This is a genomic window from Streptomyces sp. NPDC006134, assembly GCF_040628835.1.
In the GTDB taxonomy this organism is placed as follows: Bacteria; Actinomycetota; Actinomycetes; order Streptomycetales; family Streptomycetaceae; genus Streptomyces.
Genome location: NZ_JBEXTV010000049.1, coordinates 1 through 55,815, shown reverse-complemented (window position 1 = coordinate 55,815; position 55,815 = coordinate 1). Strand labels below are relative to the sequence as shown.

The window sequence follows — 55,815 nt, the reverse complement described above, 5'->3', positions numbered from 1 at the left end:
CTGGCGCTGACCCTCGCCGCCTCGGTCGCCGTCAGCGACGCCGGCCCGCGGGCGACCTGGGAGCCGACCCCCGATGTCATCGCGGCCCTGCTCGCCGCCCTGGTGGGCGACCTGCCCTCCCCCACGCACCGCATGGCGCTGGAGACGGCCGCCCACACCATGACGACGACCGAGGGGCTGCTGAAGGCGGTGATCGGCGAGGCGGACGCCGGTCCGATGTTCACCTGGCTGCGCGGTCTGCCGTTCGCCCAGTACGGCCGCCACGGGCTCTTCCTCCACGACCTCGTGCGCGAGGTGCTCGACCGCGACCTGCGCTGGCGCGACCCGCAGGGTTACGAGCGGATGCACCGCCGGGCCGGGCACCACCTGCTGGCCCGGGTCCGCACGTCGGCCGGCTCCGAGGTGATGAGCGCGGTGCGGGCGCTCACCTACCTCAAGCGGTACGGCCCGATGGCGCCCTACTTCCAGGACCTGGACCAGGAAGGGGACGTCTACGAGGACACCCTGCGCCCCGAGGACCACGACACCCTGGCCGAGATGGCCGAGAAGGCCGAGGGCGAGCGCTCCGCCCGGATCGTGCGCCACTGGCTGGCGCACCAGCCCTCGGCGTTCCTGGTGTACCGGCGGACCGACACCGGCGAGACCGTCGCCTTCATGACCTGGCTGCGGCTGACCGGGCGGGGCGAGGAGGCCGGTGCCGACCCGGTGGTGTCGGCGGCCTGGGACCACGTCGAGCGCGACGCCCCGCTGCGCCCGGGCGAGCACCTCCTGCTCTGCCGCTTCATGGTGGACCCGGAGACGTACGGCGGGATCTCCCACGTCGGCCACCTCATGCAGCTGCGCATCTGCGTCGACTGGATCAGGTCCCAGGGGCTGGGCTGGTCCTTCATCCTCAGCCCCGACGCCACGCTGTGGTCTCCTCTGATGTCCCACCTGGGGCACCATCCGGTCTTCGACACACCGTGGGACCGCGGACGCCTCTTCACGATGTTCGCCTGCGACTGGCGGGTCACCCCGCTGGAGATCTGGTTCGACCGCACCCAGCCGGGGGCCCTCTCCGACACGCCCGTGCCCCCGGCCGCCGACCGGCCGGCCTCGGAGACCCTCACCCGGGCCGACTTCGACCGGGCGGTCCGGGACACCCTGCGCGCCCTGCACCACCCCGACGACCTGCGCGCCAGCCCGCTGCTCTCCTGCCGCACGGTCGCCGTCGAGGCCGAGTACGGAAACACCGACCCGGTGGACTCGCTCAAGCGCCTGCTCACCGAGACGATCGCCGCGCTCCTCGACGAACCCCGTGGCGCCAAAGCGCACCGGGCGATGGTGACGACCTTCCTGGAACGGCCCCGCACCCAGGAGGCGTCCGCGCAGCGGCTCGGCCTCCCCTACAGCACCTACCGGCGGCACCTGGCGCACGGTGTGGAGCGCGTGTGCGAGCTGCTGTGGCGCAGGGAGAGGAGCGAGGCGTCATCCGGGTGACCGTGCGGCCGGGCCGGCGAACAGCCGGGCACCGGTGGCTCCCTGGCGTGCGCGGGCCGGTGCGGACCCGGCCGGAGGACGTGCGCGGCGCCGCGTACCGCGCTGCTCCACGCCCTCCGGCTCGCCGCGTTCTGGCCGGTCGGTGTCTTGTCCTCGCCGGGTGCCTCGACGAAGCATAGGCGCTGTCCCTGCGTCTTCCGTACGACTGCCGGGTCAGCGGAGCGACCTTGGACTGCTCGCCGGGAAGCACGATCGCGCGGCCGGCCCGCCGGCCGTCCTCGCCGGCGGCACGGTCCGCTCCCGACGGCCCCGGCCTCTCGCATCACGCCCTGAAAGCCCTTCTGGTCCTCACCCCCGCCGCACACGAAGCCCTTCCGGTCCTCACCCCCGCCGCACACCGAGGAGTCCTCCACTCATGTCCGAGCAGCCGGTACTCGTCCTGGACCCCACCGGATCCGCTCACCACGCCGAACACCGTGCCCTGCGCGCCCAGGGCCCGGCGGCCCGGGTCGACATCCTCGGCGTCCGGGCCTGGGCCGTCACCGACCCCGTCCTCCTCAAGCACCTGCTGACCAGCCCCGACGTGTCCAAGGACGGCCGTGCCCACTGGCCCGCCTTCGCCGAGACGGTCACCCGCTGGCCGCTCGCCCTGTGGATCGCGGTGGAGAACATGTTCACCGCCTACGGTGCCGACCACCGCCGCCTGCGCCGCATGATCGCTCCCGCCTTCGGCGCCCGGCGCGTCGCCGCCATGAAGGACGTCGTCGGCCGCATGGTGACCGACCTCCTCGACCGGCTGGCCGCGCTGCCCGCCGAGGAACCGGTGGACCTGCGCGAGCACCTGGCCTATCCGCTGCCCATCGCGGTGATCGGCCATCTGATGGGCGTGCCCGAGAGCCGGCGCGGCGCCTTCCGGAAAGTCGTCGACGGCGTCTTCGACACCACCCTCTCCCCCGCCGAGGCCCAGGCCAACACCGCCACCCTGTACGAGCAGCTGGACCAGCTCATCGCCGGCAAACGCCGCACGCCCGGCGACGACATGACCTCGCTCCTGATCGCCGCGCGGGACGACGAGACCGACGGCACCGGCCTGACCGGCCCGGAGCTGCGCGACACGCTGCTGCTCATGATCAGCGCCGGGTACGAGACCACCGTCAACGTCATCGACCAGAGCATCCACACCCTGCTCACCCGCCCCGACCAGCTCCACCTGGTCCGCACCGGGGCCGTCGGCTGGGCGGACGTCGTCGAGGAGACCCTGCGCCACGAACCGGCCGTCAAGCACCTCCCCCTGCGCTTCGCCGTCAAGGACATCCCCCTGCCCGACGGGCGGACCATCGCCCGCGGCGACGCCATCCTCGCCTCCTACGCCGCCGCCAACCGCCACCCCGACTGGCACGACGACGCCGACACCTTCGACGCCACCCGCTCCCTCAAGGACCACCTCGCTTTCGGCCACGGCGTCCACTACTGCGTCGGCGCGCCCCTGGCCCGCCTCGAAGTGGCCACCGTCCTGGAGCACCTCTTCGACCGCTTCCCCGGCATCCGGCTCGCCGTCCCCGCCACGGAACTGCGGCCGGTTCCCTCCCTCATCAGCAACGGCCACCGGTCCCTCCCCGTCCTTCTCCACGCCCGTTAGGCGTATCGCCCGGTGCGGCCGGCCGGGGAACCACCGCCCACGCCGGATCGTCTTTCCCTACGAGACAGGCCGTGCGTCGCGTGACCGGAAGGTGGGCTGCCATGCAGGCGAACGAATCGCCCGAGCTCGAGTCGGCCGAGCTCGAGTCGGCCAAGCTCGGCGTCCCCCTCCCGGACGGGCGGCGCATGACGCTGTCGCTGCCTCCGACGGACGCGCGGTGGGCCGCCGACGGCATCCGGGCCCTGCGCGTCGTGCCTCCGACCCACACCGGGCGGGGCCAGGAGCCCCCCGCGCTGCCGGAACGGCCCCCGCTCCCCCTGGAGGTGGCTCTTCTCGGCCTGGGGGCGTAGACGTCCCCGGCCCCGACGAGCCACCGCCGCCGACGACGGCGACCGCGTGAAGGGTGAAGTGTGAAGGCTGACGGCACCCGCCCACCGGACTGATCACCGGCTTCCGCCCACCGGGGGCGACGCGGGGCATATCCTGCCCCGGTCGTCTCTCCTCCACTCGACCGCCTGAGAGGTCCCGGTGACGGAACGCGCCGACTCGATCGAATCGATGCAGCAGCTCGCCGCGGTCTGGCGTGTCATGGTGCTCGACCGGGCCCCGGACGCGGACGTGCGCGACCTTCCGGGCATCGCCGTCCGCTGGGCCGACTGCAGGTTCGCCTTCTGGAACTGCGTCACGTTGACGGATACCGGCGCGGACGCGCGGGTGGTCGGGCGACGCCTGCGTCAGGCGGCGGACATCATGCGCGCGAAGACGCACCCGGGCTTCCTGTGGGTCTTCGAGGACCTCCTCGAAGACGGCGCACGCGCAACGCTCGACTCGGCGGCCGAAGAGGCGGGGCTCGCGTACGTCTTTCCCGGGACCGGCATGGCCGGGAACCTGCTCCCCCTCCCCGAGCCGGCCCATCCCGACCTGACGTTCGTGCGCGTGACCACCGACGAACACCTGCGCGCCTACGCCGACATCAACGCACGCGCCTACGGATTCCCCCTGGAGCACGGACGGGACGGACTCGTCGGTTCCGCTCTGTGGAAGGACCAGGTGTACGCCTATCTGGGCGTGCGGGACGGTACGCCGGTGACCTGCGCTGCGACGGTCGAGACGGAGGGCTGTCTCTTCGTCGTGCTCGTCGCCACGGACCCCGCGCACGAACGCAGGGGTTACGGCGAGGCGGTGACGCGGAAGGCGCTGTACGAGGGCGGCCGGGCCACCGGGCTGACCCGCGCCGCTTTGCACGCGACCGCCGCCGGGGCACCGGTGTACCCGCGCATCGGCTTCGAGCCGAACTCACCGATGCGCTTCTACAGCCTGAAGGCCTGATTCCACCGCCGGCCGCCGCTGCGTCCCGCACCACGTCACGGCGACCCGCTCCGCGTCACGGCGACCCGCACCACGTCACGGCGACCCGCGAGCCGCTTCGGTCCGGTGTGCCGCCGGCGAAGTAACGCTCGGCGAGCGGGTGCGGATTCCGTGCGGGGATCGCCAGGCGGACCGGGACGCGCGGGGCGTTCTTGAGCCGGAGGCGGCGCAGGCCGGGGTGGTGGTGGCGGCACATGACGGGTTCCGGGGCGACGCCCACGCCGTGGCCCGCGGCCACGGCTTCCAGCCACTCGTCGAAGTTGTCGGCGGTGCAGGCGAGCCGGGGGCGCCGGCCGGCGGGCCACAGGCCGGTGCGGGTGGTCCCGGTGATCGTGTTGACGACCAGGGGCAGGTCGGCGAGTTCGGCCCAGTCCACGACCCGGCGGCCGGCGAGGAACCCGCTGTCGCGCGCGACGACGGCCACGCGCGGCTCGTGCAGGAGGATCCGGCTGCGTACGGACGCACCGGGGGGTATCTCGCCGCGCACCACCGCGACGTCGCAGGCCCCGGTGGTGAGGCCGGCCAGCGCGGCGTCCTTGCGCACCAGGCGTACGCCCGCACCGGTGGACTGCTCGAAGGCCGTGTTCAGGGTCGCGCAGACGGCCGGGAGCTGAGAGGTGAATCCGAGCCGCAGCAGAGCGTCCTGCGCCGTGCCGCGCAGGGTGGCCTCCAGGCGGGTCAGGAGCGGGCCGAGCTCGTCGCGCAGGCGGCGTCCGGCCGCGGTGAGTTCGACGGTGCGCGTGGTACGGGCGAGCAGCCGGGTGCCGAGGGCCTCCTCCAGAGCGCGCACGGTCCGCGTGAGGGCGGGCTGGCCGGTGCCCAGGCGGGCCGCGGCGTGCGTGAAGTTCAGCTCGTCGGCGACGGCGAGAAAGCCTCGCAGGTGCCGGAGCTCGACGCTGCACAGATCCATGTCTCCCGAGCATAAATGGGCCGCTCGTGGCATTTCCCCGCAGGAGCGGACCCTGCCTACGTTCCCTCCCGGCGGCCGCGAGGGCGGCTGCCGGTGATCCTTACGGAACAAGGGAGTCGGCGGGCCGTGCGCAGAATCCGGTTGCTGATGCTGGGAGCGTTCACCTTGGGGCTGGACGCCTATGTGATGGCCGGCCTGCTGCCGGTGGTGGCCGGTGACCTCGGCACGACGGTGTCCGTGGCCGGCCAGATGGTCACCGTCTTCACGCTCGCGTACGCGGTGAGCGCGCCGCTCGTCGCGGGTCTGATGTCCGGCCTGCGTCCCCGCGTCCTGCTCCTCGCCTCGCTCGGCGTGTTCACCCTCGGCAACGCGCTCACCGCCGTCAGCCCCACGGTCACCGTGCTGCTCGCCTCCCGGGCCGTGGCCGGGGCCGGGGCCGGGGTCTATTCGGCGCTCGCCACCGCTGCCGCGTCCGCGCTCGCCGCCGAGAAGCGGCAGGGCCGGGCGCTCGCCCTGGTCATGGGCGGCATGAGCGCCGGCACGGTCCTCGGAGTCCCCCTCGGTGTGCTGATCGCCGAGCGGACGGGGTGGCGGGCCACCCTGTGGCTGGTGACCGGGCTCGGCGTGATCGCGCTGGCCGGACTCGCCGTGCGGCTGCCGCAGATCCCGGCGGAGCCGCAGGTGCCCCTGCGGGCCAGGTTCGGCGCGCTGACCGACCGTCGTGTCGCGTCGGTCGTCGGCGTCTCCTTCCTGGCGGCCGTGGCCAGCCTCGGCCTCTACACCTATCTCGCCCCCGTCCTCGCCGCGACGGGCGGCGTGCGCGCCGACGCCACCGCTCCCCACCTGTGGGCCTGGGGCATCGGCGGCGTCCTGGGCAGCGCCGTGGCCGGGCCGCTGCTGGACCGCACGGGCAAGGCCACGGCGCTCGTGACGGCCGTCATGGCGGGCCTGGTGCTCGCCGAGGGGGCGCTGCCGCCGCTCGGTGCCGTGGCCTTCCCCGCCCTCGTCCTGTGGGGTGCCGCCGGATGGGCCCTGCAGGTACCGCAGCAGCAGCGCCTCCTGGCGCTGCGCGACGGGAACGGCACGGTGGCGCTCGCCCTCAACAACTCCGCGCTCTACCTGGGCAGCGCGGCCGGCTCGGCGCTCGGCGGACTCGCCCTGGCCGGCGGGCTCCCGGCGCGGACGCTGCCGTGGGTGGCGGCGGGTGTCGCCGCGCTCGGGCTCGTCCTGCACCTGCTCACCGGTGCCCGCCGGCGGCGGGCGGACGTCCCGGCCGGAGATCCGGCCCGCTCCTGTACGTGGTGAGGGCCCGCGAGCCGGTCTCAGGGAGCCGTCCCCACGGGTGTGCGGCGTCCCCGTTGCTCAGTCGGCGCTGGTCCGGAAGCGGCGCCGGTACTCGGTCGGTGTCGTGTCGAGCCTGCGGCGGAAGGCTCTGACGAGGGTGTCGACGGTGCCGAACCCGCTGGTGCTCGCGATGCGTTCGAGGGTGGCGTCGGTGGATTCCAGCTGGTTGCGCGCCCTCTCGACGCGGACCGATTCGATGTAGGCGTGCGGTGTCATGCCCAGCTCGTTCTTGAAGATCCGGGTGAGCTGCCGGTCGCTGACGTGGGCGTGTTCGGCGAGGTGCGCGACGGTGAGCGGTTCGGCGATGTTACGCAGGATGTAGTGGCGGAGATCCTCGATGCGCCGTGTCGCGGCGACCTGTTCCAGCGGGACGCTGAACTGGCTCTGCCCGCTCGGCCGCTTCAGGTACATCACCAGTTGCCGGGCGACCCGCAGCGCGACGGCTTCGCCGAGGTCGTCGGCGATGAGCGCGAGGGACAGGTCGAGGCAGGCGCTGATCCCCGCGCCGGTCCACACGTTCCCCTCGCGGATGAAGATCGGGTCGGCGTCGACCTCGACCGCCGGGTGGTCGGTGGCGAGCTGCTGGGCGGTCGACCAGTGCGTGGTGGCCCGCTTGCCGTCGAGGAGTCCGCAGGCGGCGAGGATGTGTGCGCCGACGCAGACGGAGGTGACCCTCCGCGTGCGGGGGGCGAGCCGCTTGACCCGCTCCACCACGACCGGATCGACGAGCGCGTGCACGCGGCGGTGGCCGTCGACCTCGACCGAACCCGGCACGACGAGCGTGTCGATGCTCCTCGTCATCAGCTCACCGAAGGTGACGTCGGGCAGGACACGGACCCCGGCGGCGGTGGTGACGGGGTCCATCGTCTCGGCGGCGAGAACCACGTCGTAACCCGCCGCTTCCTCCGTCTCGCGCCGCGCCAGGGAGAACACCTCCGGCGGCCCCGTGACGTCGAGCAGGTCGACGCCCTCGAAGAGGACGATGACGATCAGTCGTTCGACGGTGTTCACAAGACCCCCCCTGGCCTCCGGCCCCTGGCCGGCGACGGCTACGCCGATGTCGGTTTCTGCATGTTAGATGACATTGCCGACGCACTGGGCCGGGCCATAGCGTCATAGGCGCAGGCAGCCGCACCGACGGGCTGCTTTCCCCGACGTCCGAATCCCAGGTGGTAATCCATGCCCAGAACGACACTGCGTCAGCTCAGCGGCCTCGACGACGCGCCCGCGAAGCTCGCCGACTCGACCCTGCTCCTGATCGACTACCAGAACACCTACACGACCGGCGTGATGGAGCTGGACGGCTGGCAGGACGCCCTCGACGCCGGCGCCCGGCTCCTGGAGCGCGCCCGCCGGGAGGGCGCCAAGGTCATCCACGTCGTCAACGACGGCGGCGAGGGCACGCCGTACGACGTCCGGGCCGAGATCGGCCAGATCCATCCGAGCGTCGCGCCCGCCGACGGCGAGCCCGTCGTCGTCAAGCAGGTCCCCAACGCCTTCCACGGCACCGACCTGGGCCGGCTCGTCGACGAGGCGGGCCGCAGCGATCTCGTCATCGCCGGGTTCATGACCCACATGTGCGTGGCGTTCACCGCTCAGGGCGCCTTCCTGCGCGGCAACCGGCCCACCGTCGTGGCCGACGCCAGCGCCACCCGTGCGCTGCCGGTCGCGGGGACGGAGGTGGACGCCCGCCAGGTGCACCTCTCCGCCCTCGCCACCATCGCCGACCTGTACGGGGTCGTCGTACCGACCCAGGAGGACCTCGCCTGATGAAGCCACTGCGTTCGGCCGTCGCGCTGTGCACCGCCGCCCTCCTGGCGGCCACCGTCGCCGCGTGCGGCGGGGATTCCGAGGCCGCCTCCTCCAAGGAGGAGCCGTCGGCCCCCGCCGCCCGGGCCAACGTCGCCAAGGACACGACGACGCTGCGGCAGCTCAACAAACTCGACGAGACTCCGGCCTCACTGTCCGACGCGACGCTCATCCTCGTCGACTACCAGAACACCTACACCGACGGCGTGATGGAACTCGACGGGTGGAAGCCCGCGGTGGACAACGCGCAGGCGCTGCTGAAGCGGGCCCGCGAGGCGGGCACCCCGGTCATCCACATCGTCGAGAAGGGCTACGACCTGAAGTCGAAGGCGGGCCAGATCATCCCGGCGCTCAAGCCCGCCAAGGGCGAACCGGTCGTCGCGAAGAGCGTCCCGAACGGCTTCCACGGCACCGATCTCGCCGAGCAGGTCGAGAAGGCCGGCCGGAAGAAGGTGATCGTCGCCGGGTTCATGACCAACATGTGTGTCCTGTTCACCACGGAGGGCGCCTTCCTCAACGGTTACCAGCCGACCGTGGTCGCCGACGCCTCGGCCACCCGGCCGCTGCCGCTGAAGGGCAACCCGAACGGCATTCCCGCCCGGCAGGTCCACGAATCCGCTCTCGCCACGGTCCAGGACCTCTACGGAGTCGTGGTGCCGTCGCAGAAGTCCCTGACCTGAGGGCCGGCGCCCTGGACAGGGCGTCGCCGGGCGCGGACGGGACGTGGTTCACAGGTACGGGCGGGTGATCAGCTCGATGGCGTGGCCCGCGGGGTCCTTGAAGTAGACACCGCGGCCGCCGTGTCCGGTGTTGGTCTCGCCCGGACGTGTCATCTGCGGGACGGCCCCGTGCTCGATACCGCGTTCCCGCAGGCGGGCGTAGGCGCGGTCGAACAGGTCGTCGTCGAGCTGGATGTTGACGAACGGTCCCCAGGACGGTGCTGCGGGACGTTCGAGGAGGTCGCGGAAGAAGCGGGCCGACCGGTGGCGGTCCTCGGCGGCGATGATCGTGTGGTTGAAGGTCACTGTCATACGGGGTCTCCGTTCGGGGCGGGCCGGACGTCGGGGGCGGGGGCCGGGGAGGTCAGGACTCCGGGGTGTCCGTGCGCAGGAAGGCCGGCCGGTCGTCACGCCAGGCCGGCACGTCCAGCGCGTTCAGCGCCGAAACGGTGCGCTTCTCCTCGTACACGAAGTGTGTCTCCATGAGGGCCGCGGTGCTGTCCACCTCGCGCCGGACCGCGTCGGGGCCGCCGGCCTCGCCGGTGCCGCGGCACCGGTCCGGTGCGGCGACGAGCGTCTCGAGCCGTCGAAGGGAGTCCTCCACCAGGCGGTGGTCGCCGCGCAGCTCCTCGGTCCCCGGGGCCGGTTCGGGGAGCTGTGCGGCGATGACGCCGAACGCGGTGCCGTTCTCACCTCGGTGCTGCCGGTTCAGGGCCGAGCAGAAGGTGAGGCAATGGGGCCGCAGCTCACGCGGTGAGGCGCCGTCGGAGAGATACGCGTCGACGTCGGCGCGCAGAGCGGCCGGCTCCTCACGGAGCCGGAGGTGGACGTCGATCAGTTGATTGCCGAACGCTTCCAGGCGCTCGTGGGATGCCACCAAGGTCGATCCCTTGGTCCCGCGCCTCCATGCCCACGACGGTCTCCTTGCCGGGTGCACTGCGACGCTGGCAGCGATTTCTACCGGCGAACGGGACACCCGTCCATCCCTCGTTCCTCGCGCGGAAGCGGCGCCCCCGTCCCGGTCGCGGACCGCCCGGCTCCGGGTGATGCGCCCGTCGGAGACGCCGAACGAGGCCACGGTCATGACGACGCCGGCCCGGCGCTGAGGTTCGGCGGTCACCGGTGTCCGGGCGCGGGAGCGGTGGGCGAGGGTGCCTGGCCGTCGTACGGCACGCCTCCGCTTGACCTTGTCACGGTGGCAAGGTCTTCACTGCGGTCGAGGAGGTGGTCCCGATGACCATGCCGGAACAGGACACGGACACGGACACGACGCGAGCGCTCCGGGGGCTGGCGAACGGCAGCTCGTCGGTGCGGCTGCGGACGGCGCTGGCGGTCGGCACGGCCCCGGACCCCCGGCTCGTCGGCGCACTCGTCGAGCGATGCGCGATCGAGCCCGAGTTTCATGTGCGCGAGATGCTCACGTGGGCGCTCACCCGCCACTCCTCGTCCCTGACGGTCGCCCGGCTCGTCGACGAGCTCCGCTCGGAGCGCGCGCAGGCACGAAGCCAGGCCCTGCACACGTTGTCCAAGATCGGGGATCGGCGGGCGTGGCCGGCGATCACACGGGCGCTTCTGACCGACGCCGACGACGAGGTGGCGCGGAGCGCCTGGCGGGCGGCGGTCGTCCTCGTGCCCGCAGGCGAGGAGCCCGAGCTGGCCGGAGTGCTGGCGACACAGCTCGGGCGCGGCGAGCGCGGGACGCAACTGAGCCTCAGCCGGGCGCTGACCGCGCTCGGTGAGATGATCCTTCCGGTCCTGCGCACCGCGATGACGGATCCCCGCCCTCACGTGCGCCGGCACGCGATCGCCACGGAACGGCTGCTGCGCGACCCGGATGCCGGATTCGAGTTCGCGATCGAGGAGGCGAAGCGCATCGTGGCCCTCGGTACGACCGGCCAGGAGGGGTGAGAGGCAGTGCTGATCGGTGATGTGGCACGGCGGTCCGGGGTCAGCGCCCGCATGCTCAGGCACTACGAGTCGCTCGGTCTGGTGCGGCCGACGGGCCGTACCGGGGCCGGTTATCGGGAGTACTCCGGCGAGGACATCCGGCGGATCTTCCACATCGAGAGCCTGCGGTCGTTGGGGCTGTCGCTGCGTGAGGTCGGGCGCGCGCTGGACGATCCCGGCTTCACGCCCTCGGAACTCGTCGACAGCCTCGTCCGCCGGACGCGAGAGCGCATCGCGGAGGAGACGGCGCTGCTCGCGCGGCTCCGCCGGATCGGTGCCGCGGAACCCGCCGGCTGGGAGGACGTTCTCCAGACCGTCGCGCTCCTGCAGGCCCTGGGGTCGGAGAACGCCGGGAGGCGCCAGCGCGCGGCCCTGTCCTCGGCCGAAGAGATCCCGGTGCCGGTGGAAGCCCTGGTCGAGGCGGTGCTGAGCGAGACGGACCCGAACGTCGCCGGAGCCCTGCGATGGGCTCTGGCCCGTTCGGGCGGCGACGGACCGGAGCTGCTGGCGGGGGGCCTCGGCTCACCGGCGGCCGAGGTGCGCGCCCGTGCCGTCCGGTCCCTCGCCGAGATGCCGGGCGGGGAGGCGACCGCGCTGCTGCGGGAGGCCCTCGCCGACTCCGACGTCATGGTGCGCAGGTGTGCGGCGCCGGCGCTCGGGGCGCGAGGAGTGGCCGACGCGGTCCCGACGCTCATCGACATGATCGTCGAGGGGGAGAACGACGTCGACGCGGCCGACGCGCTGAGCGCGCTGGCGCGCGATCCCGCGTCGGCGGACCGGATCGCCGCCGGGCTCGCCGACCGCCTCACCGGCTGCCTCGCCCAGGGCACCTTCGCGTCGTCCGCACGCCGGCGGCTGGCACAGGCGCTCGCCGGTGTCCCGGGGAGCACGGCGGCACGTGTCCTCGCGGATCTGTCCCGGGACGAGGACCGTGCCGTCGCGCTCACCGCGGCCTACGTCCTCGAGTCGCGCAAGGCACGCTGACGGTTCTTCCCCGGGTGCCCGGCACGCGCGGGCCGGCCGTCGCCGGTCACCGCCGGCGGTGCCACGGCGTCGCCGAGGACTCCGCTGCACACCGCCTTGCCGCGCCTCACCGCCGCGCGGGGCGCGTGGACGGGCCGGACGGTGCGGGGGTCCGTCGGAGCGTGGTGGGCGTCAGCGCGGACGTGTGACGAAGACCTGCCGGTCACCGGCGGTGGACGACTCCCCCAGCAGGTCCCGCGGCACCGCGTCGTACGCCACCGCGCGGCCGTGCGCGTCGAGGGTCGGATCGGACGCCGGCCGCTGGTTGACGGTGCCGTCGGGCCGGGCGGTGACCAGGTCCGTGCGGCCGGTGCGCAGATCCCGCAGGTAGATCACCTGGAGCGGGCCGCGGGGTTCCCTCTCCTCGGCCGCCACGAAGACGATGTGGCGGCCGTCCGCGCTCAGGCGGCCGGTGTGGGTGGCGAACTGCGGCTTCGGACCCAGGATGTGGCGCAGCGTCCCGCTCCTCAGGTCCTTGAGGAAGACGTCGCCGGTGTCGTTGGTGCCCCGGGGCTGCAGGGTGCGGCACTTGAAGCGGAACACGACGTGGCGGCCGCCCGGGCTCATCACGGGGTCGCTGACCCCGTACTGGGCCGGATCGTCCACGCACTCGGGATCGACTCGCACCCGTTCGCCCGTGCGGCGGTCGAACGCGTAGACGTGCGTCTCGCCGTCCTCGGGGTCGTCCGCCCCGGGGTCCGACGCCAGGTAGGCGAGGTGCCGGCCGTCATGGCTCAGGGTCGGCGACGCGATCCACTGCTCATCGCCGGCCGCGGGATCGTCGAACCACTCGCCGGTGCCCCGCCCGAGGTCGCGCAGGCGGATGAGAGAGCGTCCACCCGGGTCCTGCGCCGGCCGGGCCGTGAAGGTCACGTACCGTCCGTTTCCGCTGATGGCCGGCGCGTTCGCGCTGTTGAACCGGGCGTGGACGCCGTCACTGACCAGTTCGGTGCGGTCCGTGCGCACGTCGTACACATAGGCCCGGGTCCCGTCCAGCGTCGGGAAGGCCACCCGCATGCCGTCGGCGCTGATGGAGGGGGCGATGTACGGCCCTCCCCTGTCCATCCCCTCGGTCAGGTCGCTGGCCCAGTGCACCCGCCCGGTCCGCAGGTCCTTCACGTAGACGTCGTAGGCGTCGTCGGTGTCGCCGGGCGCCAGATTCGAGGCGCCTGACCAGAAGGTCACATAGCGGCCGTTGGCACTGATCGCGGCGTACTGGCTCTGTTCGTTGCCCAGCACGTCATCGGACGTGACGTTCACGTATTCCGTACCCGGCTTCAGCTCCAACGCCCCTGCGGGCGCCGTCTGCGCGGCCGCGCACACCACCGCCACGGCGCCCACGGCAGCCGCTCTCCACCCAAGACGCATTCTTCCCCCGGTCGACACGTCTCCCCCGGCCCTGCGGTCAGGGCTCGCCCTCATGCAACCGGTTCACAGACGCGCCGTCAATGCGCTCGTCGCCGTACGACGCGGAGGTCCGGCCGAGCGAGGTGAGGGCGCGATCACCGGCGAGGTGGTGCCGCCGGTGCCGCGACGGGCGGCGCGCCGGCCGCGCGCCGCCACACCCCGGACCGCCACGCTCCGAACCACCACAGCCCGGGTCACCGGCCGGTGTTCCCGGCTCGGAACGCTAGGCGAGCACCTCGTCCATGGACTCCTCCCGCCAGCGGCGCAGGAGTTCGTGGAAGGCGACAGCGCCGTGCGGGTAGGCGATCGGGCCGTTGGGGCGGCCACGGCCTTCCCTGTTGTAGTAGCCGGGGGTGCACTCGGCGTGGAACCACTCGTGGTCGGGGGCGTCCTGCGCCAGGGCGGCGATCCAGGCGTCCTCGGCCTCGCGGGACGGTTCGATGAGGGCGCCCTTGGCCTCGGCGGCCGCGACGAGGGCGGCGGCGTGCACGGCTTGCTCGTCCAGGATGTGCGTGTAGTTGACGCTGCTGGCGTTCTGCAGCGAGCCCATCTGGATCAGGTTCGGGAAGCCGTTGCTGGTGAAGCCGTGGAGGGTGCGCACGCCGTGCCGTGCCCACACGTCGAGCAACTGCTCTCCTCCCCTGCCGTGGACGGGCAGCCTGCCGGAGTGGACGCCGGAGACACCGACGGAGAATCCGGTGGCGAAGATCAGGCAGTCGAGTTCGTACACCGTGCCGCCCACCACGACGCCGTCCTCGGTGACGCGTTCGATGCCGTGGGTGTCCGCGGTGTCGACCAGGGTGACGTTGCTCCGGTTGAACGCCGGGTAGTACGTGTCGGAGAAGGTGGGTCGCTTGCAGGCGTACCGGTACCAGGGCTTGAGCTTGTCCGCCGTCGCCGGGTCCGTGACCGTCCGCTCGACGCGGGCTCGCACCTCGTTCATCTTGGCGGCGTCGGCGGCCTCGTAGGCGGCTTCGAACTCCTTCCGGTCGCCGGGCGGACGGCGGAAGCTCGGCAGCAGCTTCTCCAGGAGGGCCGCGGACGACGTCCACCCGTCCGCCACGAGATCCTCGTCGAACGCCTCGCCCGAGACGATGCGCAGGAAGTTCTCGCGGCGTTCGCGGGCCCAGCCCTCGCGGTCCGCGCCGACGTCCCCGGCCGTGGTGCGGCGGTTGGCGCGCACGTCCACCGTGGAGGGGGTGCGCTGGAAGACGTAGACGTGCTTGGCGTCCTCGGCCAGCACCGGGATGACCTGCACGCCGGTGGCGCCGGTGCCGACGACGCCGACGCGCTTGTCCGCGAGCCCGGTCAGGCCGCCTTCCGGGGTGCCGCCGGTGTAGGCGTAGTCCCACCGGGACGTGTGGAAGGTGTGCCCCTTGAAGTCCTCGATGCCGGGTATTCCCGGCAGTTTCGGCTCGGTCAGGGTGCCGGTGGCGGTGATGACGTACGTCGCCCGGAACTCGTCGCCGCGGTCGGTGGCCACGATCCACGTGCGGGAGGCCTCCTCCCAGGTCAGCGCGGTGACGGTGGTGGAGAACAGGGCGTCCGCGTAGAGGCCGGACTTCCGCGCGATCCGTACCGCGTGGCTCCGGATCTCCTCGCCCGGGGAGTACTTCCACTCCGGTACGTATCCGGTCTCGTCGAGCATCGGCAGGTAGACGTGGGACTCGATGTCGCAGTGGACGCCCGGGTACCGGTTCCAGTACCAGGTGCCGCCGAAGTCACCGCCCTTGTCGATGACGCGGACGCGCCGCACGCCCTGTTGACGCAACCGGGCCCCGGCGAGGATGCCGCCGAACCCGCCGCCGACGACGGCGACGTCGACGGTGTCGTGCAGCGGCTCGCGCTCGGCCGGCTCTCCCACGTACGGGTCGGCGGCGTAGAAGCCGAACTCGGCGTCGGTGCCGACGTACTGGCGGGGCCCGTCGGGCCGCACGCGCCGCTCACGCTCGCGGCGGTAGCGCTCCCGTAGCGCGGCGAGCTCGTCGGGGGCCGGCTTCTGAGGGGGTGCCATGTGGGGGACCTCGATTCTCTCCGTCTGCTCTGCCCGCTCCGCCCACTCCGCGGGGGCCGGTTCGTCCGTGAGCCGGCGAACTCCCTTCGCGCCGAGCGGTCTTGGCGTACCGTAGCAACAACCGGACAGCACTGTCCGGTTAGGGTGCGAGAGCACGACGCCCTCCGGACAGGAAGAGTGATCCCGCATGCGACGACTCCGGACCCGGTCCCTGGCCGTTCTCACCACGCTCGGCGCGCTGGCCCTGGCCGGATGCGGTACCGGCACGCACGCCTCCGGCGGCGAGGCGGCCCCCACCACCGCGGGCAGGACCATCACCGCCCGTGAGTTCATGCGGCTGACCACGGTGCACGAGGAGACCGGGATGACCCTGCTGGAGGGGCCGGTCTTCGGCAAGGACGGCCGGCTGGTCGTCGTCGACGTCACCGCACCCGCCTCGGAGCCGAAGGTGATCCGCGTCGACGTGCGGAGGAAGGAGGCGCGGAAGATCTTCACCGACAGCCGGGGGGCCTACACCTCGGCCCAGTTCAGCCCGTACGACGGACGGCTCTACCTGTCCGACTTCGCCCACGGCGAGATCGTCTCCCTGGCCCCCGACGGCAGCGGCCGGCGCACCTTCTTCGCCGGCGAGGTCGACGGTGCCCGGATGCGGCCCGACGACATCGCCTTCGACCAGGACGGAAACCTGTACGTCAGCGACTCCCTCGGCCTGTCCGAGGGCGAGGCGCGCGGACGTGTGGTGCGCATCGACCGCGACGGCCGGAACGCCACCGTCCTGGCCGACGGCCTCGCCGCGACGAACGGCATCTCGTTCGACGTGGACTACCGCGGGCTGTGGTTCAGCGAGCTGACGGAGAACCGGATCTCCTACCTTCCCGTCGGCGAGCGGGCCGGGACGACCGGCCGGCACACGGCCATCCGCGTCGACGGCGGCATCGCCCAGACCGACTCGATCGCCGTGGACGCGGACGGCAACCTGTACCAGGCCCTGCACGGGCGGCCCGCGATGGCCGTGTACGACCGGTACGGCGAGCGCCTCGCGACGGTGGAGGTCCCGGCCCGTACCGAAGGACTCGAGTCGGCGACCAACGTGGCGATCACGCCCGGCGGGACCAAGGCGTACATGACCGTCAGCGGACCCGCCGGCGGGTACCTGTACACCTTCGACGCGCTCGCGGAAGGCGTACGGCAGTCCAATGGCGGCTGACGCCGCCCGGCCTCATCCCTCGTAGGGCCGCACCGGTCCCACCGTGATGCCGAGCAGCCGCCAGGCCGCCAGCGCCCGGCGTTCGCGTTCCTCCTGGGTGGGGCCGGTGACGGCGCCGGAGACCATGGCGACGGCGAGCATGAGGTCGTCCGGCGTGTCCGGAGCGCCCAGGCGGTGGCCGTCCGGCAGACACCTCCGCAGGGCGCGCTCGACCCGGTCGGACAGGTCCCGGGCACACGCGTGGGCGTGGAAACGGCCGCTCGTCCCGTCGGCGTGCAGGAGGCCGATGAAAGCCGCCGACTGCGCCAGATGCCAGGTCACCACGCCCAGGACCCCGGCGAGGGTCGCCCCCTCGGCCGCGGCCGCCCGCTCGACCTGGCGCACGTTCTCCTCCAGGACCGCGGCCGCGATGGCGTCCCGGTCGGGGAAGTGCCGGTACAGCACGCCCTGCCCGACCCCGGCCCTGCGCGCGATGCCGGACAGCGGAGCGTCCAGACCGTGTTCCGCGTAGATCTCCCGGGCGGCGGCAACCAGAGCGGCCCGGTTGCCGGCGGCGGCCTTCGGCCCCCGGTTCGCGGGCCTCCGCTCGTCCGGCGTGGGGTGCTGGGTCATCCGGACAGGGTAACGGGACGACGACAGGAGCTCGGTACCCGGTACGAGTCGCCACCACCCCCCTCCGCAGCTCTGCCCGTCCCTCCCCTGCCCCACGGCCCGGCCGGCCGGCAGAGTGCGGATGTGCGTTGATCTCCCGGGCGGCGGCCCCGCGCCGCCGCGGACGGTGCAGGGCGCCTCGCGCGAAGGGTGCCGCCCCAGCAGGCATACCCGTCATCGACTCAGCGGAGATCCACACCGTGACTGCTCAGCAGCCTCTCACCTACGACGCGTTCGTCGAACTCGCCGCCGATTCAGCCGTCGTCGGCCTCGTCCTCAAAGGTTCCCGGGCCCACGACGGCATGATCACCCGGTACTCCGACCACGACCTGTACGTGGTCATCGCCGATGACGCCACGACCGGTCTCACCCGGTTCGCGGGCCACCGCACCGCCGGCCTCGACCTCGTCGTCGTCTCTCTCACCGAGTTCCGTGCGGCCGGGATGCCCGGTTTCGAGCGCTACGCCCTCGCCCGTGCCCGGATCGTGCTCGACCGGCTCGACGGAGGCATCGCCCGGATCCTCGCCGACAAGGCTCGCCTGGATGCCGACGAGGCATTCCGGGACGCCAGTGGCTGGCTCGACGCCTACGCCAACTCGCTCTACCGCTCCGTCAAGAACCACCGGGACGGCCAGGCTCTCGCCGCTCGCCTGGACGCCGCCGACAGCATGCGGTCTCTGCTCGAGCTGCTCTTCGCTCTCGACCGTCGCCCCCGCCCCTACAACAAGTACCTGGAGTGGGAGCTCGGCCGGCACCCGCTTCCGGGCTGGGACACCGGCGTGCTGCTCCGTGCCGTGGACCGCGTCTCGGCGACAGGCGACGTGTCCCTGCAGCGGCACCTGTTCGCCCTGGTCGAGGCGGCGGCCCGAGGGGCCGGGCATGGCGAGGTGCTGGATGCATGGGGCGAGGACCTGGACCTCATGCGTCCGCGGCAAGGGGACGGAGAGAACCCCCTGCGACCGTGACCCGCGTCCGCAGGCGATGCCGTGACGTGTCCTCACAGGCCCTGGGCCACCAAGGTCCATTCGTGCACCTTCAGGTGGCCACCGCCAGGGATACGCCGAGCCTCGGGAACTGCAGCAGGCGGGCGGGAAACGGCTGGGCGCCCGCCGGCACGCTGCCCCACGGATCACGCAGAAGTACTGCTCATCGCCGGAGGACGAGCCGGTGTCGGTACCCCGCGCGGCATCCCGCTCCGGCTCCGCGACCGCGTCCAGGCCGCCGTCTGCGCCCACCGCCACGGACTGGCGACATGGCGTCCGGCGCCCGGGGCCACCGCCGCAGTGTTGATCAATCGCCGGGCGCACCATAGGTTGCGGTCCATGACGACCGTACGGATCGGCGTGATGTACGACCGTGACTGGGCCCCGGAGGGGCTGCCCGGGTTCGCGCGGGAGGCCGAGGCGCTCGGGGTGGACGACCTCTGGGTGGTCGAGGACCTCGGGTGGAACGGGGGTGTGTCCGCCGCGGCCGTGGCGCTGGGGGCGACCGAGCGGATGCGGGTCGGAATCGGGATCACGCCCGCGCCGCTGCGCAGTCCGGCGCTGCTGGCGATGGAACTGGCCACGCTGGCACGGGTCTTCCCGGGCCGGCTGGTGGCCGGGATCGGGCACGGGGTGCGGGAGTGGATGGTCGCGGTCGGTGCCGCACCGCGCTCGCCGCTCGCCCTGCTGGAGGAGACCATCGGCTCGGTCCGTGCGCTGCTGCGCGGGGAGCAGGTCGAGCTGGAGGGCCGGGAAGTGCGGCTGGACGGCGTGCGGTTGGTGCACCCGCCCGTGGAGCCGCCGCCGGTGGTCGCGGGCGTGGTGCGGCCCCGTTCCCTGGAGCTGTCCGGGCGGGTCGCGGACGGCACGGTGATCGCCGAGGGGCACGGGCCACGTGAGGTGGAGGCGGCGCGGGCGCTGGCCGAGAAGGGCGGGGCCGGCCCCGGTCACACCCTGACGGTGCTCGCCTTCTGCTGCGTCGGCGACGATCCGCGGCAGGTGGCGGAGACGCTGCGGCCCCAGGTGGAGGGCCAGGGCGCCTGGCTCGGACGCCCGGCGGAGGAGATGTTCACCGTCTCCGGCCGGGCCGGGGAGGCCGCCGACCGGGTCCGGGAGCTGGCGGCGGCCGGGGCGGACACGGTCGTCCTGCGGGTGGCCGGGGCCGAGCCGGTGCGCCAGCTCGGCCGCGTGCTGGAGGCCCTCGGCCGCTGAGAAGCCGCCGAGGAGCCGTTGAGAAGCCGCCGAGGAGCCGATGAGGAGCCGATGAGGAGCCGCCAAAGAGCGGACCGTGTCGCGGGTCAGGCATGGGCGAGCAACAGGCCGGCGAGTGCCGCGGGCTCGGTGATCATCGCGTCGTGACCGGTCGGCAGTTCGTGGACGCGGGCCGGTTCGCCGCCTGGCCGGGTCTTCGGAACGGGGCGCCGGGTGATGCCGTCGGGGCCGTCGCCGACGCAGTGGATGTGGACGCGGGGTATCAACGCCTGGGCGGGGTTGTCCAGTTCGGCGGACTGCTGGAAGCAGCGGGCCGACTCGTCCACGAGCGTGGTCTTGAGCCAGGCGATGTCCTCGGGGTCGGTGACGCCGAACAGGCCGGAAGGCGGGGGGAGTACGGCCTGACCGAGCTGGGTCGCACCCTTCGGGAGGCGGCTCGGGTGAAGGGCGCCCAGGTGTGCTGTCCCGGAACGTTGGTGACACGCGTGCTGGGTGCTTGAAGAGGTGAGGGCCTTCTGGGTTCGGTGTGGATTGCGGTATCCACCGCCGGGCGGAGCCCGCACCGAGCCCGACGGCCGCGGCCTGGGCCGGTCCCGGGGAGGCTTCACCACCAGGATTCATCTGGCCTGCGAGCAAGGCCAACGGCCGCTTTCTTCGCTGGTCACCGCAGGCCGGCGCGGTGACGGTCCTCAGTTCGCCACCGTCTGGGAGGCATTCGAGTCCCCCGCACCGGACCGGGGCGGACGCCACCAGGTTCGGCGAACCCGCCGTCCGCTTCGAAGGCACCGTTCCGATCACCGCGATCGGCGCATGGTCATGACCGGTCTGAGCTGCCGGTTCCCCATGCGATGCTGTCCGCGGCCAGGGCCGGCAGGGGGGAGAGAGGCGACGACGGGGCTCAGTACCACGGTGCCGGCAGTGGGAACGGAGGCGTCCAAGACGGCTCCGGGGCCGTGATCCCGCCAGGCGCGATAAAGATCGACTGCGCCTGTGAGAGGCTCTGGAACGGTCTCGGTCTCATGGAGCGGCCTCAGTCCAGGAAATCCTTCCAGAACGGCACGGTTGCCCGTGGGGCCCAAGGCGCGTCATCGTCGGCCTCGCCGAATTCACGGTCGATGTAGTCGGCCAGATCCTGGCCGTAGCAGATGATGTCGGTTCCCCACAGCGACAGGACAGGATGTCCCCAGGTGCCGCGACCGGCGGGCAGAAAACGGTGGGCGTGGACGGGAACGAGTCGTGGCGCCCGGGCGAGCACCGCCCGGGCCACCTCCACGGCCTCCTCATCGGTTGCCGGACGAGCCCCCAGAGCCGGGTGCCAGCGGCCATGGCCGACATCACCCAGCACTTCGCGCACCGGCCACTCCAGCCGATGGCGCAGATCGTCCGGTTCGGCGTGGCGCCAGTCGGGCCAGGGCTGCTCCCATGTCGCGCCTTCCTCGGGAGGCGAGGCGACCGGCAGCCCCACGGCCAGAAAAGCGCGATGATCTGGGGAGAACTCGAACTCGTAGGTCGTCTCGATCCGGCTGAACTCCTCTTCGCCGATCCCCGGAGCCATCTCGCAGCAGCCCGCCTCCGCCGGCCGCCGCGCGGCCTCCGCGCCCAGCCGGGCACCATCGGCGTCGATCACTCCGGCACCGTACACACCATGCGCGCGCGACATCGCGCCTTTCGGTCCGCGACGCCGGCCGCCGGACGATTGCGGGACAGCCGTTGAAGAGGGTCACAGAAGGCTGTGTGCGAGGTTTTCCCCTTGTGCAGGGGGGACGGCTGCCTGAGCCGCCCTTGCCTGGCGGTTTCGTCCATGCGGTCGTTCGTGTCGGGGACACGGTGCGCCGTCCGGCCTCGGCTCGCACGAGGTTCGTGGGTGATCTGCTGAGGTTGCTCGAAGCCCGTGGCTGGAGTGGTGCTCCGCGGTATCTCCGTGTGGACGACGAGGGCCGTGAAGTCCTCGGTCACCTCGCGGGGCATGGGGCATGGGAGCCGCGACACCCTGCTGCTGTCTCATCCGACGGGAGTCTGGCAGCGGTCGCCCGGCTCGTGCGTGAGTTCCACGGCCTGGCGGTCGGCACCCCGCCGGCCGGTGGCCAAGAGGTCGCGTGTCACAACGATCTGCCGCCGAAGAACACGGTCCATCAGCTGTGCGGGGGCGAGCTCCGTCCGGCGGCGTTCATCGGCTGGGACCTCGCTGCACCGGGCGCGCGGATCCACGACATCGCTCATGTCTGCCGGCAACACCTCGATCCGGGCCCTTCGGTCACCGACGTCGCGGAGGCAGCCCGGCGCATGAGGCCGGTCGTTGACAGCTACGAGTTGTCGGGCCGGCGCTGTCTCGCGTCCACGGTCCCGTGGTGGCAGGACCGGTGCCGGCGGGGCGTCGAGTCCCAGGCGGATGCGGGTGACGCCGCTATGGCCCGGCTTCGTGGCGCTGGGGCGGTGAGGCAAGTCCGGACGGCCTGTCAGTGGATTTCCGGTCCCCGGGGTGTGCTGGAGCGCTCAGCGCGGTGAGCGCGTGAGTCCGGATCCGTCGGGTCGCTCGCCGCCCGGATCGAGGCCCGCTTCGGCCGGGCGTGCTGCCGGCTTGCCCGAACCCTTCACGCCACCGGAGTCATCGAGAGGTCCGTCGGCCGGTCCGTTCCTGTGGTCGTCCACGAGCTCGGGTACCACGAGGCGACCGCCCGGCGGGCCGAGGCCGCGAATCCGCCAGGTCTCGCCGAGGAGTTCACCGCCCGGGTCCGCAACGGCTGAGGGATTCGGACAGTTCACCTGCCCGGCTCCACCATCAGGCCGGCCGGGCGGCGGCCGGGCCGTCGTGCGTTCGCTCGCCCAGCGGGGCCGGTCCGGCCGGGCGGCGGCCGGAGAGCGCGCCTCGGTAGCGTCGCACCACGTCGGCGTAGACCTTCGCGCTCGGCTTCGGGCGGCGCTCGAACGTGGCGCGGTCGACCTCGTGGAGGCCGAGTTGAGCGCCGTACCCGAAGATCCACTCGAAGTTGTCCCTGAGCGTCCAGTGGCAGTGGCCGAGGACGGGAGTGCCCGCGCCGGCCTCGGCCACGAGTCCTTCGACGGCGGCGGGGACGAAGGCGGCGCGCTGGGTGTCGTCCGGCGTCTGGATGCCGTGCTCGGTCACGAGGACCGGCACCCCCGCCACCTCGTGGGCATACCGTACGGCGCCGGCGAGGGAGCCGGGCGCGAGGGCGGTGCCCATGCCGTTGAGCTCGCCGTCGGCCGTCACCTCGCCGTCGGGGCCGTGCACGATGCGCTCGTAGTTCTGCACGCCGACGAAGTCGTCGTGGCGTGCCTCGCGCCGCCAGTGGTCGTACACGGCGGCGCGCTTGGCGTCCAGTACCTCGGCGGTCCGGGCCGGCAGGCGCGCGGAACGGGCGAAGTACGCGGTGGCGGCCAGGCAGGAGGAGGTCATCGCCCGGCCGGGGTCGTCCGCCGGTGCGGTCGGGTCCAGCCAGGCGCCGAACTGGAAGCCCTCGCCCCAGACGCGGCCGGGCCCGGCGATGCGGTCGACGGCATCGACCCACGCCCGCATGGAGGGGTACTGGGCGCGCAGCACCCCGGTGTCGCCGTAGCGCTCGTACAGCACCCAGGGGACGATGACCGCCGCGTCGCACCAGCCGGCCATCGGCGGGTTGCCGGGCGGCAGGGGCACCGGGGTGGTCACCGGGATGTCGGGGCTGAACACCGGGGGGTGCCCCGTTCGTCGGCGGCCAGGCCGCGCAGCCAGGAGCGCAGGAAGTCGCGGACGTCGTAGAGGAAGGCCGCGGTGGGGGCGAAGACCTGGACGTCGCCGGTCCAGCCGAGACGCCCGTCGCGCTGGGGGCAGTCGGTGGGTACGTCGACGAAGTTGCCGCGCATCCCCCACACCACGTTCTCGTGCAGACGGTTCAGGGACGGGGCCGAGCAGAAGAACCAGCCGGTGCGGCGCAGGTCGCTGTGGAGGACCACGGCGGTGACGTCGGCGGGGTCCGGGGCGCCGGGCCAGCCCTCGACGTCCGCGTAGCGGAATCCGTGGAAGGTGAAGCGGGGTTCCCCTTTCCTCGCCCGCCGGGTCGCCGCGCAGGGTGTAGCGGTCGGTGGCGCCGGCGTGCCGCAGGGGACGTGTGCACAGCTCGCCGTTTTCCAGGACCTCGGCGTGGCGGAGGGTGATCGTGCGGCCGGCCTCGCCCCGGACGCGGATGCGCAGCCGTCCGACGAGGTTCTGGCCGAAGTCGAGGATCGTGCGGCCGGCCGGTGAGGTGGTGAGGGCGACCGGTGCGACGTACTCGGTGCGGCGTACCGGCGGGCTGCCGGCCGGGAAGAGCACGGACGTGTCGGACTCCACGACCTCCACCGGCTCCCACGCCGAGTCGTCGAAGCCGGGTTCGCTGAATCCCGTCCACTCGCGGCGGGCGTCGTACTCCTCGCCCTCGTACAGGCCGGCGGCGAGGACGGGACCGGGGCTCCAGCGCCAGTCGTCCCCCGGTGGCGGCGGTGTCGGCGGAGCCGTCGGCGTACTCGATGCGCAGTTCGGCGAGGAGGCCGGTGCGGTCGCCGTAGATGCCCGGGTGCCGCCGTTGAAGCCGAGCAGGCCCCGGTACCAGCCGTCGGCGAGGTGGGCGCCCCAGGCGTTGCGGCCCTCGCGGACCAGTCCGGTGACGTCGAAGGTCTGGTAGCGATGGCGGTGGCGGTAGCTCGTCCAGCCGGGGGCGAGGACGTGGTCGCCCACCACCGTGCCGTTGAGTTCCAGTTCGTACACGCCGAGGGCCGTGACCAGGAGCCGGGCCGACCGCACGGCCGGCCGTGCGGCGTCTCCAGTAGTACGTCAGCCTGATGACGAGGGACGTGGCGACGAGGTGAGCTCCGCCTGCCACGCCCTGCCCGTCCTCGGGCGTGAGTCCCTGCCGGTGGTTCGTCGCCGAGCTGATCGCCGGGCATCCGCCGGCCGCGGTGACCGGCAGCGGCCGATGGCCCATCACCGATACCGCCGGCCACGGACTCCGCGGACTCCGCGCCCTCCACCGGGACCGGCACGGCTTCCGCCGGGCGGTGCTGCCCGGTTGCACCGGCCTGGACGTGGCCGGCGAGGCCGTACGACTCACCCACGAGAGCGCCCGGTTCGCCCACGAGAGCGCCCGGTTGCCGCGGCCCTGGCGCGGACCGGCCCCGAGCACACGGCGGCCCGCGAACGCGCCCGGCGGGGCGCTGGACACCCTCGCGGCCCGGCTCGGCGCGACCGTGCCGCCCGTGGACCGAGCCGTGGACCGAACCACCGAGCCCTGGACCGAACCGGGCGAGGCGCCGGTGCCGCAGTGGCCGCAGGCCACAGGAGCGCTGGGTGTCCCGGTCATGGCTGCCTCCGGCGGCGCCGACCGGCACCGGCGCTGTCCGTTCCTGGAGCGGTACCGGATCCCCGGCCTCGCCCCGGGCGTGCTCCCCGAGGAGGGGGAACGACGGGCGCGGGCGCTGCGAAACGGGCAGCCCGCCGGGCGCCGGATACGGACGCACCTCCCGTCCCCTTCCTCCCGTATTCCGCCGGCGATCCCGGTGATTGCGTATGAATGATCCACCGAGGCAGGACGATTGGCCTCACGAAACCGGGCACCCGAGCCGTACGGAAGATCCTTCCGCGCAATTGGCCGGAAACGCGTTGCGGGCCCCCGACAGGACTCTTAAATTGTGCTGTCATCGGGCGGCCCGACCGGGGGATTTCGGATCTTGTATGGGCGCCCTCGCGATCCCTCACAGCCGCTCCGTACAGGCACGGCAAGGCTTCCACCAGTGAATACCGGAAGGAGAAAGCCATGACCAGCGAAGACTTCATCCGCTCCCGCGAAGAGGGAGAGGCCGCCACCAAGTGGTAATGGCCGGATATTGAGCAGGACGGAGCCGGGCGGCGCGGAAAATTCGGTCGCCCGGCTCTGAAATGACAGACTTTCCACCACGGCGATGCAGGAGCCCGCGTGTTCGACCATCTGGTGAGTTCCTCGGACCTCGCAGCCCTCGACGACACCGCCTACGCGGAACGGCTCCGGGAGCTGGAAGCGGCGCTGGCGGCGCACCCCGACAGCCGGGAGCTGCTGACCCTGCTGTGCGACTGGGCGACAGGGCACCGGGACTGGAACGTGCGGCGCATCGCCGTGGAGACGCTCGCCGCCCGGTTCGTCAAGGAGGCCGAGGCGCGCGAGGCCATCTGCGCCGCGACCCACGACGACGTCGACTGGGTGGCCTTCACCGCCATCAAGGCCGCGGGCGAGCACCGGCTGCCGGAAGCGGTCGAGCACATGATCAGGATCTCGGGCTGGCCGAGCAACTTCAGCCGGCCCGCCTACGCGAGGAAACCGGTCGGGTGCGGGGCCGCCTTCACCAAGAAGGCGCTCTGGGACTTCTTCGGCACCCGGGACCCGGACGCGCTGCGCGCCCTGGAGGACGAGCATTTCGCCGACAAGCACGCCGAGATAGCGGCGGCCCGGCGCGAGCCCGACCTCCGGGACGTGGTCACGGTGCCGACCGGCCCCTTCATCGCGGGCGCGAACGCCCGGGAGATCGGCCCCTTCCAGATGGACGACACCGACAACCCGCTGCGCGTCGTCGACCTTCCGGCCTTCTGCATCGACCGGACCGCGGTGACCAACGCCCGTTACGGCGAGTTCCTCCGGGAGGCCGTCCCGGGCGGTGAGTTCGCCCACCCCGACGAGCCCCTGGGCAAGGACTACACACCGGCGCACTGGCGTGACCCCCGCTTCAACGCTCCGGAACTGCCGGTGGTCGGCGTCGACTGGTACGACGCCTACGCCTTCTCGCGCTGGGCGGGTGGCCGGCTGCCGTCGGAGGACGAGTGGGAGAAGGCCGCCCGCGGGACCGACGCCCGGACCTACCCGTGGGGCAGCACCTGGGACGCCGGCAAGGCGCGGTGCGTGCTCGGCGCGTACGGGCGGGAGGAGATCCGCGACCTGGAGGAGCTGGAGGAGCTGCTCGTGCGCACCACCCGGACGTGGCCGCCCGATCCCGTCCTGCCGGCCGACGCGCTGCCCGACGGCGCCAGTCCCTACGGCGCGCTGAACATGGCGGGCAACGTCTGGGAGATCACGCGCACCAATTTCTTCACCCGTGCGGACATGGCGCCCTTCTTCAAAGGGCGGAAGGGACCGGAGTTCATGAACCGCCCGGAGGCATTCCACGTACTGCGCGGCGGCACCTGGACCTCACCACCGGTCTGCCTCACGACCTTCTACCGGGGAAAGGATCTGCTCACCGACCGGCACAACGAGGTGGGATTCCGCTGCGTATACGACGCACCCGCCTCCTGAGCGCGACGGATTCCCCGCCCCTCCCCCATACGCGATATTCGTACGTCCGCCCTTTCCGTGGCGCCCGCTGCCACGAGTCTCATCGAACGGAGCCCTTCTCCATGGTGGACCGGAGCATCACTGCCCGGCGCATTCGCTTTTCCCGCAAGAACGGCACCTTCGGGTCCTTCGACGGCGCCCAGTTCGACGTCGAGAAGTTCCTCTCGCGCGCGCTGGTCGGACGTCTGGCGATGAACGGGCCGGTCGTGCGCCCTTTCTGGTTCGTCTGGGAGGAGGAGGCGTTCTGGATGATCACCGGTGCCTGGTCCGTCCTGGACGAACGGCTGCTGGCCGATCCCTCGATCGAGCTGGTGATCGACACATGTGATCTGGAGACGGGTGAGACGCTCCAGGTCATCGGGCACGGGCGGGGATACGTGGTCGATTTCGACGTGGAGCGGGGCCGGCGCATCCTCACCAAATACGCCGGGCCGGACGAGGACCACTGGGACGCCCGGTTCCGGTTGCGGCCGGACCCCTCCGTCTACGGCACCCGGCTGGCCAAGCTGGTCCCGGACGACATCTGGACGGTCGACCTCTCCTTCGTGCCCGCCCCGGTCGCCCGGCAGCGGGACACCGGAGCGGCCGGTACGGGAAGGCGTCCGTAGGCCGCCATGCCCTCTCTCTCCACGATCCTCGTCTTCCTCGCGGCGAGCATCGGTCTGCTGCTGATCCCCGGACCCGTCGTCGTCTACCTCGTGACCAGGAGCGTCTCCCAGGGCCGCCGTGCGGGCCTGGTCTCCCTGGTCGGCGTGCACCTCGCCACGTCGGTCTACGTCCTGCTGACGGCGCTGGGGCTCTCAACCCTGCTCACCGCGTCGCCGACGGCCTTCACCGTGGTGAAGTACCTCGGTGTCGGCTATCTGGTCTGGCTGGGCGTGTGCAAGCTGTGGACCGCACGCGCGCACCGCGTCGTCGACGGTCCCGTCGCCGGGCAGACGCGGGACTCGCTTCCGCGGGTGCTCTGGGACGGCTTCGTCGTCAACATCCTCAGCCCGAAGAGTCTCATCTTCTTCACCGCGTTCCTGCCCCAGTTCGTGGACACCGACCGCGGCCCCGCCACCTTCCAGCTGCTCTTCTTCGGAATCCTGTTCACGGTCGTCGCCATCCTCAGCGACGGCGCCTACACCCTCGTGTCCAGCGCGCTCGCGGGCAGACTGCGCCGCAGCCCCGCCGTCCAGCGCCGTCTGGACCGCTCCAGTGGCGTCGTCTATCTGCTGCTCGGGGCGTTCGCCGCCCTGCTCTCGCCGTCCTGACCACAGCGGCCGGCCCGGGACCGGCGGAGACTCGGTTCTCCGGGCGGAAGACGTCCTCCCGGATCATCGCGGGGGGTGCCGGGATGCTTCGGCGGGGTGGAGTCCTCAAGGCTGCGGGGTGGAGCCCTCAAGGCTGCGGGGTGGAGTCCTCAAGGCTGACGGCGGTTGTGTGTGGGAGGGGGAGACGAACCGGGCTCGGCGCGTGAGCGGCGGTGCGCCGCCGGATCAGGAACGGCGGCGGTGCCCACGGTGGTGTGCGCTCAGCAAACCTGCGGGCCGACGAGGGTGTTGCGAAGGGGGCCGAGCCGGTCGGCCTCCACCTCGACCGTGTCGCCGGGGCCGCGTCCTGCCGGCGGGGGACGCCGCGCATCTCATGCCGCCGTTCGCCGGCCAGGGGCTCGGCGCGGGCGCCCGGGACGCGATGAACCTGGGCTGGAAACTGGACGCCGTACTGCGGGGCCCGGCCGACGACCGCCTGCTGGACACCTACGGCTCCGAACGGCTGCGGCACGCCGTCGCGTTCGTGGAGTTCTCCATGAGCCTCGGCCGGATCATCTGCCTGACCGATCCCCGCGAGGCCGCCGAGCGCGACGCCCGCATGCTCGCCGAGTGGAGCGCCGGCCGGAAGCCGCCGGCCCCACCGCGGCCCCGGCCTCCACACCGGCGCACACGGCGGAACCCTCGCCCGGCAGGGGCGGGTGCGCGCCGGGGGCGGTGAACCGCGTTTGTCCGACGACGTGTTCGGCGGGCCCGGCGTGCTTCTCTCCCGTACCGCGGACGCGCCGGCCGGAGAGGCCGGCGGCGGGGTGCACGACGTCGAGGACACCGACGGCACCTACGCGGCCTGGCTCGACGACCTGGACGCGCACGTGGTGCTGGTGCGGCCCGACTTCCACCTCTACGGCACCGGCGGCCCGGACGACGCCGCCGCGCTCGCCGCCGGCTTCCTCGCCGCGCTCGGGACCGGGCCCGCCGCCGGTACGGAGACCGTGCCGCCGGAGGCGGGTACACCGCTCACCGCACACTGAGCCGCCGCTCGCCTGCCTCGGCCTCCTGGCCCGCGCCCGCCGCCCCCGTCCCCCGGACGCCGTCCGCTCCCCTCACCCGCTCCGTCGCCCTGCGGCCGGCCCGGCGTGCCGCACCCCCGGCCCACGTCACCGCGCAGGAGACGACCGCCCGGGAGGTCCACCGCAACACCGGCAGGGCCTGCGGAGACCCCTCGGTGGACAGCCGGCCGCCCGCATCGCCGCGGACGAGAACCTCCCCATGCTGTTCTGCCGCGACCTGTGCCGGGCGGTACCGGGCCTCGATCCGGATGGCGCCGTCACCGCCCTGGCCGATGCCGTCCGCGGCTTCCGGATGCCCGGAGCCACCCTGCCCGGCTTCCGGGAACGGTCCCTGCGGATCGCCGCAGCCGGCATCTACGACCTCGGCATCCACCGCGAACACGTGCTGCTGCCGCTGCTGCGCGCCCTCGACGCGGGGGCCGCACCAGGCTGCCACCGCCCCAGCCCGGTCCGCGCGCTCCCGGGACCTGGCCGAAGCGGGCGGTGACCACGCGGAACCGGGCCTGCTCCAGCGGGCCAGGGCCTGCGGGGCCCGGGGGCGCGCCTACCGGAGGACGGTGTCGCGGCCCGGGCCGCCTTCGACGGTGTCCTTCCCGGGGCCGCCGCCGACCAGGTCGTCGCCGCCCTCGCCGTGCAGTGTGTCGTCACCGGGGCCGCCGAGGACGACGTCGCGGCCGTCCCCGCCCATGGCGTGGTCGTCACCCGGGCCGGCGTACACGAGGTCCGCACCGCCGTACGCCTCGATCATGTCGTCGCCCGGGCCACCCCGCAGCCGCTGGCCGCCGTCGTCGCCCATCAGGTGGTCCATGCCGTCGCCGCCGTCCAGGACCGCACGCCCCATGACCATGTCGTCCCCCGCGTCGCCCCGCACCGTGTGCGCGGTGTGGGCGTGCAGTTCGTCGTCGCCGGGGCCGCCGCGGACGGTGGCGACCGCGGGGTCGCTGGTGACGATCGTGTCGTCGTGGTCGCCGAGGAGGATGTCGATCCTGTCCGGCCGGGAGCCGCCGGTGGGCAGTTCGCAGACGACGAAGGTGTCGTCCCCGGGTTCGAGGTACGCGCAGTGGTCGCCGGGTTCGAGCGGGACCGCGTCGCGGAAGCCGATCCGCCGGACCCCGGCGCCGAGATCCATGGGGATCACGTGGAGATCGTTGGCCTGTCCCGCGGCGGCGGTGAAGACGATCGACCGGGTCGCCCAGTCGGCGCCGACGCGGGCCTTCGCCCCGGGGGCGACGGGGGCGGCAGCCGCCGGGGCGGCGGCGAGGCCGGTGGTGAGCAGGGTCACGGCGACCGCGCGGGCGGTGGCTCCGGGTCGGTTCATGGAACCTCGTCTCGATATGCCGACCGGTGGGTCGGCCTGCTGGTGGGATGACTGCCGGGGACCTGACGGGCGGCCGTGACGGCGGCGTTCTCGTGACCGCCCTCCCGAACAGGGGGCGGCTCGTGGGGAGTCCGGGACGAGCCACCGCGCCGCGGCCGGCACGCTCCGGCGCCCCGGACGTCCTCACGGCGGCACCGCCCGGCCCCACTCGTCGGCCGCCACCACGAGACAGGCCGCGACCAGGACGACGTTCTTGATGATGTACTGGCCCTCCAGGGTGAGGACCGGCGCGCCCCCTGCCACATCTCCTCGGGGAGCAGCAGGAGCGCGGAGAAGACGCCGCCCATGTGGGCGAAGAACCCCACCAGGGCCACGCGGAGCAGCACTCCCGTGACGAGGCCGAGGCCGAGGCCGGTGGCCGTCTCGGACGCCGCCGGCATCCGTAGGCACCACGTCCGGCGGCAGCAGGCCGAAGGTGAGCTTCGTCGCGGCCCGCACGGCGCCCCCTTCGGCGGGGCCAGCCGCGGGGAAGAACTCGGGGACGCCGAACCAGAGAAACACCGCGCCCACGCAGACCCTGAGAAGCCCCGGGCCGCGCCGCCGGACCCGGCCGGCCAGGGACCGGGCCGCCCGGGTGGCCCGCCCGCCGTCCCCGGCTCCCTTCGGGGCGAGCCCCCGAGCGGGTACAGGCTTCGCTCGCCGACTCTCTTCACCGCCGTACCCCGCCCTTTCACACGTGCTCGCACGCGGTCGTCCGAAGGCTCCCGGGCACCGGGCGGCCGGGAGAGAGGGAGGCACCCGGTGCCCGGAGCGGGTGACGCGTCACCCGCTCCGGGCACCGGGACACCGGCCGGCCCCGGCAGGGCCGGTCCGTCCCGGCCGGGGCCGGGTGGTGCGGCCCCGCGTCAGCTCACGTTCACGTCCACGCAGGCGTAGAAGGCGTTGGCGGTGTCGGCGATGTTCCACACGGCCAGCACCTTCTGCTTGCCGGTCAGGCTGCCGAAGTTCACCTGGTGGGTGACGGTCTCGCCCGGCCGGGCGCCACCGTCGTCGAACTCCGCGATCTTCCGGCCGCCCGCGTAGTACTGCCAGGTGCTGGTGGCGTGCCGTGCCGTCAGCCGCCAGTTGAAGCTGGTCGTCCGGCTGACCGAGGTGACCTTCCAGCCCTTGCTGTCGTTGTCGAGCTCGGCGAAGGCGGCGTTCCCTCCGCTGCAGCTCATCAGGCCCTTGGGACCTTCGACGCTCTGCGGCTCGTACTTGATGGAACCGCAGGAGACCAGGCCGGCGGCGCACTGGGCCTGCCGGCTGGGGGGCGAGGATATGTAGCCGTGCGCGCTCGCGGTGCCGGCCGGAAGGCTCACGGCCAGGAGCGGGGCGATCCCCGCGCCGATGGCGGCGGCCAGCATCTTCTTGCTCTTCATGACGACTCCTGTGTGGGGGTTCGTGCCCGCCCACCCGAAGGCAAGGTAGGCATGAGCATGTCAAGCAGCGACTCCACGGCCGCGAGGGCGGCCATGGGTGGCGAGGGAAGCGTACCCCTCTTGGTCTAGACCAAACCAGTACTCGGACGCGACCGCTGCGTCCGGCTGCCGGCGGGTCCGGACGTGGAGATCCTCGCCGCCGCCCATGCCCTCACGGGCGGCCCCGAGGCCACGGCTCCCCTCCTCGGCTCCGCCTCCGCCACGGGCGCCCCGCTCCCGGCCGCGGAACGCCTGGACACCGACCGGGCCCCCGCCGCGGCGACGGCTGCGCCGGGGGCGGCGGGGGCGGCGGGGTTCGCGGACACCTTCGCGCGAGGGGGCCCCTGTCCCCGGAGGCAGCACATGCGTGGACCCGGTCGCGGGCGTCGCAGTCGCCGGACCACCGGCAGCGGACCCCCCGTGGACCGGCCCCGGGGATCCCGGACCGGCCCCTGCCCTTCTTTCCTGCGGCCCCGGCCCTACCTGGTCCGGTACGCCCGAAGGAAGGTCCGCACCTCCTCGCCGAAACCGTCCGTCAGTCCCTGCCGATGACGACCACTTCGTCCTCGACCGCCCAGCGGCGCCGCTCGTCCTTGGGCGGATTGATCCGCACGCCGTAGCCGGGGCTCGTCGACGAGTCGGCGTGGCTTCGGTAGCCGATGGCGCAGTCGCCGCGATGCCGTGCCGCGGCCACCACCGTGGCGAAGGACGTCTCACGCCCGGGCAGTACGTAGTCGGTGGCCGGCCGCAGGCGGACCCCGGTGCCGTCCGCGGAGAACAGCTCCTCGAACACCCCTGCCAAGTGCCGGTTCTGGGATATCTGTGCCATGAGCAGGCCGATGAGCTTGCCACTGATGATCACGTCGGCTCCGGGGCCGATGGGGGCCAGCGCCCGGTTGCGGTCGTCGACCAGTTCGGTGACGACCGGCAGTTCGCGCCCGGTGGCTTCCTCCAGTCGGCGCAGCAGCAGGAGAGTGACGAGCGTGCGGTTGTCGGGGGCGTCCGGCGGCTGTCCGGGGCGGGGGTCCCGGCCGAGCACGATCACGCTGTCGTAGGAGTGGACGTCCAGACGCCGCAGGGTCTCGGGACGGGTGACGTCCCCGTGGTGCAGTGTCAGGCGCAGACCGGTGCCGCTGTTCGCGTCGGCCTCGTTCACCTGCCGGGCCGTCGCCTCGCCCCGCTCCGCCACCACGTCGACGGCCGATCCGGGCCGGGCGCGGCGCCGCAGCTGGTCGACTATGAGCGGTGCCCGGCGATTCCAGCCCAGCAGGAGAACCCGCTCCGCCCGCGCGGGCGTCGAAGGGCCGGACGCCATCGCCGCCTCCTCGACCAGCTCCGCGCAGTCGCCCAGCCGGGCCGTGTCGTCGTCACGGGAGATGACGACGAGCAGGTCGTCCGGAGCGATCGGCGTCCTTGGCGGCGGGTTGAGCAGGGCGGTGTCTCCTCGCACCAGCCCGACCACGCTCGACGTCGGGTAGGACAACAGCGCCTCGCCGAACGGGCGGCCGGCCAGGGCCGGCTCGGTGATCAGGTAGAACTCGTCACCGGCGAAGTCGAGGAGCTCCTGGTGGACGAGGGAGAGCCCGGGGCGGCGGGCGGCCTGGACGATCAGCCGGGCGGTGACGGTGTCACTCTCCAGGACGATGCCGCCCGGTCCGGCGGCGAGGCATGCGGCCAGGCGGTACCGGTCGTCCCGGACGGCGGCGACGACGGGCGGACGGTTCCGCTCCCCGGCCAGGGCCGCCCTGAGCGCCAGCAGTGTCTTGACCACCTCGGCATCGGCGTCGGGCTCGTCGTGCGGCAGGATCAGCACGACACCGGCCGTGGCCGGGCTCGTCAGAGCGAGCACGGCCGGGTCGGTGGTGGGGCCGCTGCGGCAGATCAGCCGCGTACGGCCGGTGGCGCCCACCTTCGTGCTCAGAGCCTCCTCCATGAGGGTCTTGTCCCGGTCGGCCAGCACCGCCACCGCGCCGCGCCGCTGGTTGGCGTTGGCGGCCACCAGCTCGCTCACCACCGTGAAGACCTGCTCCGACCACCCCAGGACCACGGCGTGTCCCTGTTCGAGCACGGTGGAACGGCCCCGCCGCAACGCGGTGAGCCGCTCCGTGAGCGCCGTCGTGATCAGGCCGACGAGCGTCGAGACGTACAGCAGAGTGACCAGTGCGAGCAGCACCGACATCGTCACCCGCAGCGGTGTACCCGTCGCACCGCCCAGCCGCAGCGTCTCCCCGGTGAGGCGCCACACCCGCGCCAGCCGGTCCGTCAGGGACGCCGGCGCGTCGGGGTCGGTCCACACCAGCACCGCACTGGCCGGGACGACGACGGCCAGGCACAGCAGCGCCATCCAGCCGACGAGGGCGGCGGCACCGCGGGCCAGCGTGCTGTCGAACCAGTAGCGGGCTCTGTCACCGAACGGAGTACGCCGCTGCGCCATCCTCCCCCTCCCTCCGTCGCCTCCCCTCCCTCACCTCGCGCTCCCGCGAGGCCCTGTCGGCGCCGCGTACGCGATGCGCCGCGCAGGCCCGCCGGAGAGCACGGATGTGGACGCGCGTGTCGTCGCAGTGTGGAGGATCGGCCGCCACGTCATACGGGTTTCGCGCCGCGTTCATCCCTTCGGGTTTTCCGATCGGTTCACGTCGGTGGATCCCCTGTGCCGTCAGGGTCCGCCCCCGCTTAGCTCCTTCGAGTCAACGCCGGAGGGAAGGGCGGACGTCCGGCCACGGCCGCCGGTACAAAGGCCGCCATGACTGAAGATCACGCGGTGGCGCGTCCAGAAGGCGGTTTCTCCCGGAGAGGCTTCGCGGCGGTGGCCGGCACGGCCACGGTGGCCACGGCCCTGACCGGCGGTGTCGCCGCGGCTCTGCCCGTACCGGCCGCCCCGAGCGACACCCGCGGTGCCGACTTCGACCGGTGCCTGGCCGTCGCCCGCGCACTGCTCGTCCTGGACTCCGACGACCGCCCCCTCGTCCCGCGTTACCAGAGCGTCCTCCAAAAGGGACTGCCGGCTCAGCGACGGACACGGCCCAAGAACGTCCTGGTCATCGGCGCCGGCCCGGCCGGCCTGGTGGCCGCCTGGCTGCTGAGGAGGGCAGGCCACCGGGTGACGGTGCTGGAGGCCAACGGCAACCGGGCGGGCGGACGCGTCAAGACCTTCCGGAGCGGTGGCCACGAGCGCGCCGAGCAGCCCTTCGCCGACCCCCGCCAGTACGCCGAAGCGGGCGCGATGCGCATCCCGGGCAGCCATCCCCTGGTGATGGAGCTGATCGACCAGTTCGGCTTGAAGAAGCGGCGTTTCCACTATGTCGACGTCGACAGCGAGGGGCGTCCCGCCCACCGCACCTGGATCCACGTCAACGGCATCCGCGTGCGGCGCGCCGACTACGCCCGCGCGCCCCGGCGCGTGAACCGGTCGTTCGGTGTCCCCCGGGCTTACTGGGACACCCCCGCCGCCACCATCCTGCGCTCCGCGCTGGACCCGGTGCGCGACGAGTTCAGTTACGTCGACCGTGACGGCAAGCGCGTCGACAAGCCGCTCCCCGAGCGGCTGCGGGGCTGGGCCCGCGTGGTGCAGCGGTTCGGTGACTGGTCGATGTTCCGCTTCCTGACCGAGCACGCCGGCCTCGACGAGCGGACCGTCGACCTGATCGGCACCCTGGAGAACCTCACCTCCCGCCTCCCCCTGTCCTTCATCCACAGCTTCATCGGCTCCTCCCTCATCAGCCCCGACACGCCCTTCTACGAGCTGGAGGGCGGCACGGCCGTACTGCCGGACGCCCTGCTGGAACGCGTACGCAAGGACGTGCGGTTCGACCGCCGTGTCACGCGCATCGAGTACCACCACCCGGACCGTCCGTCGCCGGACTCCGGGCACGTCCGGGGCAAGGGCCCGCACGTGTGGGTGGACACCGTGTCGGAGGGCCGCGGCGGTCCCGTCGTACGCGAGCAGTTCACCGCGGACGCCGCCGTGGTCACGGTGCCGTTCTCCGGACTGCGTCACGTGCAGATCGACCCGCCCCTGTCGTACGGCAAGCGCCGGGCGGTCTGCGAGCTGCACTACGACAGCGCGACCAAGGTGCTGCTGGAGTTCAGCCGCCGTTGGTGGGAGTTCGACGAGGCCGACTGGAAGCGTGAGCTGAACCGTATCGACCCGGGTCTGTACGACGCCTACCGCACCGGCCGGGCCGCCGCGGACGGCAGCCTGCTCGGCGCGCACCCCTCGGTGCCCGACGGGTACATCACGCCCGGTCAGCGCACCCACTACGCCGCCAACCGCTCGATCGCGCGCGACCAGCCGGAGGCGGTCGACGTGGTGGGCGGCGGCTCGGTGTCGGACAACGCCAACCGGTTCATGTTCCACCCGTCCCATCCGGTCGCGGGCAGCGCGGGGGGTGTGGTCCTGGCCTCCTACACCTGGGCGGACGACGCTTCGCGCTGGGACTCCCTGGACGACGACGCGCGGTACCCGCACGCCCTGTGCGGCCTCCAGCAGGTCTACGGTCAGCGCATCGAGGTCTTCTACACCGGCGCGGGCCGCACCCAGAGCTGGCTGCGCGACCCCTACGCCTACGGGGAGGCGTCCGTGCTCCTGCCCGGACAGCACACGGAGCTGCTGCCCGCCATCCCCGTGCGGGAAGGGCCGTTGCACTTCGCCGGGGACCACACGTCCGTCAAGCCGGCGTGGATCGAGGGAGCCGTGGAGTCCGCCGTGCGCACCGCCTTGGAGATCCACACCACATGAGACGCGCGGTCCGCTTGGCGACGGCCTGTGCGTGGGGCACGACGGCCGCTGCCGGAGCGGGCCGAGGGAGCGCCGGGGCAGCACGGAAGACCCTGCCCCGGCGGGCGTCGGGCCGGGGCAGGGCAGGGCAGGGTGACGGCGGAGAGCGTGCTGCCGGAGACGGTGCCCGGCGTGGCTTTCCCTGCCGGGCGGCAGAAGTGGCTCCGGCGAACCGGAGGGCTCGCCCGGCCCGCTCGAATGCGGTCGGGTCCCTACGGTCTGGCTCGCGGACCGGGGACCTCCTCCAGTGACACCCCCAGGTCCAGCTCGTCGACGAGGACGGGCTGCCCGGACAGCATCGACCGGTTCGCCGCGATACCGACGGCCACGGCACGCACACCGTCGAGGTATCCCGCCGGGCGGCCCAGGGGATCCGCCTGCAAGCGCAGGTCGCGCCGGAAGACGTCCATCAGGAGAAGGGCGTCCCCTCCCCCATGACCGCCGATCCCGTCAGGGATGATCACCTCCTCCGCGCGGCTCCAGTGCTTCTGCACGACGAGGCGCTCCTCGGCAGGACGGACCGGGTCGGCAGCAGGGGCCTCACGCGTGGCGGAGGGGTCGAGGACGACGTTGCCCTCACCGTCGAGCTGGACGTGTCCTCGCTCGACGACGGTGAGTTCGGCCCTGCCGAGCGTGCCGTTCACCGAGACCCGGTACCCCTCCCACGGGCTGTGGGCGTTGAGCGCGTACGTCAGGGTGGCCCCGCGCCGGTAGTCGACCAGGACGGACATGTTGTCCTCGATGGTGACGCCCGGGGCGAACGGGTCCTGGTCACGGCGGTATCCGTCATGCTGCTCGGCCCGCAGATAGAGGGCTTCCAGCCGGGGATCGGCACGCAGGTCGAGCGCGAAGGGGTCGGGGCCCGCGCCGGTGCCCCGCTCGGGGCGGGGCCCCATGCCGCGGGCAGCGGCGTTGGCGTCACCGTAGAAGCGCAGCGCCCCCGAGGCGTAGACGCGGACGGGCACGTCGTCGATCCACCAGTTGACGAGGTCGAAGTGGTGACTGGCCTTGTGGACGAGCAGACCGCCGGAGTCGGTCTTCTCCCGGTGCCAGCGGCGGAAGTAGTCCGCGCCGTGCATCGTGTCCAGGACCCACTCGAAGTGGACGCCGGTGACCTCGCCGATCATGCCGTCGGCGATGACCTGTCGCAGGGTCGCATTGCGGGGCGCGTAACGGTAGTTGAAGGTCATCACCAGGTCGTTGCCGGTGTCGGCGACGGCCCGGATGATGCGCCGGCAGCCGGCGGCGTCGGTGGCGAGCGGCTTCTCCACCACGACATCGGCGCCGGCCCGCAGGCTGCGGTCCACCAGGTCGGCGTGCGTACGGTCGACGCTGGTGACGACGACGGTCTCGACCCGCTGCTCGGCGACCATGCGCTCGAGCCCTTCGGGGGTGTAGCGGGGCAGCCCCGCCGCTCCACGGCCGAGGGCACGGCCAACCTGGATGTCGTAGTAGTCGATGCGGGCGAGGTTGGGGTCCAGCCATGCCACGATCTCACCGACATCGGCGTGGTCGCCGGTCAGGGCGGCGACATACATGCCGGCGCGGTGACCGGTGCCGGCGATCGCGTACCGGCGGCGAGGCCGGCCTGCGACAGGCGGTGCGAAATCACCCACCACGCCGGGGCCGGCGGCGGCACTGACACTCGACGCCGGCAAGGGCGCGGTCGGGTTCTGGTCCACGGGGCTGCGCTCGGTCACGTGTATCTCCGGCTTTCGTCGGTCGCGGATGGGGTGGGGGCGTGGGGGCAGCCGGCCTGTACGCTCGGCAGGCCGCTGCGTGTGCCCCCGTCCGGGGTTCGAGTACGGCGGACGGGCACACGGTCACGACCGGCGGTGACCGTGCGCCGGGCGGCGACCAGGTCACGCCGGTCTCCCTCCGTCGTCCCGTCGTCCCGTCGTCGGGCGCATCGGGCCCTGGGATACCAGCTTGGGGAAAACGCTTGCCATGAAGTCAATACTCCGGCAGCGGTTCATGTCCTGAGCTGCGTTTTCGGCAGGGCAGCGGCGGACGACGGCCTGGCGGCGTCTTCGCCGGGCCGACCAGTGCGGTGTGGGGGTGACGGGATCGCGGCCGGCTCGCGGGCGGGCAGGAGAGCGTCCAGGAACCGCCGGATCTCCGCCACGGTGAGCGGGACGAGGGCCGATCCGTTTCCGCAGCCCTTTCTGCAGCCCTCTTTGCGGCATCGCCGCTGCCCCGGGCCGCGCCTGGTGTGCGCCGACGCCGTGGCCCACCTGTGCGGCGCCGATCCGTGCGACCTCATCTACTCCGTCGGCTCCCTGCCGTACCGGAACCCCGACCGGCTGCTGCCCGCCCTGGCCAACGCTCTCAAGCCGGGCGGACGGCTGCTCTTCCCCGCGCTGCACACCAACTCGGACGGCAAGTCACCGGCATCCACCTCGTTCCGTAACTCCTGAAGGACGGTCTGCCAGGTGCCGTCGGCCGACCGGCGGCGGTGACGCTCGCAGACGGTCTGCCAGGGACCGTACCGTTCCGGCAGGTCGGGCCAGGGCACTTTGGTCCGGGCCCGGAACAGCACCCCGTTGATCGCCCTGCGGTGATCCGCCCACTGCCCGCCCGGCTTGCCGTTGCCGGGCAGGAGGGGGTCGGTCTTCCGCCACTGCGCGTCCGTGAGTCCGTGGCGCCGCACCATACGGGCGTCCTGCCCGGGCGACCACGAGGTCCGCCCAGCCCACCAAGAGCCGTCAGAAGCGGCCTGCAAGCCGGAGCGCGACGCGGGACGCCCGCCCTGGTGGGCAGTGGCCCGAGTCGTACATGTCCGCGAACAGCGTCACCGGGCTGTGCGCCGGCCCGGACCGCGGCGAGCTCGCGGACCGGGCCGGCATGGGCGTGGGTGTCCGAGGCCATCGGACAGAGTGGCCGGGTCAGTCCCGGCGGGGAAGGCCGGGTTGACGAGCAGCGCCCGGCGCTCGCGGCCCTGGGCGTCCTTGCCGATGGGCAGGAAGGTGGGCAGCTCCCACACCTGACCGGTCCTGGAGTGGGCCGCCACGTCACCGACCATCAGGGGGCCCGAGTAGGTCCAGTCGGTGAGGTTCTTGGAGGTGTAGAGGAGCGCGGTGCCGCCGATGACCTTGCCGTCGGTGGCCTGGACGCCGGAGCCCATCAGCTGGAAGCAGGTGTCAACCTCCTTCCAGACGAAGGGATCGCGGAAGTCACCGAAGCGGACCTTGCGTCCGGCGCCGACGTCCAGGCCGGCGGTCTGGCTGGTGACGAGGGTGGGGTGCATCTTCCACTCGGTCAGGTCGCTGTCGCCGGGGTGAGGGCGCTGTCGTGGATCTTCACCTCGTCGATGAGTCCGTTGAACATGTTGACGGCGAACGTGCCGTTGACGACGGCGGGCTGGTTGTGGCGGCCGATGATCAGGGGAACGTCGGCCTTGGCCAGCCGTGCGGTGGTCGGGACGGAGGTCTGGGCGACCTGCTCGCCGTTGAGGAAGAGCCTGATCTCTCCCTCACGCGGGGCGAAGACGGCCGACAGGTGCGCCCACTTGCCCGCGGCCAGGGCCGCCGTCTTCGGGACCGTCGTCTCGTACCACGCGTCGCCGGTTCCGATCCCGAACTGCCATCTGCCGTGCCGGCCGACACCGAGGGAGAAGCCTCGCTCGGCCGCCTTGTCCTGCTGGTTGACGACGGCGGACGGTTTGCCCTCGTCTCCCCACTCGAAGGCGCGCGGCGCGACCCACGCCTCGACGGTCAGGCCGTCCGCGGGCAGCTGCGTCTGCGCCGCGGCGCGGGTGCCCCAGGTGGAGTAGCCGTCGAACAGCAGGGCGCCGGAGAGGACGCCGTCGGCCTCGTTCCTCGGGCGCCAGAGCGGGTCGCTGTCCGGCTTGTACTGCGCGTCGTTGAAGACGTAGCTGATGGGGTCGGCGGCCTGGCTGACCTTCTCCCTGGTCGTGGGTCCCCTGGCCCTCGGTGAAGTCCCAGTGGGCGGCGAGGCCCCGCGGGGAGGGATCGGGTGCCGGGTCGGTGCCGACGCAGACGTCGTCGAGGTCGATGTGGCCCCAGCCGCCGGCGGCCTTGTCCACGACGGTGATGCGCAGCTGTTCGCCGAGGTGTCCGCGGGCGTCCCGGGTGACGCGGCGGTACGCCTCGTCGTCGGTCCCGGTGGCCTTGTGCAGGACGGTCCCGTCGAGGGTGGTCAGGGCGGCGTGGAGGTCGTTCTCGTTGCGGCCGCCGGAGACCAGTGCGCTGACCATGCCGGTACCGGTCAGGGTGAACGGCTCGGACGTCACGGTCCCGGGGGCGGCGTCGCCGCCCCCGGCGAATCCCCACAGGTGGTAGGAGCCCTGCTGGTTGAAGCAGCAGCCCCAGCCCCAGCCCGGGTCGTCGGTGACGGCCCCGTCGAAGCGGTTCCGGTGGTGGTCCAGCCGCTGAGGTCGCCGGACTCGAAGCCGGGGTTCGACAGGCTGGTTCCGGCCGCGCCGGCGGTCTGCGTCGTCAGTGGTGATGTCAGGCCCAGGCATATCGCGAGCGCGAACAGCAGCCGCATCAGACTGCTTCTGGCCGTGGAGCTCGATGGTGCACGGGTTCGCATACGAACCTCCCTCGGTGTGGGGTCGGTCTGATCGGGCGGAGCGGGACGCCGGCCCTGGGCCGACGCGTACGCGGGGCGGGGCCGGGGGTTCAGGAGCGCCGGACGGGGACGTTGACGTCGGCGACGTTGATGTGGCCCCAGCCCCCGTCGGCCCGGTCGACGACCTCGATGTGGATCCGGTCGCCGATGTGGGCGGAGAGGTCGAGGACGACGCGGCGGTACTGCTCGGTGCCGCGGCCGGTGGCCTTGGCCAGTACCTTGCCGTCGTCGGCGCGGACGACGGCCGCGTAGAGCCGGTCGGGGTCGTCGCCGGCGGACACGAGCAGGTCGATCACGCCGTCTCCGCCGAGGACCACGGGGGTGGAGCGCAGGACGGCGGTGGCGCCGTCGCCGCCTGCGGAGGGGCTGAAGCCCCACAGGTGGTGGCCGGCCGGGTCGTCCTGGGTCTCGGCCTGGTAGAAGGGGCCGCCCCAGCCCCAGTCCGTGCGGGTGGTGACGTTCGCGTCGCTGAAGGCCGTACCGGAGACGACGGTCCATCCGGTGAGGTCGCCGGTGGCGAAGTCGTGGTGGGGCAGCGCGTCGACGTCCGCCGGGCGCGGCGGGTCGTAGGTGGCGGCGACGTGGCTCCACCTGCCCTTGGCGGCCGGCCGGTCCGGGGCTCCCGTGACCTCGGCCAGGTCGGTGCCGAAGCCGAGCTGGAAGACGATCTGCCCGAAGCGGCGCAGGCCGAGCAGGAAGCCGGTCCTCGCGCCCGGGTCGTGCTGGTTGACCCGGGCCTGTGGCTTGCCGTCGATGCCGTGCTCGTAGGCGTAGGGGGCGATCCACACGTCGACGGTCATGCCGCCGGCGAGGTCGAGCCCGCCGGGCCCCTTGGCCGTGACGACGGTGGAGCAGCCGTCGAAGTACAGGTCCTGCTGCTGCGCCGCATCGACGAGGCGACGCACCCGGAGACCCCGGACGACGCGGGCCGCCCCGGCTCGGCGAGCCCGCAGGACCGCGTCGTGGCACACCGGCTCATCCTGCGTGAGAGCACCGAGGGAGCGGCGGAGCGTGACGGGGTGTGGTGAGTGCCTGGTACCTCGTGCCCCCGAACGCCTGGGGCGGCACCAGGCCACCCCGCGCCCACCGGCCTTCAAAGCGTGATGCCGTCGTGATGGTGTGGGCAGGCCGGTGCCGGTGAGGCAGCCGTCGAGGACGTCGCGTCGGCGCCGGCGCAGGCTGCGCCTGACGGCGATGACCAGGACGTCCTGGACGTCGATCAGCCCCGCCGCGTGCCCTCCCCCGAGACGGTGCCGGCCATCGGCAACGGAAGCCGGACCCGCACCTCCCCGGCGAGCGCACGGTACAGCGGCAGCCCCTGACCCGCCGCACCGGCGAGCGCGGCGGCGACGGACACCGCGAGCGCCGCGTTGACCCCGAGCCGCCCCAGACCCGCGGTGCCGTCGGCGTTCTCCAGCGCGGCGTCGACGGTGCGGATGCCGGTGGCGTCCAGTCCGCGTACGGCGTGGGCGAGCACCGTACGGACATGACCCACCGCGCGGCGCACCCCGCGGCCGGCATAACGGCCGAGGTCACCGTCCCGCAGTCCGTGAACCAGCCGCCGTGGGGCCCGCTGCCGGTGCGGCGGCGGATCGCCGAACGGGTGGTGCGGGGCGATCGCTCCTGAGGCGTGGGGGATCGACGATGCGTCGTTTCCCCCGTGCGGGACAGCGCCGGTGGGGGTTGCCCGGCAGTACTGCGGTGCCCTGGGCAAGTGGGCGAACGGCCAGGGCGCGGTCAGCGTGCATGCCGCCGCCGATACCGCGTCCTGCCCGCCGGTGGCCGACACACCGGCGGGCGCGCCGAGAAATGCTCTGCGCCGGACCGGGGGGAAGGACGAAGTAGTGCTGCGCATTCCCTGCTGCTTGGATTCGGGCTCGTCGTCGGGCCCGTGAACAGCGATGCGGTAGACGGTTCAGCGGGCGGTGAGACGGATCATGGACCAGCTCACGGGCGGGAGAACGGCCCCGGGGACACCGTCATCGATCTTGGTGCCTTCCACGTCGCGGGGCCGGTGAGCACGCGTTCGCGTTCCGCCTTCGACGCCTGGGACATGGACTGCTTCGCCTTGGCCACCCGCCGTCGTGCCCTGGAGGCAAACTGCCGGGCACCCGGCACGGGGACGTCCGGCACTTCAGCGATCCGGCCGAACTCGAGACCGAAGACATCGTGCAGGACAAAGGCCACCCGCTCCGGCGGGGACAGTTCCTCCATGATCAGGAGCATCGCCGAACCGACGGACTCATCGACGAGGACCGCCTGTGATGCGTCGGGCCCGGTCAGCAGTGGTTCCGGAAGCCATGGCCCGACATAGGTCTCCCGACGGGCCCTGGCACTCTTGAGGATGTCGTACGACCGCCGCGCGGCCACCGTCACCAGCCACGCCCGCAGATCATCGACGCGCTGCAGATCCGCTCCGGCCACCCGCAGCCACACGTCCTGGGCCACGTCCTCGGCATCGGCCACACTCCCCAGCAGCCGGCAGGCCACCCCGAGAACACCGCGGGCCGGTACCGCGCCCATCCGGCTCCGAGCGAGTCCCCTGGTCAGACCGTCCTGGTCCGCGCCCGTCACCCATACAGATCGCGGCCTCCTCCAGCTTGCGGATTCAGCGTGGCCATCCGAAATCCGGATCTTTGCCGACAGCTCCCTCAGCCCGGACGCTCGGACCAGCGACGCAGGGCGATGTTGCACAGGTGGCCGCTCATGAAACACCAGCCCGCCCGGCGAGCCACCTGTGGCGCGGGCGTCACCGACGAGTCGATGCCGTCCATGGCCCTCCACCTGCGCGACCAGGAGGTGAGCCTGCGCGGCATCGCCAAGCGACTCGCCATCACCACCGGTACGAAGAGGGGCCCGCCACCGTCATGCGGATGCTGCGCGAGCACGACGAGAAGGCCGCCACGACAGCGACCGCACGATCCCCCTCGCCCCTTGCGGCTGGTGCCTGAGCCAGGACACCAGGGCCCGTACGGGGAGAGGTGACCGTCGAGTACGCGCCTGTCGACGGCCAGTAGACTCGACCATCATGGCGGACACCCAGTACGAAGACCTGTTGCGGCTGGTATTTACCTCCGGGACGGCCAAAGCCGACCGGACGGGCACCGGCACCCGAAGTGTCTTCGGGCACCAACTACGCTACGACCTCTCGCAGGGGTTCCCGCTGATCACCACCAAAAAGGTGCATCTCAGGTCCATCGTGTACGAGCTGCTCTGGTTCCTGCGTGGCGACTCGAACGTCGGCTGGCTGCAGGAGCACGGAGTCACCATCTGGGACGAATGGGCCGACGCGAACGGCGAACTCGGTCCGGTTTACGGCGCACAGTGGCGGTCCTGGCCCGCCCCGGACGGCAGGCACATCGACCAGATCAGCGAGATTCTCGACACTCTACGCCGGGACCCGGACTCCCGCCGGATGATCGTTTCCGCCTGGAACGTCGCCGAGCTGGACAAGATGGCTCTCGCGCCCTGTCACGCCTTCTTCCAGTTCTACGTCGCCGACGGCAAGCTCTCCTGCCAGCTGTACCAGCGCAGCGCTGACCTGTTCCTCGGCGTCCCGTTCAACATCGCCAGCTATGCCCTGCTCACGCACATGCTGGCTCAGCAGACCGGCCTCAAGGCCGGCGACTTCATCTGGACCGGCGGCGACTGCCACATCTACGACAATCACGTCGAGCAGGTGACCGAGCAGCTCTCGCGCACCCCGTTCGAGTTTCCCACGTTGCGTCTGCGCCAAGCCGACTCGCTTTTCGACTATGCCTACGCCGATGTGGAGGTGCTCGACTACCAGCACCACCCGGCCATCAAAGCCCCGGTCGCGGTGTGAACGTCGGGCTGATCTGGGCGCAGACCCTCAATGGCGTGATCGGTGCGGACAATGCGATTCCGTGGCGCCTGCCTGAGGACATGGCACATTTCAAGGCAACCACCCTCGGCCATCCCGTGGTGATGGGGCGCAAGACGTGGGATTCGCTGCCCCCACGATTCCGCCCGCTGTCCGGCAGGCGCAACATCGTGGTGACTCGTGATCCGCAGTGGGTGGCCAGTGGTGCCGAACGCGCCGGGTCTGTCGCTCAGGCTCTGGAGCTCGCAGCCGAGCCGTTGGAGCGAGCTGCCCCTGCCGCAGTATGGGTGATCGGAGGCGGGGAGATTTACCGGGCCGCCCTGGGGTACGCCACCATGCTCTCGGTGACCGAGGTCGACTGGACGGTGGACGGCGACACCTATGCGCCGGCACCGGGCCCGGCGTGGAGAGTCACCGAGGACAAAGGCTGGCAGTCTTCCGTGTCCGGACTGCGCTACCGCATCCGCAGGTACACCCGGTGACGGTCGGCTCACAACCTCGGGGCGGCGGCGGTCTCCTCCCGCGCCATGCGAGGGTCGGGCACCCGTAGCCGCCCTGATACCCAGGTCCGGAACTGCTGCGTGATCGGGTGACAGTCGGGTTTACGCAGCGAGTGTTGTGTGCGGGACCATGATGGTTTCGTACTCGATGGGCGTCAATCGGCCCAGGCGGACCTGGCGCCGTCTGCGGTGGCAGGTGCGCTCGGTCCAGGTGACGATGGCGATCCGGAGTTCGTCCCGGGTCCGCCAGGGCCGGCGGTCGAGGACGTTCTTCTGCAGCAGCGCGAAGAAGCTCTCCATGGCTGCGTTGTCGCCGGCCGCACCGGCTCTTCCCATCGAGCCGATCATGCTGTGACGTGCGAGGACGGCCACGTACTTCCGTGCGCGGAATTGAGATCCGCGATCGGAGTGGACGACGCATCCGGCGACCTGGTCACGGCGGGCGACCGCGGATTCCAGGGCAAAGATCGCGAGGCGGGACTTCATCCTCGAGTCGATGGAGTAGCCCACGATGCGGCCGGAGTACACGTCTTTGACCGCGCACAGGTAGAGCTTTCCCTCGCCGGTGGCGTGCTCGGTGATGCCGGTCAGCCACAGCCTGTTCGGTGCCGCGGCTGTGAAGTCGCGCCGGACCCGGTCATCGTGCACCGGCGGACCGACCTTCGCATTCTTGCCGCGGCCCTTGCGCTTGCCGAACACGCTCCACCAGCGGTTGTCGCGGCAGATCCGCCATCCGGTCCGCTCGGCCATCACCTGGCCGGCGGCCCTTGCTTCGTCGACGAGGAAGCGGTGGCCGAACTCGGGATCGTCGCGGTGGGCGTCGAACAGGGCGTTGGCCCGGTGGGCCCCGGTCAGTTCCGCGTCGGTGACCGGACGGGCCAGCCACCGGTAGTAGGGCCGGCGGGCCAGACCCAGTACCCGGCACGTCACCGCCACCGGCACCCTTGCAGGGGCATCGGCGGCGGCCAGCTCGCGGACGAGCGGGTACATCATTTTGCCGGCAGGTTCGCCTGCGACAGATAGGCCGCGGCCTTCCGGAGCACCTCGTTCTCCTGCTCAAGCATCCGGATCCGCTTGCGGGCCTCGCGCAGCTCGGCCGACTCGACCGGCGCCGTCGCGGGCCTGGTGGCGGTGCTGTTCTCGGTCTCCGCGCGGCGCAGCCACTTCGTCAGAGAGGCCGGATGGACCCCGAAGTCAGCGGCCACCTGTTCCAGCGTCACGCCGGGCTCGCGGTCACACGCGACCCGCACGACGTCCTCGCGGAACTCCTTGGGATACGGCTTGGGCATTGCTCCATCCTTCCAGCCCGCCTCACGGCGAAGCCAGGTCAGATGTCACCCAACCCCGCAGCAGTCCCTTCCGCCCACCGTTCCAAGAAGGTCCGCGACTGGCTCGCCGCCCACCCCGATGATGTCGAACTGCACTTCCTCCCCCCGTACTCGCCCGAGCTGAACCCCGACGAGCTGGTCAACGCGGATCTCAAGCACAGCCTGCCCAAGCAGCACCGGGCCCGCGATCAGGCCGAACTCGCCGCCGAGACCCGCCGCTTCTTCCGCAGGCGCCAGCCTCAGCCGCACATCGTCCGCGGCTACTTCGGCGGCCCACACGTCTGCTACGTCATGGACGAGAACCCCATGAGTTTCTGATCAATAAGCGCCCACTCTCCACCGGACCCCAGTCCGGGCTTCGTCAAAGGTGATCACCGTCACAGCGCTCCACTACCCGCTGACTCTTGGCGTTCCAAGTCCTTCAGAGCTGATCACCGACTACAGGGCGCCTTTCTCCAAGAGACGGTTGGTCTCGCGTTCCGAACCCTCCAGAGTTGATCACCGACGGCTCCTTTGCGGCGGTCGCCACCCCAGCCGGAAGGGCAGCGGGATGATGACTGTCATGATCCCGGCCCACGGAACACCCCCGCGCCGGCAGGGAGGCAGCAGTCCCCAGGTGTCGGTGCCGTCCCGGGCCGGAACACTCCCGCGTCCGCGGGGGTGTTCCGCCGTAGTCGTCGGTGCTGGGCAGCTCGTACGCATCTGATCCTTGCCCCCGTCAACCTGGGGAGGGCATCACCGGTCAATGCCCCCTGCCCGGTACTCCCCGAGAGGTCTTCTGCCGGTACTGGCCGGAGAACCGGGCCGCCTATCAGGTTGACAGTAGTAAAGGGGCGCAAATTTCTGCACACTCCCACCGTTTCCGCAAGTAGAAGCTGCAAGTATCCGCAAGGTCACAGCGTTACGGTCTGCGATCATTCACCCTCGAAGGGTCAAGATGCCCCCGGCCACATGGAGGTTTCTGTGGCGCTGCACCTGCTGTGCAAAGACCCGGAGAGCCCGAACAACGGCAGTCCCACGCTCTACTATGACGACGAAACGGACAGTTACCTGCTGCAGTCGTGGAAGGTGGACGACCCTTCCCGCCTGGGGTCCGTCATCGTGCCCGACCACGAGACCGTCGTCGAGTTCCCCGCACGGCTGCTCGCCCTGTTCCCGACGCGCGACACCATGCCGCACAGATCCGCAAAATAGGTGAAGCGCATAGCCGGATAAAGTTCCCTTCTCGCGGGTGAGTTGGGCATTCGTGCGGTTAGAGGCTGGGTGCCGGAACGCTGCACACTGTCCGCATGCCTACCTCTTCAAGCATCCGCGAAGCCCGGCTCGCCCTGGGACAGCGGTTACGCGCCCTGCGGCAGAAGCACGGCCTGACGGCCCGGGAACTGGCGCGCCGGTGTGGCTGGCACGAGTCGAAGTGCAGCCGTATCGAGAACGGCCATGCCGCCGCGTCCCCGACCGATATCGAAGCCTGGACACGGGCCTGCGGAGAAGAGGCCGCCGCGGCGGAACTCATCGACATCGCCCGTGGCATCGACGGCATGTACGTCGAATGGCGGGCCATGGAGAAGGCGGGGCTCAAGCACGCCCAGGAAAGCGTCCTGCCCCTGTGGGAGCAGACACGCCGGTTCAAGGCGTACGCCCAGAACCTGGTCCCGGGCCCGCTGCAGACGCGCGCCTACACCAGGGCCGTCCTGGCCGGCATCCGGGAACGCCGCGACCTCCCCGACGACGTGGAGGCCGCGGTCGGCACCCGCATGGACAAGCAGAGAGTCCTCACCGAAAGGGGCAAGCAGTTCGACATCGTCTTGGAGGAGTCCGTGCTCTACCGGCGTGTGGGACCGCAAGAGGTCATGGTCGAGCAGCTCAGCCGCCTGCTGGAGGCGAGCGTGCTCACCTCGGTCAGTCTGGGGATCATCCCCATGAACGCCGACCGCAGCCTCATGCCACCGGTCGAGGACTTCTGGGTGTTCGACGACCGCCAGGTCAACGTCGAGCTCGTCTCCGCCTTCCTCACCGTCAAACAGGCCGGTGAGGTCAAGCGGTACCTGGAGGACTTCACGCGACTGACCGAACTGGCCCATCGCGGCGGGCCGGCCCTCACCCTGATCGCCGCCGCGATCACCACGTACGCCCGCTCGCCCAGCGCACCGGGAAGAGCGGGCCCCAGCAGCGAATAGCAGATTGGACAGCCAGGGTTGCAGACCAGACGGACCGGCTGGCGTGACACCCGCTTCGCCGCCTTCGACAAGCCGGAACGGTTCTATGGCAGGGAACGACCAGCCGCCACCGTCGCCACCGTGGGCATCGCAGCCCTGTGCGCCATCGGCTTGGCCATGGCGGGTACCTTCACGTCCAGCACGCCCGAAGGCGAGCAGGGCAGCCGGGACGACACCGGCCGGCAGACGTCCCGCTTCCTCGCCGCCCTCAAGCAGTACCGCCCCTCCGCCGAGAAGCCCGTCCGCACCGGCATCTCCCCGGACGGGCTGCCCGCCACCCTGCGCTTCGACCACCCGGACAGCGCACGGCACCACCGCGTCAACTTCCAGTGCGACGGCCCAGGACAGGCGGCCACCACCACCGTGGAAACGGACGGCACCCGCCGTGAGCACGCATTCCAGCACTGCGCCCAGGGCATCGCCTCGATCGCCCTGAACGAGGCCACCGTGGTCGTCATCGAACTCTCGGACGACCGCACACGCATCCTGTGGGCACTGGTCGAAGACACCAAGAAGAAGTGACACCGGACCGCACCTTCCGGTGGGCTCGGCTACCGGGCAACGTGCACAGGGAACGCCCAGATACCGGATTGCGCGATCCGCAGCCGCGGTTTCCGCAAGCCGAGGACGCACCCCGGAAGGGGAAAGCCGTCTCGTCGTCGGCGGTTGCGATATCCAGCACGGCCAACCCGTGCTCCCCCCTTGCGAGCCGCCACACTCCCGCACAAAACACAGACGATCACAATACCGTCCGGTCTCCCGAACCGGGTGAGGACAGAGGCGACGTCACTGGTGATCTCGCGGTCGTCGCAGTGCACCATACGGGTCGCGCCCAGGGTGGTCCGCCAGTCCGGGACCGGCCCCCTCGCGGCGTCCTCACCGGCTGGCTGTCAGGTTCTCGGACAGCGGGCGCAGCATGGCACAGCGGTGGGCAGATTCCGAGGACTCGGCTGCCCGTCGGCGGAGCTGGGTGCCGTCCCAGGAGCCCGGCGCCCAGGCAGGTGACAAGCCGACCCAGGCCGATCACACGCGGAAAACACCGTGCCGCGGCCTGTGCCTCACCTGCGTCGGCCGAGAAGGCTCCCTTGCCGAACCTTGCCGGGAACCGGCTCCGGGTCCGGTCTTCGCTACAGGCGCACGGTGCCGTGGGCGACGATCGCGGCGGGACCGGTCAGTTGCATGGACCCGTCGGGGAGAACAGCTATACGGAGCCGGCCGCCAGGCATGTCGACGGTGAAAGCGTCGGCTACGGCGCCGGTGCGCAGGGCAACGGCGACGGCGGCGCAGGCTCCGGTGCCGCAGGCGCGGGTTTCTCCGACGCCGCGCTCGTGGACGCGCAGAGCCAGATGGTGCGAGCTGCGACGGACGACGAACTCGACGGTGACGCCATCAGGGTAGGCGTGGGTCGGATTGACGACGGGAGGTGTGGTGAGGTCGCCGGGGTGTTGGAGATCATCGACGAGGACGACGGCATGGGGGTTGCCCACATCGACATGGGCAGCGGACCAGCTGCGTCCGCCGGCGGTGACCGTGATACCGGCGGGACCGGACAGGCAGGGGCGCCCCATGTCGACGGTCACGGGGCCTTCGAAGTCGGCGGTGCGGTGCGAGACGTGCACGGTTCGGATGCCGGCACGGGTGGCGATGGCAAGGAGGCCCGGAGGGCAGTATCCGGTGTCGACGAGGTAACGGGCCAGGACGCGGATGCCGTTGCCGCACATCTGGCCGAGGGTGCCGTCGGCGTTGCGGTAGTCCATGAACCACTCGGCCTCGGCTGTCATGCCCGCGGCTTCGGAGGCGGCGGAGCAGCGTACGGCGCGCAGGATGCCGTCGGCGCCTATGCCCGTGCGGCGGTCGCACAGACCGGCCACTTCCTGGGCGGTCAGAGTGAGACAACCGTACGGATCGGGCAGGATGACGAAGTCGTTACCAGCTCCGTGCCCCTTGGCGAAGGGTTGCCCAGCGTGGGAGGCGGCGAGGGCGGTCATGAGCCGGTGGTTTCTCCTGTCTCGAAGCGCAGCCAGGCGATCTGGCCGGTGTCGGAGTCGGTGAGGCCGAAGGTGGTGCCCTGTTCGAGGACGGCGAGGAGCTGGTCCCAGTGGCGGACCAAGTCCTCGGTGACATCGGTTTCGATGCGGATGGTCCCCGTTTCTTCCATGACACGGGGCTGGGTTCCGGTGAGGGCAGCGAGCTGGGCGGTGGCATGCCGGACTGCTGCTTGCTGGCGGTTGTTGTCCACGACGCTCGCAATCCATCACCGGTCTTCACACACAGCGCATCTAGTTAACTAGCTTTCAGCTAGTGGACTAGGTTGTCAACGCGTACTGACCGGTCGGCAATGTGGGTTCAAGGAGAGCAATGGCTGGCTCCAGCTCACCAGGCGCACCTTACTTGGAGGTTGCGGCCGTCATCCGGGACCGTATCGCCGACGGCACCTGGGCCCCGGGCGACCGGCTGCCTTCACGGAGCGAACTCGGCGCCGAGTTCGGTGTCGGGGAGAACGTCGTCCGCCGCGCTCAGGAGCTGCTGATCACCGAAGGTGTCCTCGAAGGCCGTGCGGGATCGGGCACGTATGTACGTCCACCAGTCGCGCGCCGCACGCTGCACCGCACCCCGCGGTCCGGGCAGGACTGGGCCGGGATCGCGCCGGGTGGTTTCACCGGCACATGGGAGGCGGACTCCACCGCCAAGGTCCCTGCCCCGCCGGCCATCGCGGACCGTCTTGGGGTGCAGCCGGGAGACAGTTGCGTACGCACGGTCTACGAGTTCCTGACCAAGAGGCAGCCGGTGATGCTGGTCACCAGCTGGGAACCCATGACGATCACAGGCGGCACCGTGGTCGTCCTGCCCGAGGGCGGTCCCCTCGCGGGTGCGGGTGTGATCGCCCGCATGGCACACCTCGGAATCACCGTCGCCCGGATCGTCGAACGCCTCCGCCCCGTGCAGGCCGACCGTGACCAGGCCCACCTGCTGGGAATCGCCACCGGGACGCAGGCCACGCTGATCGAGCGCACCCACTACGACACCTCCGGCCGAGCCGTGGAGACCGCGGACATTCTCGTTCCGGCCGACCGATGGGACATCGAGTACGAGATCGCCCTGTCCGCGCCGGGCACCTGACACCACCCGGTCGCGCAAGCCGGACCGTGGGATTCACACATCGCGCGGCCGCACGGCCGCCGAAGGGGGAGGACTTCTGACATGCCGAATCAGCGCCGCGACCCGCTGACGAGGATCACGGACGCACTCGGCTCGCCCGCGCTCGGCGCCCTGATCGGCATCGCCGGCCTGGTCATGCCGGTGATCGGCTGGGCCGTCGAACGCATCAACCTGAAGGTCCTGCTCGTGCTGCAGGGAGTACTCATCCTGATACTCGCCGCCGGTCACCTGTGGACACGAAGGGCCTACATCCACCTGCGGCGGGCCAATAACCTCAAGGCCATGGACGACGCCCGGTACTACGACCTGGTCCGTGCCCACCTCGAGCTCGAACTCGTCTCCGACTACGGCGAGATCGCAGACGGCCACCTGCGCGTCTACGCCAGCGAGGTCCCCCGCCTGTCCGCGTTGCTGGTCACCACCCTGACCGACGCGGCCTCCGAGCCCCAGCGGATCCTCGCCGCCGACCTGACCACCAACCCCCAGCTGCTGACCCAGCGTCGCGAATACCTCGCGGCCAACCGCCGATTCACCGAACTCGGCGGCACCATCAACCGCCTGTTCATCGTCTACCGCGACGACCTGCTCAAACAGGAGTTCGCCCAGGCTCTCCTGGAGCTCATCGGCCGCCACCGTGACATTGGCGTCACCTGCGGCCTCGCCGTGCGCGACCGGCTGCGCGCCGACGAGGCCGTCGACTACGTCGTCTTCGCCCAGGCCGCCGTTCTGGTCGAAGAAGAGCAGGGCGACGCCGACTACACCCGAGGCCGCAGCTCGGTTTATTTCAAGGGCGTCGACCGCTGGCGCCATCGCTTCGAAGGCGTGTGGGGCAACGGTGCCGACTCCGCCCCACGCGCCCTGCAGACATACGAATCCGCTGCCCGTTCCATGCTCGACGCCGGCGTCTGGGACGAACAGCGAGCCACCCGCACCGTCGACGCCCTGTAGAACCGGACCGCACGACCAAGTCACCGCTACGGCCTCCGCCCCACCAGGGCGGAGGCCGCCTCGCGTCATGGATACCCCCTGCCATTACCTAGTTAACTAGATGTACCGTGCGTGACGCCTGTGCGGGACCACCCCGCCTTCCGTCGCTTCTACGGGAACGCCATGCTGCTCGCTCTAAGCGTCATCACCATTGGCATCGCACTGCGCCAGATCGACCGCTTTCACTTCGCCCGCCGACGCCCCCACACTGCCGACGCATCGGAACTCATAGCCCTCCAGCGCACCCGCGCCAACACCCTCACGCCACTGCTGCTCCTCACGGGCCAGTGGGTGCAGATCGCCGGATGGTGGATGCTCTCCGCCGACGGCCCACTCTTCGCAACAATCGCAGCGGCCGCCGTGGCCGTGCACTTCCGTCATCTCCAGGAGATCAGTCACTTCGCCGTCCACGGCGTGCTCGCCCGCACCAGTCGTGCCAATCACATACTCGCCGAGGTCTTCGCCCACCACCCACTCGCACTCGGGCCCGTTCCGGTACGCCGCCGCCGGCACGTCCGCGACCACCATCCCAACGCCACCCTGGCCAGCGATCCCAACCTCGCCGAACTCCGCCAAGCCGGGCTCCGCCCCGGCACCACCGGCCTGAAGTACGCGGCCACGCTCATCCATCCGCTCACCCCGCGCGGTATCCGTACCACCGTCACCGGTCTCGTAGGGGGCATGCACGGCCCCGGCACCTGGCACCGCACCGCCGCCCTCGGCATCGTCGCCGGCACCGCGTACCTGGCCGGGGGCTGGTCGGCCCTCACATACGGCGTCCTCATCCCACGGCTGCTGCTGTACCCGCAACTCGCATGGATGTCGCTCCTGGTGGAACACACCTGGTTCGACCCCGACCACCGCACCGGCACCGCGGCTTGGACGGAAGCCGGCCGCTGCCTGCGGCTGTACCCGCGCAACCGCGCCCTGGCCCTCCTCGCCGCCGCCACCTGGCTGCCCTACGGCGACCTCCACCACTACGCACACTCCGCCCACCCATCGGTGCGCTGGAACTACCTCCCCACCCTCGAAGCCCACCTCGCCCCACCCCACTTCACCCCCGATGGCCTCCTGATCGGCACCACCACCGTCGCCCGCCGCCACCACCACGCCCTCAACCAGCCCACCAAACAGATCACACGTCCAGCGGCCGTCTGACCAGCACAAGAATCACAGACTGCCCAGCCGTGGCTGAGCTTGGCATTTGACCTCGTAGGACACTCGTCCTGCTGACCTGTGATTCTTTCCGGGACAGCGGAGGCGGCCGTTCTCCACGCTTCGAGATGTCGAGTCACAAAGCACGAGAGAACGGCCGCTGCTGATGAGTCCGCCCATCGGTGTGCCCGGAAGCGAGGTGTTGGGCCTGTTGTCCCGCTTTCGGGTCGAGTTCTACGAGTGTCTCTACCAGCGGGCGGACGCGCTCTTCGAGCTCACCGACGCGGTGCTGTGCACGGACGGGCCGGTGAAGACACCGGTCGAGCTGTCCCTGGCGGCCGAGCACCTGCACGGGCACGGCGCCCTGTACGCCGCCCTGGAACGGGGCTGGCTGGAGCCGGCGCGGTTGCGCCGCGTGCTGGCCGGCCTGCCGCTGCCGAGGGCGGCCGACGGACGGATCGTGCTCGCGGTGGACGTGTCGCACCGGCTTCGGCCTGACGCGCCGACCAGCGACGAGCGGCTGTTCTGCCACGTCTACGGACCGGCGACCGCCGCAGTGACCAGTTCGTGCCGGGCTGGCCGTACTCCTTCGTCGCCGCCCTGGAAACGGGCCGCACCTCCTGGGCCGTTCTCCTGGACGCGGTCCGCCTGGGCCGGGCGGATGACGCCACCCAGATCACCGCCCGCCAACTCCGCGACGTCATCGCCCGGTTGGTCACGGCCGGGCACCGGCAGCCGGGTGATCCCGAGATCCTGACCGTCATGGACTCCGGCTACGACACCGCCTACCTCTCCCACATCCTGACCGACCTCCCGGTGATGCTGGTCGGACGTCTGCACTCGGACCGCGTCATGCTCCACCACCCAGGCCCCGCCCGCTCCGGGCCCCGCGGCGGACGGCCGCGCCGCCACGGCGACATCCTCACCCTCGCCAAGCCCGACACCTGGCACACCCCCGGCCTCACCACCACAACGGACACCACCCGCTGCGGTTGCGTCCTGAGAAGTGGTGTACGGGTTTGACCTGATCCGGGGGTTTGCTCCGGCATCGGGATGGTGCCCGCATAGATGAACGGCCACCGGCTGATCTTCGAGATGCCGAAGCTCGAAGG

At 71.7% G+C, this 55,815-nt stretch carries 52 protein-coding genes and 8 pseudogenes (1 of these 60 only partly in view); 35 read left to right on the top strand and 25 right to left on the bottom strand.

Translation table 11 applies throughout. The features are described from left to right. The 4 genes from ABZ340_RS27480 to ABZ340_RS27465 all read left to right on the top strand — a co-directional run. Window positions 1-1,479, top strand: partial view of an AAA family ATPase gene (locus ABZ340_RS27480; protein WP_358784507.1) — the 3' portion only. 573 nt of this gene lie to the left of the window's left edge; 1,479 of the gene's 2,052 nt are visible here — the last part of the coding sequence; its start codon lies beyond the left edge, outside the window; its stop codon occupies window positions 1,477-1,479. A gap of 415 nt (window positions 1,480-1,894) precedes the next feature. After that, entirely contained in the window at window positions 1,895-3,118 is a 1,224-nt protein-coding gene (locus tag ABZ340_RS27475; protein ID WP_358784506.1) for a cytochrome P450, read from the top strand. Between the two features lie 101 nt (window positions 3,119-3,219). After that, complete coding sequence (locus tag ABZ340_RS27470) at window positions 3,220-3,468, top strand: hypothetical protein (protein WP_358784505.1); 249 nt, start codon at window positions 3,220-3,222, stop codon at window positions 3,466-3,468. A 178-nt stretch (window positions 3,469-3,646) separates the two neighbouring features. Then, window positions 3,647-4,447, top strand: coding sequence for a GNAT family N-acetyltransferase (locus ABZ340_RS27465; RefSeq protein ID WP_358784504.1), 801 nt, complete (start codon window positions 3,647-3,649; stop codon window positions 4,445-4,447). A gap of 55 nt (window positions 4,448-4,502) precedes the next feature. Here the strand turns inward: ABZ340_RS27465 and ABZ340_RS27460 are convergent, their stop codons facing one another. Next, the gene (locus tag ABZ340_RS27460; RefSeq protein WP_358784503.1) at window positions 4,503-5,396 is read right to left on the bottom strand and encodes a LysR family transcriptional regulator; all 894 of its coding nucleotides are present in this window, start codon (window positions 5,394-5,396) and stop codon (window positions 4,503-4,505) included. A gap of 126 nt (window positions 5,397-5,522) precedes the next feature. On the opposite strand from ABZ340_RS27460, the gene ABZ340_RS27455 reads away from it, so the two are divergent. Beyond that, the gene (locus ABZ340_RS27455; RefSeq protein WP_358784502.1) at window positions 5,523-6,701 is read left to right on the top strand and encodes an MFS transporter; all 1,179 of its coding nucleotides are present in this window, start codon (window positions 5,523-5,525) and stop codon (window positions 6,699-6,701) included. A gap of 57 nt (window positions 6,702-6,758) precedes the next feature. On the opposite strand, the gene ABZ340_RS27450 is transcribed toward ABZ340_RS27455, so the two are convergent. Next, entirely contained in the window at window positions 6,759-7,751 is a 993-nt protein-coding gene (locus tag ABZ340_RS27450) for a helix-turn-helix domain-containing protein (protein ID WP_358784501.1), read from the bottom strand. A gap of 168 nt (window positions 7,752-7,919) precedes the next feature. Between ABZ340_RS27450 and ABZ340_RS27445 the strand changes: the two genes are divergently transcribed. Together ABZ340_RS27445 and ABZ340_RS27440 are read left to right on the top strand one after the other, a co-directional pair. Continuing rightward, a complete protein-coding gene (locus ABZ340_RS27445) occupies window positions 7,920-8,510 on the top strand; it encodes a cysteine hydrolase family protein (RefSeq protein ID WP_358784500.1) in 591 nt (196 codons plus the stop codon). Further along, entirely contained in the window at window positions 8,510-9,229 is a 720-nt protein-coding gene (locus ABZ340_RS27440) for a cysteine hydrolase family protein (protein ID WP_358784499.1), read from the top strand. Before ABZ340_RS27445 ends, ABZ340_RS27440 begins: the two co-directional genes overlap by 1 nt. A 48-nt stretch (window positions 9,230-9,277) precedes the next feature. Here the strand turns inward: ABZ340_RS27440 and ABZ340_RS27435 are convergent, their stop codons facing one another. Together ABZ340_RS27435 and ABZ340_RS27430 are read right to left on the bottom strand one after the other, a co-directional pair. Then, complete coding sequence (locus tag ABZ340_RS27435; RefSeq protein ID WP_358784498.1) at window positions 9,278-9,580, bottom strand: VOC family protein; 303 nt, start codon at window positions 9,578-9,580, stop codon at window positions 9,278-9,280. A 52-nt stretch (window positions 9,581-9,632) separates the two neighbouring features. Then, window positions 9,633-10,145, bottom strand: coding sequence for a hemerythrin domain-containing protein (locus ABZ340_RS27430; protein WP_358784516.1), 513 nt, complete (start codon window positions 10,143-10,145; stop codon window positions 9,633-9,635). A gap of 356 nt (window positions 10,146-10,501) precedes the next feature. Between ABZ340_RS27430 and ABZ340_RS27425 the strand changes: the two genes are divergently transcribed. Together ABZ340_RS27425 and ABZ340_RS27420 are read left to right on the top strand one after the other, a co-directional pair. Then, window positions 10,502-11,176: a HEAT repeat domain-containing protein gene (locus ABZ340_RS27425; RefSeq protein ID WP_358784497.1), complete on the top strand. Its 675-nt coding sequence runs from the start codon at window positions 10,502-10,504 to the stop codon at window positions 11,174-11,176. 6 nt (window positions 11,177-11,182) lie between these two features. Then, window positions 11,183-12,199: a HEAT repeat domain-containing protein gene (locus ABZ340_RS27420; protein WP_358784496.1), complete on the top strand. Its 1,017-nt coding sequence runs from the start codon at window positions 11,183-11,185 to the stop codon at window positions 12,197-12,199. 171 nt (window positions 12,200-12,370) lie between these two features. Here ABZ340_RS27420 and ABZ340_RS27415 read toward each other — a convergent pair whose 3' ends face one another. Next, on the bottom strand, window positions 12,371-13,579 hold the full coding sequence (locus ABZ340_RS27415) for a hypothetical protein (RefSeq protein WP_358784495.1): 1,209 nt from the start codon (window positions 13,577-13,579) through the stop codon (window positions 12,371-12,373). A gap of 289 nt (window positions 13,580-13,868) precedes the next feature. Beyond that, entirely contained in the window at window positions 13,869-15,659 is a 1,791-nt protein-coding gene (locus ABZ340_RS27410; protein WP_358784494.1) for an NAD(P)/FAD-dependent oxidoreductase, read from the bottom strand. 187 nt (window positions 15,660-15,846) lie between these two features. Here ABZ340_RS27410 and ABZ340_RS27405 point away from each other — a divergent pair, with 187 nt between their 5' ends. Continuing rightward, a complete protein-coding gene (locus ABZ340_RS27405; RefSeq protein ID WP_358784493.1) occupies window positions 15,847-16,866 on the top strand; it encodes an SMP-30/gluconolactonase/LRE family protein in 1,020 nt (339 codons plus the stop codon). Window positions 16,867-16,878: 12 nt separating this feature from the next. Here ABZ340_RS27405 and ABZ340_RS27400 read toward each other — a convergent pair whose 3' ends face one another. Further along, complete coding sequence (locus tag ABZ340_RS27400; RefSeq protein WP_358784492.1) at window positions 16,879-17,478, bottom strand: helix-turn-helix domain-containing protein; 600 nt, start codon at window positions 17,476-17,478, stop codon at window positions 16,879-16,881. Between the two features lie 239 nt (window positions 17,479-17,717). Here ABZ340_RS27400 and ABZ340_RS27395 point away from each other — a divergent pair, with 239 nt between their 5' ends. Both ABZ340_RS27395 and ABZ340_RS27390 read left to right on the top strand, forming a co-directional pair. After that, window positions 17,718-18,482, top strand: a complete 765-nt coding sequence (locus ABZ340_RS27395) for a hypothetical protein (RefSeq protein ID WP_358784491.1) — start codon at window positions 17,718-17,720, stop codon at window positions 18,480-18,482. Window positions 18,483-18,839: 357 nt separating this feature from the next. Beyond that, window positions 18,840-19,712, top strand: a complete 873-nt coding sequence (locus ABZ340_RS27390; protein ID WP_358784490.1) for an LLM class flavin-dependent oxidoreductase — start codon at window positions 18,840-18,842, stop codon at window positions 19,710-19,712. Between the two features lie 86 nt (window positions 19,713-19,798). Here the strand turns inward: ABZ340_RS27390 and ABZ340_RS27385 are convergent, their stop codons facing one another. Continuing rightward, window positions 19,799-20,038 (bottom strand): hypothetical protein, encoded by a 240-nt coding sequence (locus ABZ340_RS27385; RefSeq protein WP_358784489.1) that lies wholly within the window; start codon window positions 20,036-20,038, stop codon window positions 19,799-19,801. Between the two features lie 253 nt (window positions 20,039-20,291). On the opposite strand from ABZ340_RS27385, the pseudogene ABZ340_RS27380 reads away from it, so the two are divergent. Further along, a pseudogene (locus ABZ340_RS27380) lies at window positions 20,292-20,405 on the top strand (IS5/IS1182 family transposase); the annotation flags it as partial. A 337-nt stretch (window positions 20,406-20,742) separates the two neighbouring features. On the opposite strand, the gene ABZ340_RS27375 reads toward ABZ340_RS27380, so the two are convergent. The 3 genes and pseudogenes from ABZ340_RS27375 to ABZ340_RS27365 all read right to left on the bottom strand — a co-directional run. Further along, a complete protein-coding gene (locus tag ABZ340_RS27375) occupies window positions 20,743-21,339 on the bottom strand; it encodes a hypothetical protein (RefSeq protein ID WP_358784488.1) in 597 nt (198 codons plus the stop codon). Window positions 21,340-22,491: 1,152 nt separating this feature from the next. Continuing rightward, a pseudogene (locus ABZ340_RS27370) lies at window positions 22,492-23,724 on the bottom strand (family 1 glycosylhydrolase); the annotation flags it as partial. 48 nt (window positions 23,725-23,772) lie between these two features. Continuing rightward, window positions 23,773-24,453, bottom strand: a pseudogene (locus ABZ340_RS27365) (family 78 glycoside hydrolase catalytic domain); the annotation flags it as partial. Window positions 24,454-24,587: 134 nt separating this feature from the next. Here ABZ340_RS27365 and ABZ340_RS27360 point away from each other — a divergent pair. The 7 genes from ABZ340_RS27360 (at window position 24,588) to ABZ340_RS27330 (ending at window position 29,853) form a co-directional block, all read left to right on the top strand. Beyond that, window positions 24,588-25,259, top strand: coding sequence for a hypothetical protein (locus ABZ340_RS27360; RefSeq protein WP_358784487.1), 672 nt, complete (start codon window positions 24,588-24,590; stop codon window positions 25,257-25,259). Window positions 25,260-25,657: 398 nt separating this feature from the next. Then, window positions 25,658-27,004 (top strand): SUMF1/EgtB/PvdO family nonheme iron enzyme, encoded by a 1,347-nt coding sequence (locus tag ABZ340_RS27355; RefSeq protein ID WP_358784486.1) that lies wholly within the window; start codon window positions 25,658-25,660, stop codon window positions 27,002-27,004. A gap of 101 nt (window positions 27,005-27,105) precedes the next feature. Further along, window positions 27,106-27,651, top strand: a complete 546-nt coding sequence (locus ABZ340_RS27350; protein ID WP_358784485.1) for a pyridoxamine 5'-phosphate oxidase family protein — start codon at window positions 27,106-27,108, stop codon at window positions 27,649-27,651. Window positions 27,652-27,657: 6 nt separating this feature from the next. Beyond that, complete coding sequence (locus tag ABZ340_RS27345; RefSeq protein WP_358784484.1) at window positions 27,658-28,299, top strand: LysE family translocator; 642 nt, start codon at window positions 27,658-27,660, stop codon at window positions 28,297-28,299. A gap of 373 nt (window positions 28,300-28,672) precedes the next feature. Further along, window positions 28,673-29,017 carry an FAD-dependent monooxygenase gene (locus ABZ340_RS27340; protein ID WP_358784483.1) on the top strand — a complete coding sequence of 115 codons (345 nt, stop codon included), beginning with the start codon at window positions 28,673-28,675 and terminating at the stop codon, window positions 29,015-29,017. Between the two features lie 7 nt (window positions 29,018-29,024). Then, a complete protein-coding gene (locus ABZ340_RS27335; RefSeq protein ID WP_358784482.1) occupies window positions 29,025-29,327 on the top strand; it encodes a hypothetical protein in 303 nt (100 codons plus the stop codon). A 238-nt stretch (window positions 29,328-29,565) separates the two neighbouring features. Continuing rightward, entirely contained in the window at window positions 29,566-29,853 is a 288-nt protein-coding gene (locus ABZ340_RS27330) for a hypothetical protein (protein WP_358784481.1), read from the top strand. Window positions 29,854-29,910: 57 nt separating this feature from the next. Here ABZ340_RS27330 and ABZ340_RS27325 read toward each other — a convergent pair whose 3' ends face one another. The 3 genes from ABZ340_RS27325 to ABZ340_RS27315 form a co-directional block, all read right to left on the bottom strand. Further along, window positions 29,911-30,684, bottom strand: coding sequence for a calcium-binding protein (locus ABZ340_RS27325; RefSeq protein WP_358784480.1), 774 nt, complete (start codon window positions 30,682-30,684; stop codon window positions 29,911-29,913). A 905-nt stretch (window positions 30,685-31,589) separates the two neighbouring features. After that, on the bottom strand, window positions 31,590-32,105 hold the full coding sequence (locus ABZ340_RS27320) for a lytic polysaccharide monooxygenase auxiliary activity family 9 protein (protein ID WP_358784479.1): 516 nt from the start codon (window positions 32,103-32,105) through the stop codon (window positions 31,590-31,592). A 574-nt stretch (window positions 32,106-32,679) separates the two neighbouring features. Next, the gene (locus ABZ340_RS27315; RefSeq protein WP_358784478.1) at window positions 32,680-34,578 is read right to left on the bottom strand and encodes an NAD-binding lipoprotein; all 1,899 of its coding nucleotides are present in this window, start codon (window positions 34,576-34,578) and stop codon (window positions 32,680-32,682) included. Window positions 34,579-34,887: 309 nt separating this feature from the next. Between ABZ340_RS27315 and ABZ340_RS27310 the strand changes: the two genes are divergently transcribed. Beyond that, complete coding sequence (locus tag ABZ340_RS27310) at window positions 34,888-36,882, top strand: FAD-dependent oxidoreductase (RefSeq protein WP_358784477.1); 1,995 nt, start codon at window positions 34,888-34,890, stop codon at window positions 36,880-36,882. A 251-nt stretch (window positions 36,883-37,133) separates the two neighbouring features. Here ABZ340_RS27310 and ABZ340_RS27305 read toward each other — a convergent pair whose 3' ends face one another. Further along, on the bottom strand, window positions 37,134-38,537 hold the full coding sequence (locus ABZ340_RS27305) for a Gfo/Idh/MocA family oxidoreductase (protein WP_358784515.1): 1,404 nt from the start codon (window positions 38,535-38,537) through the stop codon (window positions 37,134-37,136). A gap of 609 nt (window positions 38,538-39,146) precedes the next feature. Between ABZ340_RS27305 and ABZ340_RS27300 the strand changes: the two genes are divergently transcribed. Then, the gene (locus tag ABZ340_RS27300; protein ID WP_358784518.1) at window positions 39,147-39,338 is read left to right on the top strand and encodes a class I SAM-dependent methyltransferase; all 192 of its coding nucleotides are present in this window, start codon (window positions 39,147-39,149) and stop codon (window positions 39,336-39,338) included. A gap of 14 nt (window positions 39,339-39,352) precedes the next feature. Here ABZ340_RS27300 and ABZ340_RS27295 read toward each other — a convergent pair. From ABZ340_RS27295 to ABZ340_RS27285, 3 genes and pseudogenes are all read right to left on the bottom strand, one after another. Next, a pseudogene (locus tag ABZ340_RS27295) lies at window positions 39,353-39,574 on the bottom strand (transposase); the annotation flags it as partial. 138 nt (window positions 39,575-39,712) lie between these two features. Further along, window positions 39,713-40,168 (bottom strand): hypothetical protein, encoded by a 456-nt coding sequence (locus ABZ340_RS27290; RefSeq protein WP_358784476.1) that lies wholly within the window; start codon window positions 40,166-40,168, stop codon window positions 39,713-39,715. A gap of 11 nt (window positions 40,169-40,179) precedes the next feature. Beyond that, window positions 40,180-40,653, bottom strand: a complete 474-nt coding sequence (locus ABZ340_RS27285) for a LamG domain-containing protein (protein WP_358784514.1) — start codon at window positions 40,651-40,653, stop codon at window positions 40,180-40,182. Between the two features lie 145 nt (window positions 40,654-40,798). On the opposite strand from ABZ340_RS27285, the gene ABZ340_RS27280 reads away from it, so the two are divergent. After that, window positions 40,799-41,506: a hypothetical protein gene (locus ABZ340_RS27280; protein WP_358784475.1), complete on the top strand. Its 708-nt coding sequence runs from the start codon at window positions 40,799-40,801 to the stop codon at window positions 41,504-41,506. 58 nt (window positions 41,507-41,564) lie between these two features. Here the strand turns inward: ABZ340_RS27280 and ABZ340_RS27275 are convergent, their stop codons facing one another. Further along, window positions 41,565-42,419, bottom strand: coding sequence for a hypothetical protein (locus ABZ340_RS27275; RefSeq protein ID WP_358784517.1), 855 nt, complete (start codon window positions 42,417-42,419; stop codon window positions 41,565-41,567). On the opposite strand from ABZ340_RS27275, the pseudogene ABZ340_RS27270 reads away from it, so the two are divergent. Further along, window positions 42,378-42,542: pseudogene (locus ABZ340_RS27270) on the top strand (LacI family transcriptional regulator); the annotation flags it as partial. The gene ABZ340_RS27275 and the pseudogene ABZ340_RS27270 overlap by 42 nt on opposite strands. A gap of 191 nt (window positions 42,543-42,733) precedes the next feature. Here the strand turns inward: ABZ340_RS27270 and ABZ340_RS27265 are convergent. After that, the gene (locus tag ABZ340_RS27265; RefSeq protein ID WP_358784474.1) at window positions 42,734-43,009 is read right to left on the bottom strand and encodes a hypothetical protein; all 276 of its coding nucleotides are present in this window, start codon (window positions 43,007-43,009) and stop codon (window positions 42,734-42,736) included. Window positions 43,010-43,051: 42 nt separating this feature from the next. On the opposite strand from ABZ340_RS27265, the pseudogene ABZ340_RS27260 reads away from it, so the two are divergent. Further along, a pseudogene (locus ABZ340_RS27260) lies at window positions 43,052-43,289 on the top strand (transposase); the annotation flags it as partial. Window positions 43,290-43,461: 172 nt separating this feature from the next. Here ABZ340_RS27260 and ABZ340_RS27255 read toward each other — a convergent pair. Both ABZ340_RS27255 and ABZ340_RS27250 read right to left on the bottom strand, forming a co-directional pair. Next, the gene (locus ABZ340_RS27255) at window positions 43,462-43,980 is read right to left on the bottom strand and encodes a sigma factor-like helix-turn-helix DNA-binding protein (RefSeq protein WP_358784473.1); all 519 of its coding nucleotides are present in this window, start codon (window positions 43,978-43,980) and stop codon (window positions 43,462-43,464) included. A 185-nt stretch (window positions 43,981-44,165) separates the two neighbouring features. Continuing rightward, window positions 44,166-44,288 (bottom strand): hypothetical protein, encoded by a 123-nt coding sequence (locus ABZ340_RS27250; RefSeq protein WP_358784472.1) that lies wholly within the window; start codon window positions 44,286-44,288, stop codon window positions 44,166-44,168. A gap of 254 nt (window positions 44,289-44,542) precedes the next feature. Here ABZ340_RS27250 and ABZ340_RS27245 point away from each other — a divergent pair, with 254 nt between their 5' ends. Further along, window positions 44,543-45,340 (top strand): thymidylate synthase, encoded by a 798-nt coding sequence (locus tag ABZ340_RS27245; protein WP_358784471.1) that lies wholly within the window; start codon window positions 44,543-44,545, stop codon window positions 45,338-45,340. Continuing rightward, window positions 45,337-45,840, top strand: coding sequence for a dihydrofolate reductase (locus ABZ340_RS27240; protein WP_358784470.1), 504 nt, complete (start codon window positions 45,337-45,339; stop codon window positions 45,838-45,840). Before ABZ340_RS27245 ends, ABZ340_RS27240 begins: the two co-directional genes overlap by 4 nt. Window positions 45,841-45,960: 120 nt before the next feature. Here ABZ340_RS27240 and ABZ340_RS27235 read toward each other — a convergent pair. Then, window positions 45,961-47,147, bottom strand: a protein-coding gene (locus tag ABZ340_RS27235; RefSeq protein ID WP_358784469.1) for an IS3 family transposase whose coding sequence is annotated in 2 segments (ribosomal slippage) — window positions 45,961-46,854 and window positions 46,857-47,147 — 1,185 coding nt in all. Because the reading frame shifts where the segments join, the coding sequence is not laid out codon by codon here. Window positions 47,148-47,219: 72 nt separating this feature from the next. On the opposite strand from ABZ340_RS27235, the pseudogene ABZ340_RS27230 reads away from it, so the two are divergent. The 4 genes and pseudogenes from ABZ340_RS27230 to ABZ340_RS27215 all read left to right on the top strand — a co-directional run. After that, window positions 47,220-47,504: pseudogene (locus ABZ340_RS27230) on the top strand (transposase); the annotation flags it as partial. A gap of 645 nt (window positions 47,505-48,149) precedes the next feature. Next, on the top strand, window positions 48,150-48,380 hold the full coding sequence (locus tag ABZ340_RS27225) for a hypothetical protein (RefSeq protein WP_358784513.1): 231 nt from the start codon (window positions 48,150-48,152) through the stop codon (window positions 48,378-48,380). A gap of 95 nt (window positions 48,381-48,475) precedes the next feature. Then, the gene (locus tag ABZ340_RS27220) at window positions 48,476-49,363 is read left to right on the top strand and encodes a helix-turn-helix transcriptional regulator (protein ID WP_358784468.1); all 888 of its coding nucleotides are present in this window, start codon (window positions 48,476-48,478) and stop codon (window positions 49,361-49,363) included. An 18-nt stretch (window positions 49,364-49,381) separates the two neighbouring features. Continuing rightward, window positions 49,382-49,924 (top strand): hypothetical protein, encoded by a 543-nt coding sequence (locus ABZ340_RS27215; protein WP_358784467.1) that lies wholly within the window; start codon window positions 49,382-49,384, stop codon window positions 49,922-49,924. A 605-nt stretch (window positions 49,925-50,529) separates the two neighbouring features. Here ABZ340_RS27215 and dapF read toward each other — a convergent pair. Both dapF and ABZ340_RS27205 read right to left on the bottom strand, forming a co-directional pair. Continuing rightward, on the bottom strand, window positions 50,530-51,390 hold the full coding sequence (dapF, locus tag ABZ340_RS27210) for a diaminopimelate epimerase (RefSeq protein ID WP_358784466.1): 861 nt from the start codon (window positions 51,388-51,390) through the stop codon (window positions 50,530-50,532). Next, window positions 51,387-51,641 carry a hypothetical protein gene (locus ABZ340_RS27205; protein WP_358784465.1) on the bottom strand — a complete coding sequence of 85 codons (255 nt, stop codon included), beginning with the start codon at window positions 51,639-51,641 and terminating at the stop codon, window positions 51,387-51,389. Before ABZ340_RS27205 ends, dapF begins: the two co-directional genes overlap by 4 nt. Before the next feature lie 119 nt (window positions 51,642-51,760). On the opposite strand from ABZ340_RS27205, the gene ABZ340_RS27200 reads away from it, so the two are divergent. From ABZ340_RS27200 to ABZ340_RS27185, 4 genes and pseudogenes are all read left to right on the top strand, one after another. Further along, window positions 51,761-52,522 carry a GntR family transcriptional regulator gene (locus ABZ340_RS27200; RefSeq protein WP_358784464.1) on the top strand — a complete coding sequence of 254 codons (762 nt, stop codon included), beginning with the start codon at window positions 51,761-51,763 and terminating at the stop codon, window positions 52,520-52,522. Window positions 52,523-52,603: 81 nt separating this feature from the next. Continuing rightward, a complete protein-coding gene (locus tag ABZ340_RS27195; RefSeq protein WP_358784463.1) occupies window positions 52,604-53,509 on the top strand; it encodes a hypothetical protein in 906 nt (301 codons plus the stop codon). A gap of 111 nt (window positions 53,510-53,620) precedes the next feature. Further along, window positions 53,621-54,706 (top strand): dihydrouridine synthase, encoded by a 1,086-nt coding sequence (locus ABZ340_RS27190; protein ID WP_358784462.1) that lies wholly within the window; start codon window positions 53,621-53,623, stop codon window positions 54,704-54,706. Window positions 54,707-54,869: 163 nt separating this feature from the next. Further along, window positions 54,870-55,726 (top strand): annotated as a pseudogene (locus ABZ340_RS27185) (transposase). Window positions 55,727-55,815 lie beyond the last annotated feature (89 nt).

Excerpts from the sequence above, each read along its gene's own strand:
- ABZ340_RS27390 (WP_358784490.1), top strand. The coding sequence starts at position 18,840 with ATGACGACCGTACGGATCGGCGTGATGTACGACCGTGACTGGGCCCCG.
- ABZ340_RS27330 (WP_358784481.1), top strand. The coding sequence starts at position 29,566 with ATGCTGTTCTGCCGCGACCTGTGCCGGGCGGTACCGGGCCTCGATCCG.
- ABZ340_RS27290 (WP_358784476.1), bottom strand. The coding sequence starts at position 40,168 with ATGCACCCCACCCTCGTCACCAGCCAGACCGCCGGCCTGGACGTCGGC.
- ABZ340_RS27470 (WP_358784505.1), top strand. The coding sequence starts at position 3,220 with ATGCAGGCGAACGAATCGCCCGAGCTCGAGTCGGCCGAGCTCGAGTCG.
- ABZ340_RS27435 (WP_358784498.1), bottom strand. The coding sequence starts at position 9,580 with ATGACAGTGACCTTCAACCACACGATCATCGCCGCCGAGGACCGCCAC.
- ABZ340_RS27320 (WP_358784479.1), bottom strand. The coding sequence starts at position 32,105 with ATGAAGAGCAAGAAGATGCTGGCCGCCGCCATCGGCGCGGGGATCGCC.
- ABZ340_RS27425 (WP_358784497.1), top strand. The coding sequence starts at position 10,502 with ATGACCATGCCGGAACAGGACACGGACACGGACACGACGCGAGCGCTC.
- ABZ340_RS27345 (WP_358784484.1), top strand. The coding sequence starts at position 27,658 with ATGCCCTCTCTCTCCACGATCCTCGTCTTCCTCGCGGCGAGCATCGGT.
- ABZ340_RS27195 (WP_358784463.1), top strand. The coding sequence starts at position 52,604 with ATGCCGAATCAGCGCCGCGACCCGCTGACGAGGATCACGGACGCACTC.
- ABZ340_RS27460 (WP_358784503.1), bottom strand. The coding sequence starts at position 5,396 with ATGGATCTGTGCAGCGTCGAGCTCCGGCACCTGCGAGGCTTTCTCGCC.
- ABZ340_RS27405 (WP_358784493.1), top strand. The coding sequence starts at position 15,847 with ATGCGACGACTCCGGACCCGGTCCCTGGCCGTTCTCACCACGCTCGGC.
- ABZ340_RS27200 (WP_358784464.1), top strand. The coding sequence starts at position 51,761 with ATGGCTGGCTCCAGCTCACCAGGCGCACCTTACTTGGAGGTTGCGGCC.
- ABZ340_RS27340 (WP_358784483.1), top strand. The coding sequence starts at position 28,673 with ATGCCGCCGTTCGCCGGCCAGGGGCTCGGCGCGGGCGCCCGGGACGCG.
- ABZ340_RS27350 (WP_358784485.1), top strand. The coding sequence starts at position 27,106 with ATGGTGGACCGGAGCATCACTGCCCGGCGCATTCGCTTTTCCCGCAAG.
- ABZ340_RS27325 (WP_358784480.1), bottom strand. The coding sequence starts at position 30,684 with ATGAACCGACCCGGAGCCACCGCCCGCGCGGTCGCCGTGACCCTGCTC.
- ABZ340_RS27280 (WP_358784475.1), top strand. The coding sequence starts at position 40,799 with ATGGGGTCGGCGGCCTGGCTGACCTTCTCCCTGGTCGTGGGTCCCCTG.
- ABZ340_RS27245 (WP_358784471.1), top strand. The coding sequence starts at position 44,543 with ATGGCGGACACCCAGTACGAAGACCTGTTGCGGCTGGTATTTACCTCC.
- ABZ340_RS27400 (WP_358784492.1), bottom strand. The coding sequence starts at position 17,478 with ATGACCCAGCACCCCACGCCGGACGAGCGGAGGCCCGCGAACCGGGGG.
- ABZ340_RS27250 (WP_358784472.1), bottom strand. The coding sequence starts at position 44,288 with ATGGACGGCATCGACTCGTCGGTGACGCCCGCGCCACAGGTGGCTCGC.
- ABZ340_RS27445 (WP_358784500.1), top strand. The coding sequence starts at position 7,920 with ATGCCCAGAACGACACTGCGTCAGCTCAGCGGCCTCGACGACGCGCCC.
- ABZ340_RS27410 (WP_358784494.1), bottom strand. The coding sequence starts at position 15,659 with ATGGCACCCCCTCAGAAGCCGGCCCCCGACGAGCTCGCCGCGCTACGG.
- ABZ340_RS27220 (WP_358784468.1), top strand. The coding sequence starts at position 48,476 with ATGCCTACCTCTTCAAGCATCCGCGAAGCCCGGCTCGCCCTGGGACAG.
- ABZ340_RS27475 (WP_358784506.1), top strand. The coding sequence starts at position 1,895 with ATGTCCGAGCAGCCGGTACTCGTCCTGGACCCCACCGGATCCGCTCAC.
- ABZ340_RS27315 (WP_358784478.1), bottom strand. The coding sequence starts at position 34,578 with ATGGCGCAGCGGCGTACTCCGTTCGGTGACAGAGCCCGCTACTGGTTC.
- ABZ340_RS27310 (WP_358784477.1), top strand. The coding sequence starts at position 34,888 with ATGACTGAAGATCACGCGGTGGCGCGTCCAGAAGGCGGTTTCTCCCGG.
- dapF (WP_358784466.1), bottom strand. The coding sequence starts at position 51,390 with ATGACCGCCCTCGCCGCCTCCCACGCTGGGCAACCCTTCGCCAAGGGG.
- ABZ340_RS27440 (WP_358784499.1), top strand. The coding sequence starts at position 8,510 with ATGAAGCCACTGCGTTCGGCCGTCGCGCTGTGCACCGCCGCCCTCCTG.